General features: G+C 46.4%; 56 protein-coding genes, 1 tRNA gene and 1 other RNA gene (2 of these 58 only partly in view). 22 read left to right on the top strand and 36 right to left on the bottom strand.

Features of this window, described 5'->3' with window-relative positions; genetic code table 11:
• Positions 1-211, top strand: the final stretch of a protein-coding gene (locus tag BMW65_RS12335; RefSeq protein ID WP_090605782.1) for a RagB/SusD family nutrient uptake outer membrane protein. Its footprint begins 1,175 nt before the window's first position; only the last 211 of its 1,386 coding nucleotides appear in the window; its start codon lies off the left edge, out of view; its stop codon occupies positions 209-211.
• A gap of 163 nt (positions 212-374) precedes the next feature.
• On the opposite strand, the gene BMW65_RS12340 is transcribed toward BMW65_RS12335, so the two are convergent.
• The 3 genes from BMW65_RS12340 to BMW65_RS12350 all read right to left on the bottom strand — a co-directional run bounded on the left by BMW65_RS12340 (position 375) and on the right by BMW65_RS12350 (position 2,493).
• Positions 375-671, bottom strand: coding sequence for a hypothetical protein (locus BMW65_RS12340; protein WP_090605784.1), 297 nt, complete (start codon positions 669-671; stop codon positions 375-377).
• Between the two features lie 54 nt (positions 672-725).
• The gene (locus BMW65_RS12345; RefSeq protein WP_090605786.1) at positions 726-1,229 is read right to left on the bottom strand and encodes a MauE/DoxX family redox-associated membrane protein; all 504 of its coding nucleotides are present in this window, start codon (positions 1,227-1,229) and stop codon (positions 726-728) included.
• 151 nt (positions 1,230-1,380) lie between these two features.
• Complete coding sequence (locus BMW65_RS12350) at positions 1,381-2,493, bottom strand: helix-turn-helix transcriptional regulator (RefSeq protein ID WP_090605787.1); 1,113 nt, start codon at positions 2,491-2,493, stop codon at positions 1,381-1,383.
• 305 nt (positions 2,494-2,798) lie between these two features.
• Between BMW65_RS12350 and BMW65_RS12355 the strand changes: the two genes are divergently transcribed.
• Positions 2,799-3,998, top strand: coding sequence for a hypothetical protein (locus BMW65_RS12355; protein ID WP_090605789.1), 1,200 nt, complete (start codon positions 2,799-2,801; stop codon positions 3,996-3,998).
• A gap of 556 nt (positions 3,999-4,554) precedes the next feature.
• Here BMW65_RS12355 and BMW65_RS12360 read toward each other — a convergent pair.
• The 5 genes from BMW65_RS12360 to BMW65_RS12380 form a co-directional block, all read right to left on the bottom strand.
• Positions 4,555-5,421, bottom strand: coding sequence for a hypothetical protein (locus BMW65_RS12360; RefSeq protein WP_090605791.1), 867 nt, complete (start codon positions 5,419-5,421; stop codon positions 4,555-4,557).
• Positions 5,422-5,493: 72 nt separating this feature from the next.
• The gene (locus BMW65_RS12365; RefSeq protein WP_143053875.1) at positions 5,494-6,147 is read right to left on the bottom strand and encodes a hypothetical protein; all 654 of its coding nucleotides are present in this window, start codon (positions 6,145-6,147) and stop codon (positions 5,494-5,496) included.
• Between the two features lie 58 nt (positions 6,148-6,205).
• Complete coding sequence (locus BMW65_RS12370) at positions 6,206-7,225, bottom strand: helix-turn-helix domain-containing protein (RefSeq protein WP_177181107.1); 1,020 nt, start codon at positions 7,223-7,225, stop codon at positions 6,206-6,208.
• Between the two features lie 147 nt (positions 7,226-7,372).
• Complete coding sequence (locus tag BMW65_RS12375; protein ID WP_090605795.1) at positions 7,373-9,265, bottom strand: serine hydrolase domain-containing protein; 1,893 nt, start codon at positions 9,263-9,265, stop codon at positions 7,373-7,375.
• A 111-nt stretch (positions 9,266-9,376) separates the two neighbouring features.
• Positions 9,377-10,231 carry an NYN domain-containing protein gene (locus BMW65_RS12380; RefSeq protein WP_090605797.1) on the bottom strand — a complete coding sequence of 285 codons (855 nt, stop codon included), beginning with the start codon at positions 10,229-10,231 and terminating at the stop codon, positions 9,377-9,379.
• 382 nt (positions 10,232-10,613) lie between these two features.
• Here BMW65_RS12380 and BMW65_RS23905 point away from each other — a divergent pair, with 382 nt between their 5' ends.
• Both BMW65_RS23905 and BMW65_RS12385 read left to right on the top strand, forming a co-directional pair.
• Positions 10,614-10,754 (top strand): hypothetical protein, encoded by a 141-nt coding sequence (locus BMW65_RS23905; RefSeq protein ID WP_177181108.1) that lies wholly within the window; start codon positions 10,614-10,616, stop codon positions 10,752-10,754.
• A gap of 137 nt (positions 10,755-10,891) precedes the next feature.
• Entirely contained in the window at positions 10,892-11,473 is a 582-nt protein-coding gene (locus BMW65_RS12385) for a fatty acid desaturase family protein (protein ID WP_245747627.1), read from the top strand.
• Between the two features lie 260 nt (positions 11,474-11,733).
• Here BMW65_RS12385 and BMW65_RS12390 read toward each other — a convergent pair whose 3' ends face one another.
• The 3 genes from BMW65_RS12390 to BMW65_RS12400 form a co-directional block, all read right to left on the bottom strand.
• On the bottom strand, positions 11,734-12,789 hold the full coding sequence (locus BMW65_RS12390; protein WP_090605798.1) for an NAD(P)-dependent alcohol dehydrogenase: 1,056 nt from the start codon (positions 12,787-12,789) through the stop codon (positions 11,734-11,736).
• A gap of 93 nt (positions 12,790-12,882) precedes the next feature.
• A complete protein-coding gene (locus BMW65_RS12395; RefSeq protein ID WP_090605800.1) occupies positions 12,883-13,983 on the bottom strand; it encodes an NADH:flavin oxidoreductase in 1,101 nt (366 codons plus the stop codon).
• 24 nt (positions 13,984-14,007) lie between these two features.
• On the bottom strand, positions 14,008-14,307 hold the full coding sequence (locus tag BMW65_RS12400; RefSeq protein ID WP_090605801.1) for an ArsR/SmtB family transcription factor: 300 nt from the start codon (positions 14,305-14,307) through the stop codon (positions 14,008-14,010).
• A gap of 130 nt (positions 14,308-14,437) precedes the next feature.
• On the opposite strand from BMW65_RS12400, the gene BMW65_RS12405 reads away from it, so the two are divergent.
• Positions 14,438-15,097: an NAD-dependent epimerase/dehydratase family protein gene (locus BMW65_RS12405; RefSeq protein ID WP_090605803.1), complete on the top strand. Its 660-nt coding sequence runs from the start codon at positions 14,438-14,440 to the stop codon at positions 15,095-15,097.
• A gap of 116 nt (positions 15,098-15,213) precedes the next feature.
• On the top strand, positions 15,214-15,438 hold the full coding sequence (locus tag BMW65_RS12410) for a helix-turn-helix domain-containing protein (RefSeq protein WP_262497324.1): 225 nt from the start codon (positions 15,214-15,216) through the stop codon (positions 15,436-15,438).
• Between the two features lie 10 nt (positions 15,439-15,448).
• On the opposite strand, the gene BMW65_RS12415 is transcribed toward BMW65_RS12410, so the two are convergent.
• Together BMW65_RS12415 and BMW65_RS12420 are read right to left on the bottom strand one after the other, a co-directional pair.
• Complete coding sequence (locus tag BMW65_RS12415) at positions 15,449-16,072, bottom strand: DUF2652 domain-containing protein (RefSeq protein ID WP_090605804.1); 624 nt, start codon at positions 16,070-16,072, stop codon at positions 15,449-15,451.
• A gap of 98 nt (positions 16,073-16,170) precedes the next feature.
• Positions 16,171-17,028 carry a pirin family protein gene (locus BMW65_RS12420; RefSeq protein ID WP_090605806.1) on the bottom strand — a complete coding sequence of 286 codons (858 nt, stop codon included), beginning with the start codon at positions 17,026-17,028 and terminating at the stop codon, positions 16,171-16,173.
• A gap of 133 nt (positions 17,029-17,161) precedes the next feature.
• Here BMW65_RS12420 and BMW65_RS12425 point away from each other — a divergent pair, with 133 nt between their 5' ends.
• Positions 17,162-17,506: a winged helix-turn-helix transcriptional regulator gene (locus BMW65_RS12425; RefSeq protein ID WP_090606019.1), complete on the top strand. Its 345-nt coding sequence runs from the start codon at positions 17,162-17,164 to the stop codon at positions 17,504-17,506.
• Here BMW65_RS12425 and BMW65_RS24180 read toward each other — a convergent pair whose 3' ends face one another.
• Positions 17,507-17,728, bottom strand: a complete 222-nt coding sequence (locus BMW65_RS24180; protein ID WP_177181093.1) for an MDR/zinc-dependent alcohol dehydrogenase-like family protein — start codon at positions 17,726-17,728, stop codon at positions 17,507-17,509.
• A 101-nt stretch (positions 17,729-17,829) separates the two neighbouring features.
• Here BMW65_RS24180 and BMW65_RS24445 point away from each other — a divergent pair, with 101 nt between their 5' ends.
• On the top strand, positions 17,830-18,021 hold the full coding sequence (locus BMW65_RS24445) for a helix-turn-helix domain-containing protein (RefSeq protein WP_218145398.1): 192 nt from the start codon (positions 17,830-17,832) through the stop codon (positions 18,019-18,021).
• On the opposite strand, the gene BMW65_RS12435 is transcribed toward BMW65_RS24445, so the two are convergent.
• Positions 17,990-18,355 (bottom strand): winged helix-turn-helix transcriptional regulator, encoded by a 366-nt coding sequence (locus BMW65_RS12435; protein ID WP_090605808.1) that lies wholly within the window; start codon positions 18,353-18,355, stop codon positions 17,990-17,992. The genes BMW65_RS24445 and BMW65_RS12435 overlap by 32 nt on opposite strands.
• Before the next feature lie 126 nt (positions 18,356-18,481).
• Here BMW65_RS12435 and BMW65_RS12440 point away from each other — a divergent pair, with 126 nt between their 5' ends.
• The 4 genes from BMW65_RS12440 (at position 18,482) to BMW65_RS12455 (ending at position 22,381) form a co-directional block, all read left to right on the top strand.
• Positions 18,482-19,276, top strand: coding sequence for an SDR family oxidoreductase (locus BMW65_RS12440; protein WP_090605809.1), 795 nt, complete (start codon positions 18,482-18,484; stop codon positions 19,274-19,276).
• Positions 19,277-19,306: 30 nt separating this feature from the next.
• Entirely contained in the window at positions 19,307-19,630 is a 324-nt protein-coding gene (locus BMW65_RS12445; protein ID WP_090605811.1) for a nuclear transport factor 2 family protein, read from the top strand.
• A gap of 77 nt (positions 19,631-19,707) precedes the next feature.
• A complete protein-coding gene (locus tag BMW65_RS12450; protein ID WP_218145399.1) occupies positions 19,708-20,859 on the top strand; it encodes an aldose epimerase family protein in 1,152 nt (383 codons plus the stop codon).
• 166 nt (positions 20,860-21,025) lie between these two features.
• Positions 21,026-22,381: a M23 family metallopeptidase gene (locus tag BMW65_RS12455; protein WP_090605814.1), complete on the top strand. Its 1,356-nt coding sequence runs from the start codon at positions 21,026-21,028 to the stop codon at positions 22,379-22,381.
• A 234-nt stretch (positions 22,382-22,615) separates the two neighbouring features.
• On the opposite strand, the gene BMW65_RS24865 is transcribed toward BMW65_RS12455, so the two are convergent.
• The 8 genes from BMW65_RS24865 to BMW65_RS12495 all read right to left on the bottom strand — a co-directional run bounded on the left by BMW65_RS24865 (position 22,616) and on the right by BMW65_RS12495 (position 31,211).
• Complete coding sequence (locus BMW65_RS24865) at positions 22,616-22,786, bottom strand: glyoxalase superfamily protein (protein WP_394332219.1); 171 nt, start codon at positions 22,784-22,786, stop codon at positions 22,616-22,618.
• Between the two features lie 69 nt (positions 22,787-22,855).
• Positions 22,856-23,881, bottom strand: coding sequence for a hemin-degrading factor (locus BMW65_RS12465; RefSeq protein ID WP_090605815.1), 1,026 nt, complete (start codon positions 23,879-23,881; stop codon positions 22,856-22,858).
• Positions 23,882-23,893: 12 nt separating this feature from the next.
• Positions 23,894-24,685, bottom strand: a complete 792-nt coding sequence (locus BMW65_RS12470) for a heme ABC transporter ATP-binding protein (protein WP_090605817.1) — start codon at positions 24,683-24,685, stop codon at positions 23,894-23,896.
• Positions 24,686-24,818: 133 nt separating this feature from the next.
• A complete protein-coding gene (locus BMW65_RS12475; RefSeq protein WP_245747629.1) occupies positions 24,819-25,886 on the bottom strand; it encodes a FecCD family ABC transporter permease in 1,068 nt (355 codons plus the stop codon).
• Complete coding sequence (locus tag BMW65_RS12480; RefSeq protein WP_090605821.1) at positions 25,883-26,749, bottom strand: heme/hemin ABC transporter substrate-binding protein; 867 nt, start codon at positions 26,747-26,749, stop codon at positions 25,883-25,885. The genes BMW65_RS12475 and BMW65_RS12480 overlap by 4 nt, the downstream gene beginning before the upstream one ends.
• A 147-nt stretch (positions 26,750-26,896) precedes the next feature.
• Positions 26,897-28,516 carry a hypothetical protein gene (locus BMW65_RS12485; protein WP_090605823.1) on the bottom strand — a complete coding sequence of 540 codons (1,620 nt, stop codon included), beginning with the start codon at positions 28,514-28,516 and terminating at the stop codon, positions 26,897-26,899.
• A 35-nt stretch (positions 28,517-28,551) separates the two neighbouring features.
• The gene (locus BMW65_RS12490) at positions 28,552-29,139 is read right to left on the bottom strand and encodes an HmuY family protein (protein WP_090605825.1); all 588 of its coding nucleotides are present in this window, start codon (positions 29,137-29,139) and stop codon (positions 28,552-28,554) included.
• A gap of 35 nt (positions 29,140-29,174) precedes the next feature.
• Positions 29,175-31,211, bottom strand: a complete 2,037-nt coding sequence (locus tag BMW65_RS12495; RefSeq protein ID WP_177181109.1) for a TonB-dependent receptor plug domain-containing protein — start codon at positions 31,209-31,211, stop codon at positions 29,175-29,177.
• 229 nt (positions 31,212-31,440) lie between these two features.
• On the opposite strand from BMW65_RS12495, the gene BMW65_RS12500 reads away from it, so the two are divergent.
• Positions 31,441-32,175, top strand: coding sequence for a copper homeostasis protein CutC (locus BMW65_RS12500; protein ID WP_090605828.1), 735 nt, complete (start codon positions 31,441-31,443; stop codon positions 32,173-32,175).
• A gap of 10 nt (positions 32,176-32,185) precedes the next feature.
• On the opposite strand, the gene BMW65_RS12505 is transcribed toward BMW65_RS12500, so the two are convergent.
• Positions 32,186-32,368, bottom strand: a complete 183-nt coding sequence (locus BMW65_RS12505) for a spore protein (protein WP_090605829.1) — start codon at positions 32,366-32,368, stop codon at positions 32,186-32,188.
• Positions 32,369-32,398: 30 nt separating this feature from the next.
• Positions 32,399-32,469: transfer RNA gene (locus BMW65_RS12510), tRNA-Cys, on the bottom strand.
• Positions 32,470-32,729: 260 nt separating this feature from the next.
• On the opposite strand from BMW65_RS12510, the gene BMW65_RS12515 reads away from it, so the two are divergent.
• Complete coding sequence (locus BMW65_RS12515) at positions 32,730-33,368, top strand: porin family protein (protein WP_090605831.1); 639 nt, start codon at positions 32,730-32,732, stop codon at positions 33,366-33,368.
• 82 nt (positions 33,369-33,450) lie between these two features.
• Here BMW65_RS12515 and rpsJ read toward each other — a convergent pair whose 3' ends face one another.
• The 5 genes from rpsJ to BMW65_RS12540 form a co-directional block, all read right to left on the bottom strand.
• Positions 33,451-33,756, bottom strand: coding sequence for a 30S ribosomal protein S10 (gene rpsJ / locus BMW65_RS12520; RefSeq protein ID WP_079717713.1), 306 nt, complete (start codon positions 33,754-33,756; stop codon positions 33,451-33,453).
• 64 nt (positions 33,757-33,820) lie between these two features.
• Entirely contained in the window at positions 33,821-35,935 is a 2,115-nt protein-coding gene (fusA, locus tag BMW65_RS12525; protein WP_090605833.1) for an elongation factor G, read from the bottom strand.
• A gap of 106 nt (positions 35,936-36,041) precedes the next feature.
• Entirely contained in the window at positions 36,042-36,509 is a 468-nt protein-coding gene (gene rpsG / locus BMW65_RS12530) for a 30S ribosomal protein S7 (RefSeq protein ID WP_090605835.1), read from the bottom strand.
• A gap of 19 nt (positions 36,510-36,528) precedes the next feature.
• Positions 36,529-36,942: a 30S ribosomal protein S12 gene (gene rpsL, locus BMW65_RS12535; protein WP_090605836.1), complete on the bottom strand. Its 414-nt coding sequence runs from the start codon at positions 36,940-36,942 to the stop codon at positions 36,529-36,531.
• Between the two features lie 124 nt (positions 36,943-37,066).
• Entirely contained in the window at positions 37,067-37,765 is a 699-nt protein-coding gene (locus BMW65_RS12540; RefSeq protein ID WP_090605837.1) for a hypothetical protein, read from the bottom strand.
• Between the two features lie 247 nt (positions 37,766-38,012).
• On the opposite strand from BMW65_RS12540, the gene BMW65_RS12545 reads away from it, so the two are divergent.
• From BMW65_RS12545 to BMW65_RS12555, 3 genes are all read left to right on the top strand, one after another.
• Positions 38,013-38,573: a Crp/Fnr family transcriptional regulator gene (locus BMW65_RS12545; RefSeq protein WP_090605839.1), complete on the top strand. Its 561-nt coding sequence runs from the start codon at positions 38,013-38,015 to the stop codon at positions 38,571-38,573.
• A 77-nt stretch (positions 38,574-38,650) separates the two neighbouring features.
• Positions 38,651-39,310: a hypothetical protein gene (locus BMW65_RS12550; protein WP_090605841.1), complete on the top strand. Its 660-nt coding sequence runs from the start codon at positions 38,651-38,653 to the stop codon at positions 39,308-39,310.
• A gap of 106 nt (positions 39,311-39,416) precedes the next feature.
• Positions 39,417-39,779: a VOC family protein gene (locus BMW65_RS12555; RefSeq protein WP_090605842.1), complete on the top strand. Its 363-nt coding sequence runs from the start codon at positions 39,417-39,419 to the stop codon at positions 39,777-39,779.
• Positions 39,780-40,110: 331 nt separating this feature from the next.
• Here the strand turns inward: BMW65_RS12555 and ssrA are convergent.
• From ssrA to hisG, 3 genes are all read right to left on the bottom strand, one after another.
• Positions 40,111-40,478: a transfer-messenger RNA gene (gene ssrA, locus BMW65_RS12560) on the bottom strand.
• An 87-nt stretch (positions 40,479-40,565) separates the two neighbouring features.
• Positions 40,566-41,858: a histidinol dehydrogenase gene (hisD, locus tag BMW65_RS12565; protein WP_177181110.1), complete on the bottom strand. Its 1,293-nt coding sequence runs from the start codon at positions 41,856-41,858 to the stop codon at positions 40,566-40,568.
• Position 41,859: 1 nt separating this feature from the next.
• Complete coding sequence (gene hisG / locus BMW65_RS12570) at positions 41,860-42,711, bottom strand: ATP phosphoribosyltransferase (protein ID WP_090605844.1); 852 nt, start codon at positions 42,709-42,711, stop codon at positions 41,860-41,862.
• A 475-nt stretch (positions 42,712-43,186) separates the two neighbouring features.
• Between hisG and BMW65_RS12575 the strand changes: the two genes are divergently transcribed.
• The 5 genes from BMW65_RS12575 to mnmE are packed head-to-tail and all read left to right on the top strand — an operon-like array spanning position 43,187 to position 51,834.
• A complete protein-coding gene (locus BMW65_RS12575) occupies positions 43,187-45,643 on the top strand; it encodes a glycoside hydrolase family 31 protein (protein ID WP_090605846.1) in 2,457 nt (818 codons plus the stop codon).
• A 48-nt stretch (positions 45,644-45,691) separates the two neighbouring features.
• Positions 45,692-47,722, top strand: coding sequence for a 1,4-alpha-glucan branching protein GlgB (glgB, locus tag BMW65_RS12580; protein WP_090605848.1), 2,031 nt, complete (start codon positions 45,692-45,694; stop codon positions 47,720-47,722).
• A gap of 4 nt (positions 47,723-47,726) precedes the next feature.
• Entirely contained in the window at positions 47,727-49,175 is a 1,449-nt protein-coding gene (locus tag BMW65_RS12585) for a glycogen synthase (RefSeq protein WP_090605849.1), read from the top strand.
• Between the two features lie 6 nt (positions 49,176-49,181).
• Entirely contained in the window at positions 49,182-50,450 is a 1,269-nt protein-coding gene (locus BMW65_RS12590) for a glucose-1-phosphate adenylyltransferase (RefSeq protein WP_090606022.1), read from the top strand.
• A gap of 22 nt (positions 50,451-50,472) precedes the next feature.
• The gene (gene mnmE / locus BMW65_RS12595) at positions 50,473-51,834 is read left to right on the top strand and encodes a tRNA uridine-5-carboxymethylaminomethyl(34) synthesis GTPase MnmE (RefSeq protein WP_090605851.1); all 1,362 of its coding nucleotides are present in this window, start codon (positions 50,473-50,475) and stop codon (positions 51,832-51,834) included.
• A 2-nt stretch (positions 51,835-51,836) separates the two neighbouring features.
• Here mnmE and BMW65_RS12600 read toward each other — a convergent pair whose 3' ends face one another.
• From BMW65_RS12600 to BMW65_RS12610, 3 genes are all read right to left on the bottom strand, one after another.
• Complete coding sequence (locus BMW65_RS12600; RefSeq protein WP_090605852.1) at positions 51,837-52,706, bottom strand: hypothetical protein; 870 nt, start codon at positions 52,704-52,706, stop codon at positions 51,837-51,839.
• Between the two features lie 480 nt (positions 52,707-53,186).
• Positions 53,187-53,918 carry a transglutaminase-like domain-containing protein gene (locus BMW65_RS12605; protein ID WP_218145400.1) on the bottom strand — a complete coding sequence of 244 codons (732 nt, stop codon included), beginning with the start codon at positions 53,916-53,918 and terminating at the stop codon, positions 53,187-53,189.
• Positions 53,919-54,043: 125 nt separating this feature from the next.
• A protein-coding gene (locus tag BMW65_RS12610; RefSeq protein ID WP_177181111.1) for a translocation/assembly module TamB domain-containing protein crosses the window boundary here: on the bottom strand, positions 54,044-57,671 show its 3' portion. It continues 734 nt past the right edge of the window; the window shows 3,628 of its 4,362 coding nt (coding positions 735-4,362); its start codon lies off the right edge, out of view; it ends in the stop codon at positions 54,044-54,046.

A 57,671-nucleotide genomic window follows, 5' to 3' on the forward strand; every position in this document is an offset into this window, starting at 1 on the left:
TGTATTGTCGGAAAGGCGCAAGGAATTGGTTTACCGTGGGCGGCGTTGGCACGATTTGAAGCGCTTTGGTCAAAACCCAAACCTTGCAAAACCATTGATGCGGAATTTGGATGGAACGGAGTACAATTTACCTATCGGTAGTCAGAAATGGGTATTGCCCATCCCGCCTGATGTAGTAAGGTTGGGCGGTCTCGTGCAGAACGAAAGGTAAGGCAAAAAAGGATAGCAAAACAATGACGGATTAGTAGATGCCGGGGTTTGGGAAAACCACGGAGAGAGCAGTCGCGATTGTTTTGCTATCCTTTACTTTGAGAAGTCTTGGAAAACAGTTGCATTAAGTTAGCAAAATTCACTTAAATTAACTATTTAACCATTCAATCACTCGTACGCCAAGCATTAGCGTCAATGCTTGCCGGGGGGATTTCACTCAAGAAATCATAAACATCCCCATCCTCATGCTGAACAGCGCAGCGTACGGGTTGTGGCGTTGTCAAGCATCCCCCCTCACTTGGTGCTCCTATCTGGCCAGCGATAGCTTGGTCGCCGTTGGATAACACTGGCCCTAAGAGATACCATTGCGGTTGCTGCAAGGCTACGACTTGGAACGACATGGCCACCAACGCGAATAACATCGCCGCGAAGGGAACCACTTTCTTTTGTTTGGTAGTCATAATTTTGTGTTTTTAATGTGTACCAATTTTTTATATTTGTTATAGCACTATCGGTCATTTGGCCGACCCGCCCTTGATGGCATGACCCTTGGTCTTACCACCTCGATTTTTTTCTTTCTCTATAAGTATTATACCCACTATGCTGATGGTGAGCAATGTCAGGTTGAACCAAAAGTGCCCCCACCACGACATTGCAGTAATAAGTTTTGAGCAATAGCAGTTAAAGGTCACCAAATCGGTCATCACACCAAGCGCCACATAAACCGTATAACCTAACAGGAGCATCGCCGATAGCCACAACCCAAAGCGGTGTGTTTTCGGCACCACCAGCAGGATGATTGCCGCCAGTTCCAATGCTGGCAGCGACCAAGCAAGGATATGGCCAATCCAGTCGGGAAATGAGTGCTGTAGCATCCCATTCCTGAACGCCTCAAAGAAAAACCCCTTATAGGCCACTACAGGTATCCATAATGCAAGAAGGGCAAGGGTGACAACCATCAATATGGTGTCCTGCTTAATGCCAGCCCTGCCCTTGTGATATGTGATTGCCGCTTTCATGTTCTTTCCAGTAATTCGGTCGTGTAAAATTACGTCCCGAAAGCAGCAAAAAATTGTTCAAAACCGAGGTCGTCAGGGAAATTTGAAAATTTCACCTTTGTTTTGAACAACTTTTCAGGGAAATATGCCTGATTTGTACCGTTCGCAGGCTTTACGCCAAGCCCTTTGGCGGGGTGCCGTGGTATTTCCTGAATGCGTGTATGAAGCTGGACGCATCCGAATAGCCAACTTCAAGGGCGACTTCATATACTTTATTTCCAGTGTTTTTCAGCAGGTGTTTTGCGCGTTGCATACGGATTTTCAGCAGGTATCCGTATGGCTTCGTGCCAAAGTGTTCCTTTATCAGTTCATGCACACGCCAAACGGGTAACCCCGTACCTGCGGCAATCATGGATGCCGTGCATTTCTCCCTATCCCGGTGGTGTCGGTAGACATACCTCCGTATGGCCCATACCTGCCCGGTTTTCTCCCTTCGGGTTGCCCGCCGTTTGGCCGCGAGCATGGAATGGTATGTCATGATACACGCTTTAAGGTGTATGAGTACACGGATACCGTCGTCCAGCGAATCCACAATTTCATTACGGACCTGCAAGAGAAGACTTTTTACCTGATGGACGAGGGGTAGGTGGGGCAGCACGATTTCCTCTTTTTTTTCCTTTTGCCAGCTATCCAGCATCCCATGTAATTCGGGGAGCTGGCTGCGGCTCCGCAGTATCCAGTCCCCGTCAATGGCCACCACCATGATGGCATGCTTGCCCTTGGCCACCGTAAAAGTGAACGAGAGGGGGTAATTATAGGTCATGTAAAATGTGCGGGCCTTTGCACGGGACACGATGCGCCCGTACCTGTTGCGGAACGTGAGGGAGCCGTCAAGTATAAAGACCATAAAAAGCGCAGGCCGCAGCACCGTGAATTTGAGTGCTACCGTCTTGGTGGCCCATAATTCCCCAAGCTGTATGTGTGCACCCACATTGCCGATTTGCTGCCTCGTGATTTCGCAATCGGGATACGGTATGATATGCCAGGGCAGGCCCACCACCGGATACTTGCAGCGCGGCGGCCGTACCCATACTTCCGTAATGGCATCCTTTACGCTTTTTTCCATTTCCAACCTAAGCGGTGGCTCCATATCTTCCCCCTTTCCAATTTGGAAATAACAAAATAGTAGGCGCGGCTTGCTGCCGAAACAGTCCAGTGGTGAAAAGTCAGAAATAGGAATGGGCGCATCACCCAACGGAATGTGTGCCCGATTGTCTGTCATCATAATGGTTTTTCACCGCGGTAGCCATTCCCAACGTACAAATATAATACGGCAACCGGGTTAAATCCGTTACAATCCTTATGTAAAAATCTTGTTTTTGTTACCGATTTGCCCATATCGGTGGGTTATTTATCACGGGAAAGCGGGCGCATACCATTCTTTTCATGCAGTAAATGCGTAAATTTGCTTTTACGAACATGCAGACGCACGCGGGACAGGAAAGCACGCACCCCACGTTTTGATTCATGCCGATACACTACCCGCCTGTCCCAAGCAGCCCATCCGTATTCAGAAACGTTCACCGGGCCATGAAAAGGAAAGCGAGGAAAAAGCCGGACACAAAGGCGATGCAGCGCAAAGCGTTCTACGCACGCATCCGCACCATCTGCGCGAAGATGGTGGGCGGGGGTTACTTTGAACTGTTCCCCGAAAGCAGCCTGCGGCTTATGTTCGCCAACCGATACCCGCCCATCAAAGTGGTATTGGACGGCAAGCGGGTGATGACGGACGGGGAAGCAGTGAAATACAGGCGGTCGCTGGTGGAACTGTTTTCCAACAGGTACGTGGAAACATTGACGGGCGAGCGTATCAGCTATACCCGTTTCCTCACCGATGCACTTGTACTCATCCACCACATCCAGTACGGCATAGCCGACAGGTTCAGGGGGTCATCCCCACTGATGCGGGCCTTCGCCCCTTATTTCACGGACGGCGGTTGGTACGGACGGTGGAAAGACGAGGCATTGCGGCTGATGGGCGTTGCAGACATACAGCTATATGACTTTTACCGTGGCACTGTCAGGAGCCGCGCCGATGGAATGGCCATCGTCAACCCCGGAGGACGGAACGTGATAAGGGTGTACCGGGTGGGCCACCAAACCATGTTACAGGACATAGACGGCAAGAAACGGGTAATAGCCAAACTTGGCGTACCGAGCCAAAAAGAAATAAAGGTGTTCGACTGGCCGTTGCTCCGGCCGAGCGAATTGGGTTTTGAAGATATGGACGACAGCGTGGCAATGCCGCTCTATGCGCAGCAGCATGCGCTCAACCGATTCGAGGAACGCACCTCTTTCCCATCGGGATACGTACAGGCGTTCCTAACCAATCTATTTGCGCACGGTACGCCGCGCTTCCAGTTCTTCGGGGGCCGTTCCCTGCTGGAATGTTACATCGGCAAACACAAGGTGGGCTATTTCGTCATCACGCCCCATGACGGAAAGTGGATTGTACGTACGTTCCTTTTCCTCACCAATGACGGCACACCGGAGGGCCGTAGGCTTGCGGAACTCACCGACTGGCAGCGCATGGACAGGAAGCACCTGATGGTGGACAGGATGGACGCATTTCTTGCTTACGACATTTCGGGTGATGCGGGGTTGCGCAAGCTGTTCGTCAAGGCGGGCTGCGGCTCCCTGCTCCGCTTTGCGGACGAGGTTGGCCCGATTGCCGGAATAACGCCCGAAAGTGCGGATTACATCTATAAGTATCTTGCCAAGGTAAGATGACTTCCCCGTGTGGCGGTTTATCGGAAGTTTTGCGGTCAACCGTGGGACTGTTCCGTTGTCCGGGGTTGCAAATACATCTCGCTGCCGCCCCACGGCGGCCAATCGTCTGCTTCGGTATGGTGCATGGGGATACTGCCGGAAATCGGCCCCCGCACATTTGCGGCCTGCCTCGCTCCGCGCAGGCTCTTGCCCTATCGGGCGCTGCTTTTACGGTGAATTTTGGCGTGTCAATTAGGCGTTTTTTTCTTTCGACAGCCAATAAAATTTGTGGGCAATTGTTTCCTTTTATTGGTTTAAATGCTTATCTTTATACTATCACCGAGCAAACTATATGTGAGCAAAAAGGTGAGCGGTTCTTCAAAAGGATTTTCAATTATTTGATTGATAGCTATTTGCGGAGTTGTGGAATCGTCCTGCCACCCCGACCAACAAAAGAAGCCCTCTCGCCTTAGGCGAGGGGGCGTTTTTATTTAGACACGAAGTGCCGGCTTCTTCGGTTGAGCCCCCTCCATGGATGGCTGCGGCTATCGAGTGCGGGGCAAGCTACAAGTTGGATTTATAATTTCCTGTCCAACCAGTGTATAATATTGAACAGAAATTGGGCATTCTGTGTCGCTCCGGGATGATTCATACCCCTTTTCTCACTTTTGACACCTTGAAGCTGTGCTGAAAAAGGTGCCCCATCTCCAAATAGGACAATTCGGCCCTTACCAAATTCTAAATATGCGCCATTCACTAATCCGCTTCCGGAAATATAGGGAATCGTATCTGACAACCTTTTTTTTATTTGGGAAACATGGCTGGGCAGGTAGATCCGGTAGTCGTCGCCCAGTACGGAAATAACATGGGCATGGGGCGGAACGATAAATCCCGTTCCGCCCCAACACATGATGCTATCGATCGCTTTGCCGGGAAGGCTGGTAATCTCATTTGACATAAGTGTCTTTTTTTCTTTTGAGAATACCTCTGGTCGGCCATCCTTCCGAATAGCAAAGCCATTCATTACGTTGATTCCAAATCTTCCTGCCAGTTCATTGACAGCAGCACCGCAGGGCATATGATCCGTTACAAGAAATAAACTCCCTCCATCGGCCACCCAATTGGAGAGGTCATTTATTTCGCCTTGGGAAAAGGCCGATCGCGCTGGCAAATCCCAGTCTTCCATATCATACATCGCATTCACGGTTACGTAGATACTGACCTTTTGTAAAAGCTCATAATTTACTTTTTCTTTGCTGCTTACTACATTATAGCCGTCGCTTGCGAGCAGTTTACCAAAAGCAGCATAGGCTCCCCTCAATGTCGACGCATTATTATGCGCTTCATCAAATACGATTAGGGGACCGCTTCCTACCTTGTACATGGGGGCTGAAACCGGATAGGTAAAGTTTTCGTCTGCCACTTGCTGTGCCCTCCCGTCCATTGCCCAAAAGACTAGCGTACACCAAATGAAAAAATATCGGTTAGCGAACTTTTGCATGCTCCTCATCACCATCTAGTTTGCTTTGTGCCATACATCATCCTCAAAACAGGTGACCTGCACGGCTTCTCCTTCGCTCAATAAAAATGTCAGCGGGAACGTACCGTCATCATTTAGAAAAAAAGTTTCCGATCGGGGCGTAAAGGCAATCTCTTTATTGTCCCATAGCTGTTTTAGTGTCAATCCGTTTGCTGAAGATCGGATATCGATCTGGAGGCTATTGTCATCCGTTAAGCTATAAGTTCCTTCGAGCTTTTTAAGCTGTGCTGCCGATAACTGTTTGGTTACTTTAGGGTTAAATGCAACTTTTGTCGTCATGATTCTTCCCAACAGTTTAGCATGGGTAAACTGACCGGAATTGTCTTTTAGGAATTCGATTTTGTGACCTTCCTCTTTTGATTCGAAGTTTGTTTCATTGATTTGGATGAGCTGATATTCTTTGTTATCCCATAATTGTTTGGCAAGAAGTGCATTGTCTTTCGGTTCAAACTGAATAAAACCTGCTTTACTGGGAAACTGGTAATATCCAGCGAACTTTTCCAGCGGTACCGTTTTAGATTGTCGGCTATCTCCTTGTGCAAAACAGTTCGTTGCAAGAAATGCGCTTACCAATAAAATTGCCGACTTGAATGAGTTCATTGTTTTCATAATTATTTTTTTTTGATGCAATGATAACCCATTAGCGATTGGAAGAAGTTCGGATGGATGCAAATGAACAGCATTGCGGTCATGTAGCCGCTGAATTTGCTTTAATATATTCTTTGGGAGTGAGATTAGTTGCTTTTTTAAAGGTGGTATAAAAGGTAGTTTTGGAGTTGAAGCCAGCTCTGATAGCAACACCGAACATATCTAAATGCTTGGTGTCCTCCGATAATAGCAGTGATTTTGCTTCCTCGGTCCGCAACTCGTTGATAAACTGATAAAAGTTCTTACCCAGTCCATTATTAAGGACGTAGGATAGTTCATGTGTGCTGATGCCTATTTTATCTGAAAGTACCGAAAGTGTCAGGCTTGGGTCGAGATATAGTTTTTCGCCAGCTGTTTTTCGCATGACTATATCGTTTAGTGCTTCAACTTGTTCAAGGGTAAGCCGTTCATTCAGTACCTTTTTGGGTGCTATTCCGTCTTTTTCCGCTGGGTGATAGGTTTCGGTGGCATAAATCGATTTTTGAGTTAGTGTTGAATAGGCCAAAAGGATTATCCCCAAAAAATAGAGGATAGGGGAATAATAAGTTACGTGAATGTTGGATATACTCAGTATACGGATAAGCATCAAGAATAATACGGAAATCAATAGATATTTTAGCCATTCCAGGTCGATTTTTTCAGTAAACGAAGCCACCATTTTTAAGTTTTTTTGATGACGACGGAGCAGCGAAAAACAAACGATCCAATAATAAACCGTCTGACCAAAGAAAAAATACCGGACGATAAATCCTATCCAGGGAGGTAATATCGGTAGATAATTTTGCTCATTAAAGAGATTTGGCATTAAGTAGACCAGCGAAAACAGCAGGAAAAGCAGGAAAGGCACGAAATGGAGAAGCCAATCCTTTTTGGGTAAAGAAGGCGATGCGTAATGGTTTACCGCCATATAAAGGCAAGGGAGCATAGCCCATCTTGGCAGCTCAAGTAGATGGATAAGGAAACTCCCACCAATTCCAAATCCTTCCAGGAAAAGCTGGGTAAAAGCGCATGCAAGGATAAAATAGAATGCCCCAAGCCATCGGTTGGCTTGGGTATTCACGTTATCGAACCCAATAAAAAGCAGGGATCCTAATAGCCATAATGCTCCACCTGAAAAGGCATAGAAAGCAGCTAAGGTATTTATTTCTGACATCAGATACTTCGGACTATTTCCGTAAATTTAGGATATTTGCGTGAAAGTTATCAATTACATGTCCCAGATAGGGATCCCGATCCAGCCGTGTATTGAAAATAACACCACCAAATAAAACAAGAACAGGATATTGAAAGCCAAGAAAAACTTTATCCATTTTTTACGTATTTGCGGCCAGCGTTTGTACAATAAATAGGCGCCGATCACAACACTCATCCCGAAAAAAAGCATACCTGCAAAAATGGAAAAACTTGTTGTATTCAGCGTAGTGAACAGTTCTTTATTCGCCGCATCAGTCAGCCCCATTTTGCGATAGGCTAGCGAGAAACATATCGTTCCGATGGCTGGCAAGCCTATGATGCTGAGGTCTATTGCTTTTATTTTTCTGAACAGGACTAACGGAATCCCTACGATGGTGCAGATAATCGACAGCAGAGCGGCGAGCAGACCAAGATAAATAAGAATCTTTTGGAACAAGATCGGTCCATACGACGTTTTACTATAAAAACCATTTCCGTATCCTTGAAAGAAAGGACGTCCCTCGTTATCATTGCCAATAATAAGTGAGGGGATGATATTTCCTTTCAATCGAAAAATACCATTTCCTATATGTATTAAGGAGTCTCGCTGTCCGTTTCCCTTGTCAACGATCAGTTTGTCGCTGTCAATAGCCAAGAGGTTGATCCCGCCGAATATTCGCTTGAAAAATTCCCATTTTTCATTTTTGGGATTCATAAATTGGTAATACCCCAGCATGGGTACTATTTTTGACTGATCTATCAGTACACTATTCATTGTTGGAAAGTCGATATCCTTAGTTAAAAAATCTTCAATAAGCTGGGAGACAGGCCAAAGATTTGTGTTGCAATTGGCGGAAATCGTATATGCCAAGCCGGCTTGCCGGTTAAAAAATAGCCAGGAGACAAAACCTTCGCCCTTGCCATTGTGTCCCCTGAATGTTATTTTTTTATTGTTCGGAAATAAGTCGTTGCCCAACGCATATCCCGTCTGTAATCCATGCTGACCAGCTAATGTGCTATGGACTTTTTCCATCTCTGAAATATCATTTTCATTGAGTAAATCAACGCTGCTGTTTGTGCCAGCATTTAGGAGGTAATGCATGAATTTAGCCATATCTGTTGCATTCGACACCACCGATCCAGAAGCTCCGTTGCCACTTGGGCCATAAAGGGGAAGAAGTGTATAATTCCCGTCGCTAAAGTGATAACCTCTGGCATACGACGGAAGTTTTTCACCGTTTAGATCAAATCGTGTGTTATCCATCCCCAATGGTTTAAACAGTACTTGATTTATATAGCTATCCCAAGGGACGCCCGATACGTTCTCTATTACGTATCCTAAAACATTATATCCCGGATTTGAATAGGACATCATTTCGCCGGGCTTCCAGCGGGAATTAAGTGAGCTTTCCACCGCTTTTACTCCGTCTATCCCTTTTAGTGGTTTTCCTGTGGTATTTACCATCTTATTCAATTGAATATCCTCGAACCCGGCGGTGTGTTCTAATAAATGAACAAGCCTTACAGGGTGCATGGGCTCCCATTTGTTCGTAAAGGGGAGCTCGGGTGCGATTGCCTGCAAGCGGTCATTAAGGTTTAATTTACCCGCTGCTATCAATTTTTGGATACCCATTGCTACAAAGAATTTTGTAATGGATGCCAGGTGAAATTGTGTTGTGTGGTCGACTTTTATTTTTTGTTCTAAATCGGCATATCCCAATCCTCCCGAAAACAAGATGCTGTCCTGCTTTACGATAGAAATCATCAATCCGGGTATGTGTTCTTTCTGCAGAACTGCGTCGATTTTTTTGAGCAATTGGTCTATTTCTGGTGTCGGAGAATCGTCATGTTGCAGTTGAGCGTTTGTCCTATTGCATAATAATGCCGTGAAAAATAGGATTAAAAATGATCTTATATGCTTGTTCATTGCCGCTATTTTTTGTCAAAGTAAATACGTTCCGTTCTACTTTGGTTCGCTGTTATCCAACCGAACTAAAAAAATGCAATGGTTCAATGAAAAACTAGTAGTGAGATGTGGTTATATCGCACCATCAGGGTGCAATCTTTGTCTGGTGGGCTTTTTTCGCACTGCTTTCCGAGCTTCTCGGATCTTGATATAAACGTGCTTTATTTTTGTTTTCTCCGTGGATTTTTCCTCTACTTCGAAATATTTGTCCAACGATTTGAATAACGGTGTAAGTTTCGAGAATCCGTAGACGCGGGGGTCGAAATCGGGCTTCCGCTTGCCGATCAGTCCACCTATTGCAGAAAGTGGGGCCCACCCTCCCTCGTCGGCCACATCGTTAACCGTCGCTCTCAGCAGATCAACTGTTTCGCGGTCGATTGGATCGAACGTTTTCGCATCCCGGGCTGCCCGTTTGGGGAGCTTATCCGCTGTACCGACTATTTCAGGGGGTGTTTTTTCTTTGGGTTGCGACAAGGCAGCAGTTTCCTTGCTTAAAATCTCGATGTATATAAATTTGTCGCAGGCAGCAATAAATGGTTTGGGTGTCTTTTTTTCACCTACCCCGATTACCATTTTCCCGGACTCCCGGAGCCGTATTGCCAATCGTGTAAAGTCGCTGTCACTTGAAACAATGGTAAATCCATCTACCTGATGACCATGCAAGATATCCATGGCATCAATGATGAGTGCGGAGTCGGATGAATTCTTACCGCTTGTATAGCTATACTGCTGTATCGGTGTAATGGCGTGCGTAAGCAGCGGTTCTTTCCAGCCCGATACGTGCGATTTTGTCCAATCGGCATAGATGCGTTTGATCGAAGGGATGCCGTACCGTTTCACTTCATCCAGGATGCTCTCAATCGTGGAACTCGACACGTTATCAGCATCGATCAGTACAGCTATTTTTAAATCTCCCGATTGTGCCATACAATAGAATTAGTCTTTCCTGCTTTTCTCTGCCTGTTTTACCTTTTTGTCCGCCCGTTTTTCCTTGAGGGTCTTTACAGCGGCCTTTTTACCACTCTCCTTCTTTGCTCCTTTGTCTTTTGCCATGGTCCTAAATTTTAATTTTTGGTAAGTTAGGGTATTTAAAATGAAATACAACACATCTGGCGAAAAATGAGTACATTTAGAAACTTCTACACAATGTAACCACCATGAGCTACCCAAGGAGGGCGAGGATCCGCTCAAGTTTTTCCATTAATTAAAAAAACAGTCATGAAAATTGCATTTATAGGTGCCTATGCGCCACGTCAGTGCGGCATCGGGTCATTTATACAGCACCTCTTCGAATCCATCAAGGATTTGTATGGGCTCTGGTGTATCCCATAATTTTGTCGTAGCCATCAACGATCCCGAGTGTACCTATACATATTCTTCGGAAGTGAAGTTTATCATTGACCAAGAAGACCATAGCGCGTATCTGAAAGCAGCGGAGTTCATCAATTAATATGCAGCTAAGGACGTGGCGTTTGAAAGCTTGGAATTCCTGGAGTCACCTACCTATCCAAGGGACACCTCAGCCTGGTCGGTAACGATACATGGTATAGGCAAACCGGTGTTCGCTCCCGGTTTGACCAACAGTTGATGCCATGGCTATGGTCCTGTACGCTGGCCTATCTCATTTCGTACCTGGCGCTGCCCAATATTATGGCTATTTTACTTTTTTTCGTAGGGGTATGGTACCTCTCCTTATTTTCACAAACCTTTTTCCAGCATCGATATGCAGCGCACGGTTCATTTACGATAAGCCGGTTTTGGGAACGATTTTTCTTCCTGTTTTCATACATCACGCAGGGTTCTTCCTATATGAGTCCGCGGGCCTATGCGATCATGCATCGCATGCATCACGCATATACGGATACCGAGCAGGATCCCCACTCGCCTAATTTTTCATCGAATATCTTTGCTATGATGTGGCGCACCCGGATGATTTACTTGGGTATTGACAGAAAACGGGTTCCGGTGGAAAAGCGGTTTACGAAAAACCTGCCTAAGTGGGATCGGCTCGATCGCTGGGGTAATTCTCCGCTTTCGAGGGCATTGTGGGTAGTCGCCTATGTTACATTTTTTGGTGTTTGCTACCAGCTTTTGGTGGTTCCTGCTGCTTCCCATCGTCATTACCATGGGGGCCTTCCACGGGGCCGTGGTCAACTGGTTCGCACATAAATACGGTTACATCAATTTCAAACTCAAAAACACCTCACGCAACACCATAAACACCCTTCGTCTGTCAATTTCGGTAGGCGCGGCACGAGATTGACCCAGTATATCCCGTTGTCCTGTTATTGAAGTGGCTACGCATCATCAATTTTCCGAGGGCAAACAAGTTAGTGCCGGCGATTGGTGCGAACTAACAGTTGCCGTGTCAGGTGCTCAAGCAGGCTTGGAACGGAATGGCAGCAAATGACGGCTTGACCTTTTAGGGTTTAATTTTTCAGCGAAGCCATGTCAATTACAAAACGATAATGCACATCGCCTTTCAGCAGGCGTTCATAGGCATTATTGACCTCGTGAATATCGATGAGCTCAATATCGGCGGTAATGTCATGCTTGGCACAAAAATCCAGCATTTCCTGCGTTTCATTGATGCTGCCGATGGTAGATCCCGCAAAATTCTTCCTAAAGGGAATGAGACTGAATGCAGCCACTGGAAGTGGGTGTTCGGGTGCGCCCACAAGCGCAAGCGTGCCGTCGCGCTTGAGCAAGCTAAGGTAAGCATTGATATCGTGGCTGGCGGATACGCAATCCAGGATGAAATGCAAACTACTGGCATGCTGACTCATTTGCTCCGCATCGCTGGATAGGATTACCTCATGTGCCCCCAGCCGTTTGGCGTCTTCCGTTTTGGACGCCGATGTGGTGATGACCACCACGTGGGCTCCCATCGCTTTTGCAAGTTTTACACCCATATGGCCCAAGCCGCCGATACCCACGATGCCCACCTTTTTACCAGGGCCTACATTCCAATGCCGCAAGGGAGAATACGTGGTAATACCAGCACAAAGCAACGGTGCTGTAGCAGCCAAATCAAGGTTTTCGGGTACGCGTAGTACGAAATGCTCGTCTACCACGATACTTTCCGAATAACCCCCATAAGTTTGGGTGTTCAGGTGTTTGTCGGGGGAGTTGTAGGTCTGGATATTTCCTTCCTCACAGTATTGCTCCAAGCCTTCTTTACAGGATTCGCACTCCCTGCAGGAATCGACCATGCAGCCCACTGCGGCAAGGTCACCTACCTTGAACTTGGAAACATGGTCGCCCACACGGGCGATTCTGCCCACGATTTCATGACCGGGAACCACAGGGTAGACACTGCCGTGCCATTCATTCCGTGCGGTGTGCAGGTCGGAATGGCAGATGCCACAGAAGAGGATTTCGATTTCAACATCATGTGGCGTTACGTTTCTACGTTGGATATGCAATGGTTTTAATGGCGCTTCGGCAGTTTCCGTGCCGAATGCTTTTATTTCCTTTGTAGTCATAGCTGAATAATTTTAACAAATGTAGTGGTATATTGTATGTAAATCCAACTGGGGCCGACTTATAATTTTGTGAGTTTTGAAACCATAGACCTGTCACACCAATTCTGCAAGCGCTTCTTTGGCGAAGCCTACCAACTCTTCCGTGCGATTCAATTTTATTTTGAGCACCCAGTTTGGGTCGGCCAGTATAGCCCTGCCGACGCCAACCAAGTCAAAATCTCCCCTGTCCAAGCGGCGCAGCAACTCATCCAGTGAGCTGGGTACCGAGCTTTCGCCACGAAAAGCAGCAAGGAATTCTCCCGAGAGGCCGATAGATCCTACGGTGATGGTTGCTTTTCCGGTCAGCTTTTTTGCCCATCCAGCAAAGTTGAGGTCTGCACCTTCAAATTCGGGTTCCCAGAAACGGCGTTGCGAACAATGGAAAATGTCTACCCCGGCATCGGCCAGTGGTTGTAACCAAGCTTCCATCTCTTGCGGTGTTTTTGCCAGTTTTCCGGTGTAATCGGCAGGTTTCCATTGTGATAGTCGCAAGATGATGGTAAAATCATCCCCGACCTGTCTACGCACCTCTTTTATTACCTCAATGGCAAATCGGCTTCTTTCGGCCAGCGTTTTCCCGCCATAACCGTCTGTCCGGTTATTGGTGCCTTCCCAGAAAAACTGATCGATCAAATAGCCATGGGCACCATGGAGTTCGACACAGTCGAAGCCCAGGCGCTTAGCGTCTGCCGCTGCACGACCGAAGGCACGGATGGTGTCATGGATGTCAGCTTCCGTCATGGCTCGTCCATTGGCGAAGCCCGGCCTGTTCAATTCCGATGGTCCTTCAAACGGTGTAGCGGGCAACCAGCCTGAGTGGTGGTTTTCTATGATGCCTTGGTGCCAGATTTGTGGCCCCATACTGCCACCGGCAGCATGTACCTGATCGATTACCCGTTGCCAGCCAGCCAGTGACTGTTCGCCGTAAAAATGCGGGATATTGGGATCGGCCGATGATGAGGGACGGTCAATAACGGTGCCTTCGGACAAAATCAATCCGACTTCCCCCGCGGCCCGCTTGGCATAGTACCGCGCAACATCCGGTGTCGGTACCCCATTTGGTGAAAACGAGCGGGTCATTGGCGCCATGACAATTCGGTTTTTGAGATTCAGCGATTTCAATTGAAAGGGCTTAAAAAGTGTTGTAGTGTCCATCTGATAATTTTTTGCTTTCAATAATTAAAGTGTTGATTGAACGAAATGGCCCAAGGCTTCGAAAGCCTCCTCATTGCGCTTGTAATAGGTCCACTGACCCATCCGCGTCGCTTGTAACAATCCCGCCCTCAACAGCAAGGCCAGGTATTCCGACACGGTAGATTGTGTCAGTCCGCACTTCTGTTGGATTTGGCCTACACAAATGCCAACTTCCGTAAAGGAATGTTCCTGCGGCGGGAAATGCTTGTCCGGCTCTTTGAGCCAGTATAAGATTTGCAGGCGCGTCTGATTGGAGAGGGCCTTGAATATTTCCAATTCACTCATACAGCAAATATATATCGGTTTTTCCCGATATACCAATTAATAACGCAAGTATGACACCAAACTGATAAATGGATGCCTTTATTAATTCAACAATTCGTTGTAACTTGCGTTTTTCGTTAGTAGACAACCCATGAAAATTATTCTTACAGGAACGACGGGAATGGTAGGTGAAGGCGTGCTCTTGGAATGCCTTGCTAATCCGCTGGTGACCGATGTGCTAAGCGTTAGCCGTAGACCATGTGGCAGGACGCATGCCAAATTGAAAGAGTTCATCGTGTCCGATTTTCTGAAGTTAAAGCCCGATGATGCGCATTTCAAGGGTTATGATGCCTGTTTCTTCTGCGCGGGTATCAGCAGTGTCGGGCTCAAAGAAGCGGATTATACCCGCATTACATTCGATACGACCGTCCATTTTGCAAACGTTGTATTGGCTCAAAGTCCCGCTGCCGTATTCACATATGTCAGCGGCGCGGGGACAGACAGTACCGAAAAGGGAAGAAGCATGTGGGCACGGGTAAAGGGAAAAACAGAAAATACGCTGGCATCCATGCCATTCAGAAGGGTATACAATTTCCGGCCGGCGTTTATGAAAGCAACCGAAGGACAGGTACATCTCTTGCCGCTGTATAAATACATCAGTTGGATGTATCCCTTGCTGAAAGCCATCATTCCCAGTGGCGTGAGCACGTTGCAAGAAGTGGCGTTGGCGATGATTCAGCTGGTGGACAGGGATTTCCCGAAAACAATTATTACCGTTAAAGACATCAAGGAACTGGCAAAATCTGCATAATCCTACAGGAGGATGAATACCATCAGTACTTCACTGCTGAGCGGTTGAACAAACCACTTTGAGCGTTCAAGCAGCCCGATCGTGATAGGGGAGTTTTCGAAACGATTTCGATTTATCTGGACCAAGCTACACCGAGGACCCTCAGCACGGAATATGGCGATAAAATGGAACCTCACAGGTGGCTGCAGCACAGGCGATTGCAGGAAGCACACTACCTGATTAAAGAGATGGGCCGTGCACCATCCGATGTCTACCTCGAAATAGGGTTTGAAGATCTTTCTCATTTCTCATTTGCATTCAAAAAGCAATATGGCGTGTCTCCATCTAAGCTGGCGGATTAAAAAAGCGCGGCTATGTTTCCGCGAGAGCGAACTCATCGGCACTGGCATAATTGGAATCGGAAGCAAATGGGAAAAAACTATAGCATATTTTGCCAATATCATTGAATAGCTCACAGATCTTGCCATTTTGACCCAAGTCATTGATATAACTGTCCGTATTTCCACTCAACTTTTCGTTGTCGAGATAAGTGTCCGTAATCAAGGCATAGGTGTCCATGCCCAGGTTGTTTTTCAACAGACGGTGGGCTTCCATCACCGTATTTCCATACAATTTATAAAATCCCTTCAGTGAAAATGCTTCGATAGCACCGTAGTGTACGACTACTTTCAAGGAAAGTTTTCGTACCAGCGGATAATGTATTGCTAACCGGTTAACTTCGGTCTTGAAAGCATTCAGCATGGCTTCATACTGCTTTAATATTGTTTTTATGGGGAATGTACTGCCGTAACGGTAAAATAAAATGGCATCCCCTTCTATTTCGGATATCTTGAAAGACAAGTAATTCGACTGGATAACGGCATCCAGCAGATGGGCAATAATTTCGGCACCGGCCTGGTTATCGGTCTGTTTGACAAACAGGGAGTAACCACTGATATCCGGTATGAAGACAATTCCCTTTTTGTTTTCTTCCATAGTTGTAATTTTTTAGAACGTAGCAAAATTCCAATTTTATCGGCTGAGCAATATATCCCAAATGCGGATTTTTGTATCCAAATCAGCGGTGCAACCCCTTAGGTGTGCCTTAATACCTGAGTCGCGGGTAAGTCCTTCACATGCCCAATTCTGCCGCGATTGTACTCGTGGTACAGCCGGACAATATCCTCCTTAGTATCGCCAATGAAAGGCCCGTGGCTCACAATAGGCGCATGTTGAGGTTCGCCTGCATAAAGTACAAAGCGGGCACCTTGTTCTCCCGCATTAAAGGCTATTTCGCTATTTCCTTTTTGATCAGTTTTGCCAAACCAGGCTACCTGATCTTTTTCGACCTTCTCGGCACCTATCCATACCGTACCTTCGATGATATAGATAAATCCGTTGTAGGAAGCGGGAAGCTGCTGGGAAACCCCGAAGTTTTTCCCTAATGTGAAATCGACAATGGTCACCGGCGTCTGGTTCTTGATGGGTGAAGAGAGCCCATTGCTGTTCCCGCTGTAAACTCTTATCTCACTGTTTTCTGTTTTTTGAGTGGGCACCTGCTCAAGCTTGATGTCTTGGAAGAATGGTTCTGCCCATCGCTTTTCAGGAGGCAAGATTAACCAAAGTTGCAATATTCGCATTTTTGTTTCGGTGGTAATTTCTTCCGTATGGATGATTCCTTTGCCAGCCGTCATTAACTCAAAAGTTCCCGTTTGCCAGCCAGTTTCCGAACCTTCCAATACCAAGGTCACCGTTTCGAATCCGGCATGCGGATGAGGGCCACCAACCGGGGGACCACCAGGCAAATCCAACCGATCGTCCATCAGCAGTACGAATGGATCGGTTTGCGCAAAGTCATTGCCATCAATCACCGCCGCGGCAAGGTGTCCGGGACCTAAGAATCCCTGCCTTAAATGACGGGTTTCTATTTTTGATATTTTCCGTTGTATCATATCCGATTTTGTTTTTAATTATTGATACAAATTTAGGTATATTTGCTATCTGTTTTATAGTACTATACTTTTATAAAGTACTATGCTTTTGTAAAGTGGTTTATAAATGGCAAATTTCATAGAAAAAACAAAGATGGATAAACTAGAGCATAGTGAGTGTGCGTCGGCGATTCTTCCGGTCAAGGACGCGTTGGAGGTGCTGGGTGGAAAATGGAAATTGCAGGTGATCATTGCATTATCGTTTGGGGCCAAACGATTCAGGGAGATTTCACGGGAAGTAGGGGGGATAACCGATAAGATGCTCTCTAAGGAGTTGAAAGATTTAGAATGCAATCAACTGGTAAAACGAACCGTGCACGATGCCTTTCCGCCCATTGTCGAATATGATCTTACGGCACATGGTCAATCGCTTCATAAACTGATAGGCGAACTCAAAGCATGGGGGGATCTGCACCGGAAAGTCGTACTCGGCAAGTAGTTAGTCAAGTGTTACCACAATTTTGCCTACAGTACGCCCGGTTTCCTGTTGAAGGTGGGCTGCCTTCATTTCATTGAATCCATATAGTTGAGAAATGGGGTTTGATGGCACCTTGCTCCAAGAGCCTCGCAAGGACTTCCATGTCTGATGGCTTTTACCGAAAAAATCGATGACAGCTCTGAAGAGAAAATTGTGGAAATCCTGCATTATATCCAACATCATATTTATGAGCCAGAGAAAATACGGGCGGAAGCTATCAGTAAGCATTTCGGCATCTCAGGACATTACCTGGGCGGTATTTCAAGAAACATTGTGGCGAGACGATGCAATCTTACATCATCAATTACCGGTTGAGCTTAGTAGAGCATTGTCTCAAATATAGCGACAAACGGGTCAATGAAATCGTAGCAGAACTGGGCTTTACGGATGAAAGCCATCTCAATAAGTTTTTCAAACAGCAGAAGGGCATCAGCCCCAAGGCCTTCAGGAAGTCATTGCTGACTGTTTCAGAATAACGGAACGCAGGTATTCTTCATGGTCATCGCCCCATTGCCCTAGGGCGGAAATGACGGGAATAAGGGTTTCCCCGAATTCGGTAAGGCGATATTCCACTTTTGGCGGAACCACGGGATAGATTTTTTTTGAGATCAACCCGTGTCCTTCCAATTCCTTTAGCTGCACATTCAATACCCGCCGGGATGCATCGGGTATTTTGCGCTGCAATTCGCTCGGGCGTAGATGCCCTTGGTTAATAAACCATAACAACCGGATTTTCCACTTACCATATAGGACTTCCCCAATCAAGTCAAGCCCGCAATTCAAATTCAATGGTATCTTCCGTTCATACATTAGTACAAATATAACCCATTGCCCCGATCTGGGCAATAGGAGAAAAAGTTATCCCTATTCGATTCGGTTTTCCGTACTTGTGTATACTGCCCATACAACCGATTTTTGTACAAAAAGAAATGGAAAATGGAACAGGAATTTATGTTCAATAACGAATTGTCGGGAAAAGTCGCACTGGTAACGGGTGGCACGAAAGGAACGGGACAAGCCATTGCAAAGCGACTCTTGCAGGCGGGTGCAACCGTCATCATTACAGCAAGGAACAAACCTGAAGAATCGAATCCCGGTTTACACTTCGTCGCAGCCGATCTGAGCAGGGCAGAAGGCACCCAACGTGTGGTGGAAACAGTGTTGGCCGATTATAGCAGGCTTGATATTTTGGTAAACAACCTGGGTAGCTCTGAAACGCCGGGCGGTGGTTTTGCTGTATTGACCGACGAAGACTGGGTCTCCACCATACAGGCAAACCTGTTGGCGCCTGTCCGTTTGGATAGGGGTTTTTTGCCTCAAATGATCGAACGAGGCAGCGGCGTGATCATCCACATTGCCTCCATCCAAGGTAAATTACCTTTGTATGATTCCACGCTACCTTATGCTGCTGCCAAAGCAGGATTGATCAATTATAGCAAAAGTTTGTCCAATGAGGTCTCGCCCAAAGGCGTCCGCGTGTTGACCGTTTCGCCTGGATGGATTTTTACAACGTCCGCAAAACGGATGGCACAGCGGATCGCTGAAAGTGCCAGCATGACCGTGGAGCAAGCTACCCAAAGTATCATGGATGCCTTGGGTGGCATACCTTATGGCAGGCCTGCCAAACCCGAGGAAGTCGCCGAATTGGTGGGTTTCTTGGTTTCTCCACGAGCAGGTTACCTCACCGGAACCGAATACATAATAGATGGAGGGACAGTTCCGACAATTTAAATTTGATCGCTAATCTTAAATAAGAAAATAATGAATTTACCAAAAGCAATAGCCGATTTAGTAAAAGCGCAGGACAACTTTGACAGTGTTGCCTATGCGAATTGTTTCACAGAAGATGCCGTGGTACATGATGAAGGCCATAGCTATACAGGAAAATCCGAAATCCAGCAGTGGATTGAAAAAGCGAACGAAAAATACAACACGGTCATGCAACCTATCGACCTTGAAGAAACAGGGGCAATCCGTATACTCACCGCCCGTGTTTCAGGGACATTCGACGGAAGTCCTGCTGTGTTGCGTTATCACGTTGAATTAAAAGACGGACTAATCCAATCTTTGAAGATAACGGGTTGATATGTTGTAAACCTTCGTTATATGGAACATATTTGTAATTTTACAAGTCATTGTAAATCTTAAACGACGTGTGCAATATGTCCATTAGAAATATACTACCCCTTTTATTCGTGGGAATGCTGGCGGCTTGTAACGGGCCTCAACCCGGGTCTCAAATAACTAAGTCCGGACTGGATAGACGAAACTTTCAGACAATCGTTGATGGCGATTCGACTGACTTGTTTACCCTGGGCAATTCAAGGGGCATGGAGGTCTGCATCACGAATTACGGTGGGCGCATTGTGTCTTTGATGGTACCTGATACAGCTGGCGAATTTCGCGATGTGGTATTGGGCTTTGATCACATCGATGAATACACGGCCCAGCCATCATCTTTTGGTGCAACGGTGGGACGCTATGCCAACCGTATTGATAAAGGACGTTTTTTGTTTGATGGGGATACGATTCAGTTGGCGGCCAATAGTGGAGTACATACCATTCATGGGGGATACGAAGGATGGCAATACAAAGTCTTTGATGCCCAGCAGCCGAACGATAGCACGCTGGTGCTTTCCTACGTGTCACCCGATGGAGAAGGAGGATTTCCCGGTGAAGTGCGTGTAGACGTGTCGTACGCTATTAATCCGTCAAATGAACTGGTTATCAGTTATGAAGTGCAGACAACGGAAAAGACCGTCATCAATGTCACCAACCATAGTTTTTTTAACCTTTCCGGTGATCCCGGCAATAACATACTGGACGATGTGCTTTATGTAAATGCAAGCCAATACACGCCGCTTGACACGACATTGATCACCACCGGAGAGGTGTTGCCCGTGACCGGTACACCTTTTGACTTTACCAAAGCCATCCCTATCGGTGATGGCATGGCCCGCGATAGCACGCATGCTCAATTGCAGATCGCTAAAGGCATAGACCATAATTTTGTATTGAACAGCGGAGGGAATATCAACGAACTGGCCGCCCGTCTTTATTCACCCCGGAGTGGTATCACGCTGGAGGTATATACCAATGAACCCGGGATCCAAGTGTATACAGGCAATATGCTGGATGGTTCTCGGGTAGGAAAAAGCCGGATACCATACCATAAGCAAGCCGCAGTTTGCCTTGAAACGCAGCATTTTCCTGACTCACCAAATAAACCCGAATGGCCTTCCACGGTGCTGGAACCAGGAGCAACCTATAAAAGCATATGCACCTACCGATTTCTTGCAGAAAATGGAAATTGAACGGCTTCAAATGTAAAAAAATGTTAAAAAATGGGTGGTTATTCAATAAAATCGTTTTATTTGCGTTTAATGTGTGTAATGGAGCGCTGGTGACGTTGTTTTAGTCGCCATAAACTTAAATAAACACTGAATCAACTTTGGAGATTCTAACTACCTGTACTAAAAAATGATTTTAAAAAAGAATGTGCTTGCACTTGTTGTGCTTGTTGTGGTTGCATTGGGTGCCAGTTTCATTTTCCTTTCTTCTTTTGAGGCTACGCCTGCACATGTATCATCAACCGTTGAGACCGAAGCTGACGCTGTTCCCGAACTTCTTTATGGATTGGCAGTCGATGGGTATGCCATCGAGACAAAGCCTGTAGGCCGTAACGAGTTCCTTTCTGATATTCTCCAACGCTATCAAATTGACTTGCCAAGCATTTCAATCCTTGCCGATAAGTCAAAATCGATATTCGATGTAAGGAAGATTGCGGTGGGGCATGACTATACGGTATTCAAGGATACAGCGGGTAGAGCCGCTTACTTTATTTACCAACCCAATGCAATCGATTATGTCGTCTATGACTTGCGGGATAGCATTGCTGTGTATAAAGAACAAAAGGCCGTAGACACCAAGATTGAATCGGTGGCTGGCGTTATCGAAAGCTCATTGTACCAAACGCTGGAAGCAAATGGGGCCAGTCCTGATTTAGCGATCCAACTTGCTGAAATATACGGATGGGCGGTTAATTTTTATCGCATTAATAAAGGAGACTGGTTTAAGCTGATATACGAACGCAACTATATCGATGGAGTTCCAATCGGCCCAGGTAGAATACAATCCGCTATATTCGGCCACAATGGAAAAGAATACCAAGCTTATTATTTTGAGGCAAATGACGGTAAACCGGGCGCTTACTATGATGAAAATGGGAAAAGCCTTCGCAGGACATTCCTCAAGGCACCACTGAAATATAGCCGCATATCTTCCCGTTTTACTATGCGTAGGTTCCATCCTGTGCAACGCCGATGGAAAGCCCATTTGGGAACTGACTTTGCCGCACCGCATGGCACCCCCATAGTAGCCACGGCTGCCGGCGTGGTTACAGAGTCAGCATTCAATGGGGGCAATGGCAACTATGTCAAAATCCAGCATGATAATGTTTACACCACTCAATACTTGCACATGAGCAAACGAGCAGTAAGAAGGGGGCAACGGGTTGCGCAGGGAGAGGTGATCGGTTATGTAGGAAGTACAGGCCTTGCAACCGGACCGCATGTATGTTACCGGTTTTGGAAAAATGGTAAGCAGGTGGACGCCCTTGCGCAGGTGTTTCCTCCATCTGAACCCATCAATGAAAACTATCGTGTAGCATTCGATAGAATCCTCAACATGCAACAACAGACCTTAGCCTCGGTAGGGTTTGAAAAACAAAGCAGCCTGCAAGTTTATAGCGCACTTGCTTTTACAATGGAACGTCTATTTGAGACCACTGAAAATAGTGATCGCATCTTAACGGGCTTTTCGGCCCAGATGCTTTAATAGAAATAAAGAAACCTGCTTTTCTTATAAAAATAAAACCCCGGTGATTCACATCAGCGGGGTTTCTACTAACTAAACTAAACAACTATATAAAACAAACCATATATAGACCTTGGTTAACGTTCGTCCTATGCCTCAAAGATATAAATTATTTAGAAAGATTATAAATAAAATCCATAACAATGTTTAAGTTGTTGATTTTTAGGATTATATTTTAAAAAAAAGAAGAGGAAATTATTTTTTCTGGCTGAATAGCAACCTGTTTCCGAACGGATCTCTGACAGTCATGGTAAGGGAAATTATCCCCAAAACGGTACCCCAGTTAACTTGGAACCCGAGCCAATCAATATAAAACTCAACGGCTTTGTCGTGGTCGAAAATCCGGAGGATGGGAATAGCTTTCATTGAAGTATCAAGATAGCACTACGAAGCTGGAAGGATGCGGGAGCATCACTTCCAGCTTGTCGTTTTGTGTTATTGGATGACAGCGTAGTCAGCAATGACCTGCCGCCAATCTTCGCGTTCAGGGATACGAGGTTTGCGTTTGCCAAAAAATTGAACGATGACGTTGCCATCCATATCAAATGCCTCAAGGCTGGTGACAATGCCATCTTCCGTCGGCTTTCTGACAAGCCATACACTTTCAATACCGTCCTCACGCAGGTGCATATTGAACGCTGGATCCAACACATTAAACCATGGGCCGGTTTGCAGCAATTTTTTCACCTTTCCGGTATGGATTTGGATACAGCCACGACTGCCAATAAACACCATGATTTCCAAGTCACGTTCGGACACACCTTCCAAGATGCGCTTTAGGGAAGGTATGGTGATTTGTATTGCATGCCCTTCAGGCGCTAAACGCATCGCTTGGCGGCGCGCCACGCCGAAATCACGCAACAGTCCAAAGAAATTGTGGGTGTCTTTAAGGTCGAGCCAGGCTTGGCGGAATCCAGCCGCCTCGACATCATTGTCAGGACTTTCCACTATCGATTTATCAATAGGGGTAGTTTGTAGTGTCCCGTTTTGAATAGGAGCTCTATATTTTTCAATCAATACTTCATAAGCCTGCATGTCACTTTGCTCAGTGAGGTAGATTTTATGCACTGCCTCGCCATCCTTATCAAAGAACTGGAGACTTTGTCGGTCACCTTCTTGTACGGCAAAACCAAAATGCCAGGCATTCATGAACAATCGGAGGTCGATATCGGGATTGACTACAAGACCGATATGTCCGTTGAACGTTGCCTTGGTGTAGACACCCTTGCGCTCATGTACAGCATGGTCATTACGTGTAAGCGCCATCACGTGGCCCAACGAACTGATTTCTTTGAGGATATCCTCAAACTCGGGTTTAAGCGAGATATTGTGGTCACCCGTAGCGACTAAATCGGCTTCAGAGACACCCAGTTGCCTTGCCGCATCGCGGATGCGTACTTTGGGATTTTCTGTTTTGAACGATTGATATTGTTCCTTAAGTGAAACGGTTGTATTTTCCATGTTATTTTGTATTTATACTTGTTCTGATACCATCATAGCGGGGATAACCAAAGGGCAATTGAACGCGTCGTCGTTGAGTAGCCGCACCTGGATATTGAATGCTTGATAGATGTTTTCCTGGGTAATTACTTCTCGCGGACGGCCGAATGCGATTCGTTTCCCCTTTTTTAGTATTAATATGTTGTCTGCATACCGTGATGCAAAATTAATGTCATGCAAGATGCTTACCACGCAGTATCCGCGGTTGGCCAAGCTTCGCGCCAACACTAAGATTTGTTGCTGATAAAGCAAATCCAACCCATTCGTGGGCTCATCGAGAAAGAGCAAGCCCTGGGGTTGATCATAGATTTGTGCGATTACACGGGCCAATTGCACCCGCTGCTGTTCACCGCCGGAAAGTGTATTATAGTCGCGGTTGGCAAATTCGCTGATACCGGTTTCATCCATAACGGCCTTGACGATCCGGATATCGTTGTCCTTCGGCTGATTATCAAAATGGGGGTACCTGCCCATCATGACCAGCTCATGTACTTTAAAAGATATGGACAGCGTGTTACTTTGCGCCAAAACCGAACGGAATTTTGCCAAATTTTCCAATTTGTAGGCTCCGATTGGCTGGTCACGGATGGAAATGCTGCCTGTTGAAGCTTGTATCTCCCTGCATAGAAGTTTGAGTAATGTACTCTTACCTGCACCGTTTGCGCCGATAATGGCCAATAATTCGCCAGGCTGCACATTAAAGCTGATGCCGTCAATCAATTTTGCCGAACCCGCTGAATAATGAATATTGTTGACTTCAATCATTGTTTGGGACGTTGGTCTTTTTAGACGATGCTAAACACTTTGCTCAGACCGTGCTTCAATCTTACTAAAATCAAGTTAAAATTAATAATTTCAATGACATATCGATAATTGTGCATTGAAAATCTGCAATTTGTTACCTGCCGATGCCCCGCCTTCGCCGCTCTGCCAAGATGATGTAAATAAATACCGGTGAGCCGATAATGGCTGTAAGTATGCCGATAGGCAATTCGGCCGGTGCGAAAATCGTACGTGCAATGACATCCGCTAATACCAGTACCGTGGCACCCAGTAAAGCAGCACCCGGCACGACCAAACGATGGTCTGCCGAAAAAGCCATCCGCAAGATGTGCGGAATGACCAGCCCCACAAATCCAATCATACCCGATACGGCCACCGAAGCGCCCACGCCCAGTGTGGCCATGACGATGGCTAGTTTTTTGAGCAAGCCCACGTTGATGCCCATGTGCCCAGCCTGGGATTCACCCAGGGCCAATGCATTCAGCGATTTACTGAAAAACGGCAAGGTCACGAGCGATATCAATACGAAGGGCAGGATGCCGGTGACTGTCTTCCAACTGGCGCCACCCAAACTGCCCAGTGTCCAGAAAGTGATGTTGCGCAATTGCTCATCCGTGGACATGTAGGTGAGCAACCCGGTGAATGAACCAGCCAATGCGTTGATGGCGATGCCTGCGAGAAGGAGCGTGGTGATATCGGCTTTTCCATTGCCAACCGCCAAACGGTATACGAAAAATGTGGTGGTACAAGCACCAATGAACGCTGCGATGGCCAACGCATGGTAGCCGAACGCCGAGGTCATGAAGCTGAAAAAACGGTGCTCCAGCACAATCATCATCACCGCAAAGAGCGATGCACCTGAGGAAATGCCGATAAGCCCCGGCTCTGCCAAAGGGTTGCGGAAAAGCCCCTGCAAGGAAGCCCCGGCAATGGCCAGCGTACTTCCGACCAACACCCCCAAAAGGACACGTGGCAGACGGATATTGAGCAATACGGCTTCTTGTTGCGGAGTAAAACCACTATGGCTGCTCACACCAATCCGATTGGTGATGATAGACCATAGTTCCGAAGCGCTTATTTTTACCGCGCCTACACATACAGACAATACACAGGCTGCTATCAACACCACAAAAAGCAAAGTGAGAAGGAGGCTATAACTTTTCACGGCTCCCGACTTGTTCAATGTATCTTCTCGGCTAATTCTACAATGGCCTTTCCCAAGCGCGGGCCAAAACCCGTGAGGAATTGGCCATCCATTTCGACTACTTTACGGTTTTTGCCTGCATTGGTCTGGCTAATGCCCTGCACCTGTAGCAATCCATCGATGCCTCCGAGACTAGAAAGCCCGCTGTCAAACAAGAGGATGACGTCAGGATTGGCAGCCACCAGGGCCTCTGCCGTCAATGGCTTGAAGTCCGTAAATCCCTGAATGGCATTTTCGCCACCGGCAAGTTTAATCATTTCATCCAATTGCGTACCCTGGCCGGATACCATCATGGTTCCCGTTCCCCGGGCGTAAATAAACAATACTTTAGGTTTGCTGGACGATTGGGTTGTAATGGAGTCGGCTGTAGCCAAATCCATATCCAACGCTGCGAGGAGCGAATCGCCTTTGGTGGTCTGTCCAAGACTATCAGCCACAGATCGGATGAGTTGCTTAGCGCCGTCCACCGAATATTCATGGTCAAAAAGTTGCAGGGTGGTGCCTGTGGCACGGATTTGCTCTGCCACTTCCGGCTTCACCATGTCGGTGACGCCCACCACCAGGTCGGCACCCAAGGCAAGCACACCTTCTGCGGAGATATCACGGTTGTGCCCGATTTTTGGTTTTTGCTGTAGGCTGGCAGGATAAGTACTGGCCACGTCCACGCCCACAATGTTGCCTTCAAAGCCGAGAGCCACCAGGATTTCCGATAAGGTACCGTTGGTGGATACGATTTTCGTCGAGTCGGATACGCCGTCCTGTTGCGTGGTGGATACATTGCAGGAGCTGAAAGCAACCACCAACACAACGGAAAGACTTGTAAAAAGGATGTTCTTATTCATATTGTAAATATACGGATTGTATTGAACTACTCGTTTTTAAGTACTAAATGCAGCCCGATTAGAGCTGCATTTAATTAGCTTTAATTTTGCGAAATTGCTAATAAATAGAAGTGTCAATAACAATATTTCGATAAAAAACAGACGCACTTAGTAACTATTAATAATATTCCATCCTTGTGCTGGATCAGTGACAGAATATCCTCCCCGTTTGATTGGAGTTACTAATAATGATATCATTCCAGTATTTGACCCTCTTAATTGGTAATACGGAGGGTCCCAAACCCAATCCGCCCAAGGATTAGATGTAATAAATGCTCTGCCACCAACAACAATAGGATCATAAAAAGATAATAGGGCCTCTCCTAATGGCGCTGAATTAATGGTTGTCGTTAATTCTATGACGGTATGTGATGTTGTATAGCCTCCGGATCCATAGCCAGCAGTTATTTTCAATCCGTCTATTTCAGGTATTCCAATATCTACTTTTACGTTATTAGAATAATGGGAAGTGATGTCTGTCGTAATTTTTTTTGTAGTACCTGGGTTATACTCTTCAATAGAAAATTTCCAAGTATCTCCATAATCTTGTAATCTCCATGGAGTAATCTCAATGGGTGGAATACGGTAAAACAAGGTGTGTTTTTGTCCATTCTTTATGAAAAATAAATCGGTTTTATTGCAAGTAAAACCTTGCCTTAATGTTGAGCCAACTCCATTCTTATTAATAAAGATGGTAGTTATAAAAATTTCAAGATTACCTTCAGTCCAATCGCTATTATGTTGAGCTAAATAGGTTTCTGTATTTGGATTATTAATGTAGAAACCACAAATCGCCTCGGAATAACTGTTGTTAAATTTGCCTGTATCCGTATCTTGTTTTATATCGTAATAAATGAAATCTCTTTCATAGGTGTTTTGATATCTTAAATAATGTGCCATTAATTTTAGGTTATACATACTTGGTGGCAAACCTGGGAATACTCCTGGATTTACCGTTGGTGAATTATTATTAGCAGACACATAAATTGCCGATTGCAAGTCTAAATTTGAGTTGGCACTATATTCCTCCCTAGGTTCCTCATCGTTATTAATAAATCCTTTTGAAAGAAAAGACAATTTACCATCAGATATTTGAAGCATTAGACTCTCGTTTTCTAAATCACTTCGCTCTTCGACTATTTGCTTATTGTCATTCAATTGAATTCTTTCGTTGTTTTTTATGACAATAACTGGAATATCGGGCTCTTTTGTATAAGAAAGAAGAATCTCTTTGTCAGTTTGATTAAAAGCTAACAGGGGAGCGTTTTTAAGAATATCTGATTCCACTCTTATGCTTACAATAGGTGTTTGTGTGTCTGTATCCCAATTTTCTGGACTAAATTTCGATAGAGTAGGGACAAATACAGTTAACAGAGGGGAATTATTTATTGCATCTATAAAATCTGTTTTAGACACCTCAGAATAATCAGCTATGGCATCTAGAAAAGCTTCGTTGGTTGACAATTTGTAATCTTTAATTTTCTGAACTAACACGTCGTGATCTTTGTCAAACTTTTTGAGAGACTCTTCCTTTATAATTTCTCTTATTTCCTTATTGTTCAGAGCTTTTGCTAATGCTTTTCCAAAAAGAGTATTAGCATAATAGTCAGAATTTAAATCCACATCTGTTTGGTTGTTGTTATCAATCCCAGATATATTTTCCTTTGAGCATGATGATGCAAACACATATAGTGTTATGGCAAAGAAAAAAAGCGTTAATTTGTTCATGTTTTAATAAGTTAAGCTGATAGAAAAATATACTACTATTTCAAATTCGTTGACCCATCTGGTTGTACAACATAGTTGAATGTATATACTCTACTTTGCGGCCGGGTTTCCAGATTGATAAATGCCTCTGAGTTGGTGTCTGGATTTCCCACATAATAACTAATCAATTCTATCTTTGCGTATTTATTGTCATGTGTCTTTACTACCAATATGCGGCCCGGAGTCGGTAAGACGGCATGTTGTGCTCCGCTTGCTGCTTGGCCTGTATAAGTATAAAGGCTTCCAATCCCCGCAAGGTCATCTGCAGAATAACCAGATGCAGGGGCTACAACATAGTTTTCAAATATACCTTCAATTACTTGTCCCTCAGCACCGTTTCCAAATGAAAAGTTGCTACTGTTAAACTTAATATCCCATGTAGTTGCAGATTCCTGTACTGCGGTTCCGGTTGACAAGCTGAAGAACACTGGGCCTTGGGATCCGTCTAAGTCTTCGACGGTTTTTACTTCCAGTTCCGGTACTACATTATTGTCTTCATCGTCATTACTGCATGATGATAACGTGATAGCTCCTGCAATAAAAACAATAGCTAAAAATTTTGATGTGTTAAATTTTGTTTTCATGGTTATTGATAATTTGAATTATAATGATAAAAGAACTATTTGTTAAAACTGTACGAAATTCCTCCATATAGCAGTCTGCCAGGTAAGTAGCTGATATACGCTTTATCGGTAAAATTGAGTATATTATCTGCCGTAAATTGTAAGCGGAGCTTGTTATTGAGCAGTGATTTAGACAACGAGCCATTGAATAGCGAGTATCCTTTTACATATTCATTTTCGAGGTTGACAATGCCGTTGCCATCTGTATCACGGATACCATATCTTCCTCTATAGTTCCATCGGAAAGATAAACGGATCCCCGTATACGTCTCATAGTAGGATACCCTTGCGTTGGCCATATACTTAGAGCGGTTAAGCAAGCCGCCGTATTCGCTTTTTTTTACGGCTATAGTCCGTCCTGTTTCGAGGTCGCGTGTATAAGCACGGCCTTCCTTGACCATATTCCATTCATCAACGTCTTTGGCTTCAAGGTATTGAAGCCCTCCACCAACTTCCAATGTGTTAGACAGCAGGTAGGTGAGGTCAGCTTCCGCTCCTTGAGTGAATACTTGGTTACGATTAAAATAGGAAAATACCGACTGACCATTGGCTTTTATAGCAATACTGGCCGTGGAGATAAGGTTATCCACGTCGTTACGGAATACATTGATGTTAGCGGTCATTTTGTCTATTGGCTGCATACGAATACCAATGTTGTATGCCCAAGAGCTTTCGGCATTAAGCTTGGATAAACTGGCCGGATCTATCAGTATTTCTCGGATTTGCCCTTCGTTTTGGAGGCGCTGAAGGTTTTCTTTAAGATCTTCATAACCAAATACGCTGTAACCCGCAACAGCATTGGTAAAGTTCAAATAGAGCTGCCTAAAATCAGGCGCTTTATATCCCCGGCTTACTGAAGCGAGGAAAGTGATATTGTTATTCAGTTTATAGCTTGCTGCCAATTTAGGACTGAATTGCGACTTGTAAACGTTGTGCATATCATAGCGGCCCCCTGCAATAATGTTGAAGCGCTCGAAAAATTTCCAATCGGCCTGGATGTAGCCATATCCTGAGTTAAAGCTTTTTTTTTCATCATACCGTGTGGCCTCCACAGTTTCATATTGGTAACCAACACCACCGGTGAAGACTAAATTTGGAAAAACTCGATAATCGTGTTGAAATTCGCCTCTGCTGAAGGCCTGGTCAAAATATGTCTCATCATATAACTCTTTGGTGTCTTCGTAGCTAATAGAAGATTCCGTATTGTAAGTGGCTCTGTAGAAACGTAACATGGAAGTATTAGCGTCTGAGAATCGATGTGTCACGCTGGGGAATATACTGAAATCGCGTTGAAGGCCCTTGCCTGATACAATCCGGTTTTCTATTCCATAACGATCATCCTGCGTGTTGTCGTAATAACGGAAGGAAACATTCAGATCGGTTTGATTGGAAATTTTGTACCCTGCCTTCGCGGTAGCGGTATAGGCAGCAAATGGAGCTACCGTTTGAAAGCCGGATTCAGGCACAAGACTATACCCTTCATTACTGAATCGGTTCAGAAAGCCCGAGAATGTAAATTTGTCTGCCCGATAGGCTCCATCAATACTAATGTCTGCGGACTGGTTTGTCCCATAGCGCGTAGCTACCCCCGCTGACACACCCGATGGTGGTGTTTTCGTGATGATATTAATCACGCCAGCCATAGCCTCACTGCCATACAAAGAAGAAGAAGGCCCTTTGACAATTTCGATGCGATCGATATTACCCATGGTGATACGGGAAAGCTCCAGTGTCCCCGAGGTACGCCCAATCACAGGCTCACCATCAATTAATATCATGGTATACTGTGCATCGAATCCCTGCATCTGTACACCCGTTCCATGATCTCCAACCAGTGCGAGGCCCGTTTGCTCAGCTAGGATTTCATTAAGCCTCACGATACCCCTATTTTGAATTTCGCGTGATGAAACCGTAGTGATAGGTATAGGAAGCTCTTCAATTTTTTTATCTGTACGAGTGGCGGTTACAACCACTTCCTCCAGCGGGTTTTGTTTAAGCGTATCCGTTGGAATATTAACAGTTTCTTGCGCCATCAAGGATGATGTTGATAATAGCAGTATGCAACAAATAAGGTTCAGTTCATTATTCATTATTTAGATCATTTTTAAATAACAAGGCAAACTTAGATGTTATTAAGACCAATTACAAATAATATTTTAATTAATCTTTGTATCTTTTTTATAGATGGGGCAGATAACCCAGTCAGTGTAAGAGAAAACGCTATTTTGTTTACCTTTGGCACCGGAAAAATGTTCAACAATCATGAATAAACCGTATCAACTGGAAATATGTGCGAATTCGGTGGCATCTGCCTTAGCGGCGCAGGAGGGGGGGGCAGATCGGGTAGAGTTTTGCCAAAACTTAGAAATGGGGGGAACTACCCCCTCGCTGGGTCAGATTTGGCTTACCCGGGCGGGATTGAAGATCGGGATGCATGTCCTCATTCGTCCGAGGGCGGGGGATTTCCTGTATTCCGATCTGGAGGTACAGGAAATGAAAGCGGATATTATGTTTTGTAAAGAAGCGAGGTGTGATGGGGTGGTGATTGGTTTGTTGGATGCTGATGGGCATGTGGATAAGGAGCGTACTTCAGAACTGGTCGCTTTGGCCAGGCCCATGCACGTGACGTTTCATCGTGCTTTTGACGTATGCCGTGATCCGTTTGAAGCCTTGGAAGTCATTATCGCCTGCGGTTGCGACCGGTTGCTTACCTCGGGAATGGAAAATACCGCCTTCGCGGGAGCAGATTTGATTAAAAAGCTTGTAGCACAGGCAGCAGGAAGAATAGAAATTATGCCCGGTTCGGGTATCAATGAAATGAATATTGCCCAGATTGTTGGATTGACGGATGCAACAGCGTTCCATTCTTCTGCAAAAATAATGCTGCCGAGCGGTATGCATTATACAAACGAAACGGTGGAAGGCATGGGGGGGGATACATGGATATCTTCAAAAGAAAAAATCCGCCAAATGGCGGATATATTGAAAAGCCTATAAAGACGGCTTATTATTTTTTCAGTTCGGCTTCCAGTTTTGCCAATACGTCGTTGTTCTTAACAATTTGGCTATTGGCAGGCATCTTTGAGCGGCTGCCCGTTTCCAAGTTGCGGCCAAGTTTCAAAAATTGCACTTCGTTTTTTGCCACCACTTTATTTTTCCTGTCTTTCCTTTTTAAGCGTGTAACTCCCATTTTCTTTATTTTTTTAACCGTTGTAAAACGAGGTCGGAAGCGGATTCGAACCGCTGTAAAAGGTTTTGCAGACCTCTGCCTAGCCACTCGGCCACCCGACCCTCTTTCTAAAGGACTGCAAAACTAAGATAAATTATTGACAATTGAAAGTGATGCAAGCAGATAAATAATCACAATTGCGCATTATCCAGTTTTCCGTTATAAGTGTATAATAATCCATACACTTCACACGCCGATACCAAGGGCTATTAATTTATTGATAATTAAGTATTTGATGAATTAGTTAACACAATGGCTCATATCTTGTACATTGTTCTATCGTTTAAACGCTATTAAATTGATTAAAAAGGAGAGTATAGACATGAAAAAGTTAGTATTAGCAATAGTAGCAGTAAGCATTTCGGCAGCGGCCTTTGCTCAGGGACAACCCTTGGGCTTTGGTATAAAAGCGGGGGTTAATTTCCCGAAATACAATTGGGCGGGCAATAGCAGCAGCTATGAAACTAAAGCATCGACCAATTTCCATGTGACAGCGTTTCTGGATGCGCCGATAGCAACCAACTGGTTTTATATTCAACCGGGCGTTTCCCTGCAAGGAAAGGGGGCAAAGTTTATCGATACAGACGACCTTGAGGCAACGCAAAACACCATGTGGATCGAAGTGCCGGTAAATTTCGTTGCGAAGTTTCCTGTGCAAACAGCTGGAAGCTTTTTCTTGGGTGCCGGTCCGTATGTAGCTTTTGGTATTTCGGGCAAGAATAAGTACGACTCGAATTGGGGTTCTACAGAGACCGACTTTGAGTTCGATAGGGATGGCACATTGAAGGGCACCGATTTTGGTCTTAACTTTATCGGTGGTTTCCAGTTTGCCAATGGTTTAATGATCCATGGCGGTTATGGCATGGGGCTCACGGATATCCGTGGATCTAACAATGAGTTTTTTCCCGACGAACGCTTGACCAACCGCGTATGGACGGTAGGTTTGGGATTTGCGTTATAGGGCCAATAAGGTATACTTCTACCGTAAAACAAAACGGCTCGCCATGCATGGCGAGCCGTTTTGTTTTTGAAACCTGAAACCATCACACTTTGATTTCCACTTCCACGCCGCTAGGCAGTTCGAGTTTCATCAGGGCGTCTACTGTTTTTGAATTGGAGCTATAAATATCCAATAACCTTTTGTAAGCACAGAGCTGGAATTGCTCACGCGCTTTTTTGTTCACGTGTGGCGAACGCAAAACGGTGTATACTTTCTTCTCGGTAGGCAAGGGGATAGGACCACTTACCACAGCGCCTGTAGGTTTTACAGTTCTAACGATTTTCTCGGCAGACTTGTCCACCAAGTTGTAATCGTATGATTTCAATTTGATTCTGATTCGTTGGCTCATGATATTTAGTTAAAGTTTGGGCCGCCTATTAGAGCTATTTACAACAGGCAAACCGGGATTTATATTAAACGTTTACTTTGCCCTTTGCTTTAGCAATGACTTCTTCCTGAATGTTCCTTGGCGCTTCCGCGTAATGATCAAATTCCATGGTGGAGGTAGCCCTTCCGGAGGTGATGGTACGCAATTGCGTCACATAGCCAAACATTTCGGACAACGGCACAAGTGCTTTAATGACTTGTGATCCTGCACGGGTATCCACGCCTTGCAGTTGGCCACGGCGGCGGTTCAAGTCGCCCATGACGTCACCCATGTTTTCTTCCGGTGTAAGCACTTCGATTTTCATGATGGGTTCCATTAATACGGGCCTACATTTTGGCAACGCCTCGCGGAATGCCGTACGGGCAGCGATTTCAAACGACAGCGAATCGGAGTCCACCGCGTGGAATGAACCGTCTATCAAACGTACTTTCATGCTTGACAACGGATAGCCTGCCAATACACCATTGACCATCGATGCTTCGAAACCTTTCTGTACCGACGGGATATATTCTTTCGGGATAGAACCACCCACAATCTCGTTCACCCACTGAAGCGGTGATTTGGTGAGGTCGTAATCGGCATCCACAGGGGAGATGACCACCTGGATGTCAGCAAATTTACCACGACCACCGGTCTGTTTCTTGTACACTTCACGGTGTTGTGTGGTGCCTGTGATAGATTCTTTATAAGCCACTTGCGGCGCGCCTTGGTTTACTTCCACCTTAAATTCGCGTCTCAGGCGGTCGATCAGGATATCCAAGTGAAGTTCGCCCATACCGGAGATAACAGTCTGGCCGGTTTCTTCATCCGTTTGTACACGGAATGTAGGATCTTCTTCAGCCAATTTACTCAACGCGATACCCAATTTGTCTACGTCCGCTTGTGTTTTCGGTTCGATGGCCAAGCCAATCACGGGTTCTGGGAATACCATGGATTCCAGCACAATAGGGTGCTTTTCATCACAGAGTGTATCCCCGGTTTTGATGTCCTTGAATCCTACTACAGCGCCGATATCGCCTGCACCGATATTTGGAATCGGGTTTTGCTTGTTGGCGTGCATTTGGAAGATACGCGAGATACGTTCTTTGTTGTCTGAACGAGCATTATACACGTATGAGCCAGCTTCTAAGTTGCCCGAATATACCCGGATGAAGCAAAGGCGGCCCACAAAGGGGTCTGTAGCAATTTTAAAGGCCAACGCAGCGAAAGGCTCTTTTACGTCGGGTTTGCGGATAATTTCTTGCTCCGTACGCGGGTCGGTTCCTTTGACGGCTTCCTGATCCAACGGAGAAGGCAATAATTCCATCACCAGATCCAGCATGGTCTGTACGCCCTTGTTTTTGAAGGAAGAACCGCATACCATCGGTACGATGGAATTGTCGAGTACAGCTTTGCGCAATGCGTCCAGTACTTCCCGTTCAGTGATCGTGTCCGGATCGTCGAAGAATTTCTCCATCAATGACTCGTCGTAGCTGGCTACCGATTCCAGTAATTTTTCGCGCCATTGGGCCACGTCGTCTACCATATCGTCAGGAATAGGCACTTCTGTGAAGGTCATTCCCTTGTCGTGTTCGTTCCATACGATGCCACGGTTGTTGATGAGATCCACCACACCTTTGAAATTGTCTTCAGCTCCGATAGGCAATTGCAAAGGCACAGCTTCAGCGCCAAGCATTTCTTTCACTTGCTTTACGACATTCAGGAAGTCAGCTCCCGAGCGATCCATCTTATTGACGAAACCGATACGCGAAACTTTGTAATTGTCGGCCAAGCGCCAGTTCGTTTCCGATTGCGGTTCTACACCGTCTACGGCTGAAAACAAAAACACCAACCCATCCAGCACCCGGAGTGAGCGGTTTACTTCCACGGTAAAGTCCACGTGGCCCGGGGTGTCGATGATATTTACCTGATACTTGTCGCCACGGTAGTTCCAGAATACGGTGGTAGCAGCGGAGGTGATGGTGATACCACGTTCGGCTTCTTGTACCATCCAGTCCATGGTCGAAGCCCCTTCGTGCACTTCGCCGATTTTGTGGTTTACACCAGCGTAGTAGAGGATACGTTCGGTGGTAGTGGTCTTACCGGCATCGATGTGTGCCGCAATACCAATATTTCTTGTGTATTTTAAGTCTCTTGCCATGTTGTTATCTATTGTTCACTTGTTCGCTAAAAAAATCACACCGATTTTACTGGATGTTGATGTTTCCTTCAAATCGGTGTAATTTCATAGGCTATTTTGCCAAAATTTAGAACCTGAAGTGTGAGAACGCCTTGTTCGCTTCTGCCATCCGGTGGGTGTCTTCTTTTTTCTTCACCGCTGCACCTTCACCTTTGGATGCCGAGATAATTTCAGCTGCCAATTTTTCGTACATGGTCTTTTCACCTCGTTTACGGGCAAAGCTGATCAGCCATTTCATACCCAAAGCAATCTTACGCTCCGGGCGTACCTCGGTAGGTACTTGGAAGTTGGCACCGCCCACGCGACGGGATTTAACCTCTACGGCAGGCATGACATTATTCAACGCTTTTTTCCAGGTGTCCAAGCCGTTTTCATTGGTTCGCTTTTCCACCAATTCCATTGATTTGTAGAATATGCTATAGGCAAGGGATTTCTTGCCGTCAATCATCATGTTATTGACAAAGCGGGTTACCTGAACTTCGTTAAACTTCGGATCAGGCAAAATGATTCTTTTCTTTGGTTTTGACTTTCTCATCTTATTGTCCTCCGTTTAATTACCTTTTCTTGCCTTTTGTGGGAGCTGCTGCAACCTGTCCGGGTTTAGGCCGCTTTGTGCCATATTTAGAACGGCGTTGGTTACGCCCTGCAACACCGGAAGTATCCAATGCACCACGGATGATGTGGTAACGTACACCCGGAAGGTCTTTTACCCGACCGCCACGGATCAATACGATGGAGTGTTCTTGCAGGTTGTGACCTTCACCGGGGATGTATGCGTTTACCTCTTTTCCGTTGGTAAGGCGTACACGGGCCACTTTACGCATTGCTGAGTTGGGTTTCTTAGGGGTAGTGGTATACACACGGGTGCATACGCCTCTTCGCTGTGGACAGCTGTCCAACGCTGGGGATTTACTCTTGTCCTCCAGAGCTACTCTACCTTTTCTAACTAATTGTTGAATAGTAGGCATTTACAGTTTTTTAATTTATGCTTTTATCCTAAACTTATTTTAAGGACGGCAAAGGTAGTGAGTTTATTTTTGATTATCAAGGGGTTTCAAAAAAATAATAATGCTCAGGATGAATTCCCGAAGCTTAAATTTCCTCAAGGACAACCTCAATGAGCGAATAATATAGTGTGGTCCGGCCTTCGAAGCCTGAATCCGTCCCTATGATGGCCCATAAGACACCTTGATGATCGGTCGTTGCCGTAAATTCCCCTGAGCGTTCAATCAAGGTATAGACATATTCCTCGGTGCCATTAGCAATGTCACCAATCACGACCATATCATTGCCATCTGTGCAACATTGTTGAATTTTATCGATGTTCATCCGATAAAAATTGTTTTCATCGGGAACAGATAGGGGTTCATCGATCGTAAGCCCAACACCAAGGCCGACTGATTCACCGGGGGCGCCGCCGGCACCTACTCCGCCACTCCGGGCGTCAGAAGCAAGTTGCAATGTAAACCGCCCACGATATGTCGTGTTCGGTCGGAAACCTTGCACACGTTTAGTGAGATACATAAAAAGGTCGTCGCTGCGATTGACTCCGGAAATGCGATAAGCAGACTTGCTTTCGTCCAAAGGTGGCGGCAGTGGTGTGATACCTTCTTCCAATTCATAAATATCCGAATTTTCGCCGCTGTATTCTGAAAATCCGGCCTGCCAACCATCTTTGCCATCTGAGAAGTCGGAATAAATCGTGATGGTTTGGTTTTGATCGTCGTCTTTTTCACAGGATGCCCCAAACAATAACAAAATGGCTGTCGCACTGAAAAGCAACCGTCGCATAATCGTCCTCCTCTTTATCAGTTAACAATCGCTATCTGTTAAGTAAACGGCTAGGATAGGGGATTGTTTGCGAAAGGTATAATTTTGGAGGGATTGGCTGCAGCGCATATGGCTGCTTCTTACTCGTTTTAAGGGCGAAGAACGCTTTGAGGTAGTTAAACTAATCATCACTTAACGGCGAAATCTGTTCGATATATTTAGATTCCAATAGCTATCTTTATGAGCAATTAAATCGATTAGGAGCAATATGGAAGCATATTCATACGTCAATAAATCATTGGAAGAAATAGGCAATTTTTCTACTTACGAGTTGGACTTAATCCACAAGCGTGCTACTTACCGGCGGATAAAAAGGAATGAGGTTTTGCTTACAGAGGGCCAAATTTGTCAATCAATTTACTTCTTAATAACTGGAGCGCTCTATCAATATAGGATGGATGACATCGACGAAAATATCATTGAGTTACATTCGGAAAATGAATGGTTTTTGAATAGTCCAAGTTTTATCTCACAGAAACCTTCCGTCGATACTATCAAAGCGTATGCCGACAGTGAAATCCTTGAACTGACGATTTATTCAATCCATCAATTAATCGGACTTTCGCCCGTATTTTTTCAGTTAGGAAAACTGTTACAACCGGCCAACCCGAGGTCTCAGTTTTTCGATAATATCATGACCCCAGCCGAAAAATACAAGCACATTATGGAGGAAAGACCACTGCTATTGCAAAAGTTCCCCTTGAAATACATTGCCTCCTACCTGAAAACAACCCCCGAAACATTAAGTCGAATAAGATCCCGACGGTAATTTTCATTTCTTGATTTCAATCAAGTCCGTTTAAGTGCCAAAAATGTGATTTTTGTTCGGACATCAATCATTAAACGATGGAATATGCATTCAGAAAAACTACAGGTATTAGTCTCGTCGTGGGTTCCCTGCTTATGGTACTGACCATGATACTGCACCCAAGCGGTGGTTCAATGGAATATATTTTAAAAATCAGGCCGATATTAATTACGTCACATTCCATAGCCATCTTGAGCCTTCCCTTTATCACGTTTGGCTTCTATGGATTATCAATCGCTTTACTGACCGAAGATAAAATCTCGATGCTTTCATTTATCATATCCTGTTTCGGCATAATTGCCGCCATGATAGCAGCCCTCATTAACGGATTAACCTTACCATTGTTCCTTTCCGGCATTTCAACAGATACGGTAGACCAAAAGGTGGTAAATACCGTACGCACTTATGGCAACTACATCAATATTCCGATGGGTTATATCCTTTTAGCAGCATTTACACTTGCTATCGGTATATGGTCAGGTTTGATAATCCGCAGCAGTGTATTTCCGAATTGGATTGGATACTTGGGGCTTGCCGTGGTATTTCCTTGTATATCCGGGCTGTTTTTCCCATATGATTTCTTAGGTTTGTTCGGATTTAGAATCGTTGTATTAGGAATCGTCACTTGGATTATAACGACCGACACGTTTATAATATTCACGGAAATAAAAACCTTCAGGTGGAAGCATAATGGCTAGGTCTCTGTTAAACTGTAAATTTTGAACATTTATCCGATAGTTAACCCATGAGATCTTCCGTATCCGAAGCAGGAAGCTGCCTTACTAATAAATAATTTTACAGCAAATGAATTTTGAAAAGTTAGTGCCAAATATTTTTTATGCTAACATTAATGAGGGACTAAAACTGTTTGTCGACTGTCTAGGTTTTCATATTGGACACGATGAATTGCAATCCAGGCAACCATTTTGTGTATTGGAAAGAGATGGGCTTAGGATAAATCTATTTGAAAATGCTGAACTTGCCAAAGAACACAATCCCGAATTTAGATTAGTGACTAAAGATATTGAAGAAGTTTATAGAAAAGTCTCAGAATCTCATCCTGAATTTCTACATCCAAATCTTAAAGAAATTACATTTCGTCCGTGGGGTGCAAAAGAGTTCGCATTGATGGATAAGCAGTTGGGAATCGTTATTCAACAATGGTAGAATAACGAGTACTTCCTGCACAAGTTTTCATTTGAAGCTGCCGGTTGTCTATGTTTACACTCCTGATCGCGGCCACCTCTTTTGTTGTTTCCCGTCTTTGCTGAAGCAGGGCTTCGCAAAGCCTGTAAAACAACAAAACCCGGCTGTTAGGGAGGGATTGGCTGCGTCTCACGACCCCGCACTCGTGGCCGCAGCCATCCCTTGGTGGGGGATTCAAACCAAAAGAAACTATTCGCTACGCTCATTTATTTTGTTGTTTCCCGTCTTTGCTGAAGCAGGGCTTCGCAAAGCCTGTAAAACAACAAAACCCGGCGAGAGCCGGGTTTCTTTTGAGTGGAGTCGGAGGGATTCGAACCCTCGTCCAGACATGGTACTGTATACGCTTTCTACATGCTTAGCTTCCGTTTCATTGTCGGGAAAGGGAAGGCCGGACGCTTGCCTATACCGTTTTCCTTAGTTGCTGTTTCTCGTCGGTTCGTCACAACGCCAAACCAACCAGTTCCGTGATTCGATGCCCCGGATGCTACGCTACGGAACCAAGCGTGAGCGGGACAAAAGCTAAACTAATTCTAAATTAGGCAGCTAAGGCGTAGTTATTTTCGCCATTTATAAGTCTGAAAGTTGAGATTAAAGCGCCATACTCCCAACGCGCTGCATGCTTACATAACCGTCTCCATCCTGTCAATTCCGGTCGACCCCGATTATGAAATAGCCTACAAAATTACGAAAAATTTTATCCATATCAAAATGTGGCGTTAAAACCACCGCTCATCTAAAACCACACGTTCATCGCAACCGCAATGAAACCGCATTTTTATGCGCCTGTAAACCTTCCAATTCAGCCAACACTTCCACTGTCGGGCCAATGTTTCGTAAGCCTTCGGCCGTGATATGCTGGAATGTGATTTTTTTGACAAATGCATCCACCGATACGCCGGAGTACGAGCGGGCATATCCGCTTGTGGGTAAGGTGTGGTTGGTGCCCGAGGCATAATCCCCGGCGCTCTCCGGAGTAAGGTGCCCCACAAAAACCGACCCGGCGTTGCTGATTTTCCGCAGTAGGGACTGCCACTCGTCCGTCTCGATGATGAGGTGCTCCGGTGCATATCGATTGCTGAATGTAATGGCCTCGTTGAGATTGTCACATAACACAGCATAGGAGTTGGCAAGGGCCTTTGCAGCGACTGCTGCACGAGGCAGCTGGGTCAATTGGTCTTCCAAAGCGGTCTGAACCCCGTCAATCAAGCGTTGGTCAGTACTCACCAATATCGCTTGGCTGTCGGCTCCATGCTCAGCCTGTGCCAGCAAATCGGCTGCAACGTATTCCGGATTGGCCGAGCCATCTGCAATGACGAGCACCTCGGAGGGGCCAGCAGGCATGTCGATACTGACACCAGCAAGGGCCTGCACCAAGCTCTTTGCCTTTGTGACGTATTGGTTGCCAGGGCCAAAAATTTTATCGACCCGGGGTACACTTGGGGTGCCATAAGCCATGGCCGCTACCGCTTGTGCGCCACCGACCAGGTACACCCTGTCGATTTTAAGCAATTGCAGGCAATAGGCGACATAGCCGTTGATCTTGCCATCTGCCTGTGGCGGTGAGCAAACGACGATTTCTTTGCAGCCTGCGATACGGGCAGGTACACCGAGCATCAATAGCGTACTCGGCAATACCGCTGAACCACCGGGAATGTACAGCCCCACTTTTTCGATTGGGCGAGGCTCACGCCAGCATTTTACGCCGGGCATGGTCTCGATGCTCCGTTCTTTGCGCAACTGCGTCTCGTGGAAGCGGTAGATATTAGCAAAGGCAATTTCCAACGCCCGCTGCTGCTCACGGCCGATAGACGACGCCAAGGCAGCGATTTCATCTGCCGTGAGAAACAGGCGTTCCAATTGGACGCGGTCCAATTTTTGGGCATAAGCCCTGAGTGCGGCATCTCCATCGGTCTTTACGTCATTGATGATTTCCATCACCACATGATGAACGGCTTGGGAAGGGTCCGCATTACGTGTGAGGAGCTGCTCGTATTCCCGTTCTTCGAGCAAATAATAGTCGTAAGTCTTTAATATCGACATATTACATGATGATTTTTTCAACGGGCATGACCACAATACCCTGGGCCCCCGCTGCCCTCAGCTTATTGATTTTGTCCCAGAAATCCTGCTCAGCAATGACCGTATGCACGGCCACCCAGTTTTCTTCGGCCAATGGTACAATGGTGGGACTTTTGACGCCCGGAAGCAGACTGATGATTTCGTCGAGGTTGTCACGTTCTACATTGAGGACTACGTATTTGGTTTCGGCAGCACGGAGCACAGATTGGATACGTTGCATAAGCTCGCGTACCACGGGATTGCTGTCAATACCGTTTTTGCTGATAAGGATAGCTTCGGAAGCCATCACATCAGCAAAAGGCTTCAGGCCGTTGCTCCGGAGCGTGCCACCGGTAGAGACAATATCAAAGATGGCATCGCTCAGTTCCAAAGCAGGGGAAATCTCCACCGAACCGGAGATGATGCGTATATCGGCTGATACACCGTTTTCATCAAGGAATTTCTTTAGGATGGTGGGATAGGAGGTGGCAATGGCCTTTCCATCTAAATCGGCCAACGTCCTCGCTTCACTCTGATTGGGTATGGCGATTTTGAGGGTACATTTACCAAATCCAAGCCGTTGGAGATACCGTACATCGGCTTCGGTTTCTGCGATTACATTTTCACCGACAATGCCCAGGTCGGCAATGCCATCCTGTACGTATTCTGGGATATCATCATCCCGCAAAAACAAGATTTCCAGCGGGAAATTGGAAACCGTCGTAATGAGCGAGCTTTTATAGTTTTCAAAGTTTAGTCCGCAGTTTTTCAACAACTGCACTGATTTTTCGTTGAGCCTGCCTGATTTCTGGATGGCTATTTTCAGATTCTTCATCCGTATAGTGATAAATTGCTTTAAGTGGCAATGAAGCTTGCTTGTGAGTAGCGTTCATGCAAGGTTCAATGGGTGTTAAAATTATTAATTATTAGAAAAAACATCGGGGTTACAAATTGCTTCACGTAGAAACATACAAATTATACATCGCCGCAAAGGCGATGATGGAAATGTACGCGATGAACAAAAGCAATCTGTATGTTTTCCATTAATAATCCACAAAGTTGGTCGGCAAATATATAAGGTAAATATGGTCTTTGCAAATTTTTATCCAAAACGTCCAACCTATTAATATGTAGCAACTCATTGATAATTAGTGTCTTTATTGTTTTTAGTTAATTTGTAATGAGATAAATTGTTTTAAATACTCAAAAAATGTACTTTGGCTAAAAAAAAGTGCACTTCTAAAGGTACCGCTTTGTGCAGCGCACGGACGGGTTTTTAGTGGTTATGCAAATAACAAGGCGATTACTTTATGGCGAAGGATTTGATTAAACAACAAGAAACAGACACGTTAAGCACGACCCAAGTATTAGACGATGGGATACACCATGTAAACAATCCGGTATTGGACTTGCCGGAGATTGTCAAAAATTACTTAGGGCCGGTTGCTGGATTCCACCAAGAAAACAATAACTATTATTTTACCGATGGGGGTGCAAGCGTCGAGATTAAAGTGGTGAGTGACGAAATCATCCGGGTCCGGTTGGCCCCCAAGAGCCAATTTTTGGAAGACTTTTCTTACGCCGTGCCACAGTCAGACCAGCATGTAGCGGTATATACTTTTGAGGAAGATCAGGAGGCCTATCGGGTAAAAACCAATACCGTGACGTGCGTTATCCGTAAAGCTGATTTTTTGATAGCTTTCGAAGATCGCGAGGGCAAGGAATACAACAAGGATTATTCGCCGATGCACTGGGAAGAAAATCCCGATTTCGGTGGCTATTATGTGTACTGCACCAAAGTAGCGCAAGCCAATGAGGCATTTTATGGTTTGGGAGACAAACCCACCCACCTGAATGTCCGTGGAAGACGGTTTGCCAATTGGAATTCGGATACGTATTCATTCCAGTTTAACCAGGATCCCTTATACAGGAGCATCCCTTTTTATATTGGGCTACACGAGGGTGATGCATATGGCATCTTTTTCGACAATACGTTCAAAACCTATTTTGACTTTGCTGCGGAGGCTTATGACCAAACGAGCTTTTGGTCCGAAGGCGGGGAACTTCAATATTATTACATCCATGGTCCGCATATGATGGATGTAGTGAAGCGTTATCACAGCATTACCGGTACCCATTATTTGCCTCCTTTGTGGGCATTGGGTTTCCATCAGTGCCGCTGGAGCTACTACCCCGAAAGCAAAGTGAGAGACCTCGCCCGGAATTTTCGCGAACGTCAGATTCCATGTGATGCCATTTACCTGGATATCGACTACATGGATGGCTACCGTTGCTTTACGTGGAACAAGCGCTATTTTCCGGATCCGAAGAAAATGATCAAGGAATTGGCGGATGATGGCTTCCATACCGTGGTCATCATCGATCCGGGCATCAAGGTAGACGAAAATTATTGGGTATTCAAGGAAGGCAAGAAAAACCGCTATTTCTGCCGTAGGGGCGACGACTATTTCATGGAAGGGTATGTATGGCCGGGTCGTTGCCAATTTCCGGATTTCACCAATCAGGAAGTTCGCGAGTGGTGGGGAGGATTGTTCAAAGGCCTGGTAGAAGCCGGGGTGGCTGGTGTGTGGAATGATATGAACGAGCCTGCGGTATTTGGTAGGGGTACTTTCCCCAATGACGTTCGCCATAATTTCGACGGTTATCGTGGATCGCACCGGAAAGCGCACAATGTATATGGTATGCAGATGGTGCGTGCTACCTATGAAGGCTTGAAGAACCTGTTCCAGAAAAAACGTCCATTTACCATTACACGTGCTGCGTATGCGGGTACGCAACGGTATGCTTCCGTTTGGACGGGTGACAATGTAGCCACATGGGATCACCTGCGCCTTGGCGCGCTGCAACTTCAACGGCTCTCGGTATCGGGCATGCCGTTCTGTGGCACGGATATCGGCGGGTTCAGTGGCGAGCCGGATGCCGAGCTGTTTACCCGCTGGATACAATTCGGGGTATTTTCTCCGTTTATGCGGGCGCACTCGGCTGGGGATACCGCAGAGCGCGAGCCCTGGAGCTTCGGGCCGGATTATGAGGCGCTTAACCGGAAATTTATCGAATTGCGGTACCAACTGCTTCCGTACATCTATTCGGTATTTTGGGAGCACACCAAGTACGGTTTTCCTATCTTGCGCCCCATCACCATGGTGGAACAGCGCTTGGATACCAACATCCCGCGCGAAGAAGAATTCTGCTTTGGCGACAAGCTATTGGTATCACCCGTCTTGTACCAAGGACAACAACGGAAAATGGTCTACCTGCCCGCAGGTGGGTGGTATTATTATTGGGATGATAGCTCATTTGAAGGGGGCAAAGAGCATGAAGTAAATACACCGATGGATGAGATGCCCCTTTTCGTCAGGGCAGGGACGGTGCTGCCCGAATACCCGGTAATGCAGCACGTCTATGAAAAGAAAATAGAGTCGCTCAAATTGTTGGTCTACTATACGGCGCAAGAAGCCAATTCGTATATGTACGAGGACCATGGCGATACGTTTGCGTATGAGCAACAGATTTACTTGGAGAAAAAATTCGTGGTAAAGGGAGCCGCGAAAAGCTTAAAAATCACGCAGTATATTGACGGCTTGTATTCCGAGCGATACGATACATATGATCTGCATTTGGTGGCGCTACCATTTAAGGTCAGTCGTGTAATGGTAGATGACAAGCCCGCTATAGCGACACAAGATAACCAAGGCCGGTATGTGGTAAAGGTACCGAAGGATTTCAAAAACATTATCGTTACCTGACGGTAGTTCATTTGGTATCACCACTGATAACTAACAATCCCATTCGCTATGCAGCACACGGTAGAAAACTATTCATTGTTCACTGATTTTGACGTTAGCCTCTTTCGGGCAGGCAAGCATTACAAACTTTATGAAAAGTTTGGTTCACATGCCCTATTCCACGAAGGGCGATCCGGTACTTACTTTGCCGTGTGGGCACCCAATGCCGAAGCTATTTCAGTAGTCGGCAATTTCAACGGATGGAATCCCTATTCGCATGCCTTGCATGTGCGGTGGGACGGCTCGGGCATCTGGGAAGGCTTCATCCCCAATATCGGTGTAGGTGAGCTATATAAATACCGTATCCGGTCGTACCAGGGGGAAACGTTGGAAAAAGGCGATCCCTTTGCACTCCAATGGGAGCAATCGCCGGGAACGGCGTCAGTGGTCTCCACGACATGGTATGAATGGAAAGATGAAGCATGGATGCGTGCAAGACACGAGCGTAATGGCCTCAACAAGCCTGTCTCCGTCTACGAGATGCACCTGGGTTCTTGGATACGTAGTCCCGACGATCCGGACAAGTTGCTGGACTATCGCGGTATCGCGGATAAGCTGGTACCCTATATCAAGGATGCTGGATTCACCCATGTGGAATTATTGCCCGTCATGGAGCATCCGTATTATCCATCCTGGGGTTACCAAATCACCGGTTATTTCGCCGCTTCTTCGCGTTATGGGTCGCCGCAGGACTTGATGTACCTTATTGAGCAATTGCACCTGAATGATATCGGCGTGTTATTGGATTGGGTGCCTTCCCATTTTCCGGGGGACGCGCATGGGCTGTACCGTTTTGATGGCACGCATCTATATGAGCATCAGGATCCCCGCCAAGGTTACCATCCCGATTGGAGTTCTTACATCTTCAATTATGGACGCAATGAGATACGTTCATTTCTCATCAGCAACGCCATCTTTTGGTTGGAAAGGTACCATGCGGATGGCCTGCGTGTAGACGCCGTAGCCTCGATGCTGTACCTCGATTATTCGCGCAAGGAGGGCGAATGGATACCCAATGAATACGGTGGCAGGGAAAACCTGCAAGCCATTGGTTTTCTTAAAGAATTGAATGAAGCAGTGTACCAGCATTTCCCGGATGTACAGACCATCGCCGAAGAGTCTACTTCGTGGCCGGGCGTGAGCCGCCCGGTTTACAGTGGCGGCTTGGGTTTTGGCATGAAATGGATGATGGGTTGGATGCACGATACATTGCAGTATTTCAGCCGCGATCCTTTGTTCCGGCAGCATCATTATGGGCAGCTCACCTTCAGCATGTTGTATGCTTTCCATGAAAATTTCATGCTACCACTTTCGCACGATGAAGTCGTACACGGCAAAGGATCCATGGTCTATAAAATGCCCGGTGATGAATGGCAGCGGTTTGCCAACCTGCGCGCACTATACCTATATATGTATACACATCCAGGCACCAAATTGTTATTTATGGGGTGCGAATTTGGGCAGACAGCCGAATGGAATTATAATCAGTCCCTGGATTGGCACTTAGTGCAATACGAACCACATCAAGGTGTTTTTGAGTTTATCAAATCACTGAATCGTCTATACCGCAACGAGCCGGCGCTTTATGAGCACAGCTTCAGTCCAACGGGTTTTGAGTGGGTAGAGGGCGGTGACGCGTACAACTCCGTATTGGCCTATGTAAGGAAGGGGATTAGGCGGGAAGACGATGTGTTGGTTGTTTTAAATTTAACACCGATTGTACGTTATTTTTACCGCTGTGGTTTACCTTCACATGGGGAATGGATAGTGTTGCTCAACTCGGATGATCGGGGTTATTACGGCAGCGGCATTGAACAGTCTGCGGTGCAAGCAGAGCCTATTCGCTGGATGAACCAAGATTGGTCAGCCCAGCTCACCTTGCCACCGTTGGGAGGCCTCGTGCTAAAGCGGAATCCTGAAAGGCAGGGGGGCAGCACGGAAGTTCAACAAGAAGTAGTAGCGCCGGTAAAGGCTATACAAGCGAGCAAACCCGCTAAAGCGCGACGCAAAGTAAAAAAAGATCCGGATAACGAAGCATGATGCTATGGACAATGAGATAATCAGCCACACTTCCAAACCTATCATCCATTTAAGTGCCGAATGCTATCCGGTGGCAAAGGTTGGCGGCCTTGGGGACGTGGTCGGCGCGTTGCCCAAATACCTGCAAGCAGCCGGGCTATACACTTGGGTGGTCATGCCCTGGTACAACAAGCCGTTCGTCCAGCAACATGACTTTGAAGTCGTGTACAGCGGCGCTTTTTATCAAGGATCAAGACCATTGACGATAACGGTGTATAAGGAGAAAGACAACGTATTGGGCTTTGGGCTATACCTGATTAAAATTCCGGGATTGTTGGATAGGGACGAACCCTATGGATATGCCGATGAAAGCGAACAGTTCATCGCTTTCCAGCATGGCTTCCTGCACTGGCTTACGGAGACCGGTATTATGCCTGATGTGGTGCACTGCCATGACCACCACACCGGGCTCATTCCATTTTTGATGTACTACGGCGAAAAATTTGCTTCCCTGCGGCATGTACCTACGGTAGCTACCGTGCATAATGGGCAGTACCAAGGGTGGATGAACTGGAACCAAGCGATTTTATTGCCTGCTTTTGACACGTGGAGATGGGGATTATTGGATTGGGATGGGATTATCAATCCGTTGGCGGCGTTGATAAAATGCTGCACCGTGTTTACCACCGTGTCAGAAGGATACCTTCAGGAATTGATGGAGCAAGCCAACGGGCTGGAACGCCTATTCGCGATGGAACGTGCCAAAAGCGTAGGTATCGTCAATGGCATCGATACCACGATATGGAACCCAGGGGAAGATACCATGCTGCATCGAAACTATCACATTACCGATGTGCAATCCGGCAAACGAGCCAATAAGGTGTTCCTGTGCGATGCATACGGATTGGATGCCGAAAAGCCGTTGCTGGCCTATATCGGTCGGTTTGCCGGTGAGAAAGGAGCTGATCTTTTGCCGGAAATCATTGAAAACATATTGGGCGATGAGCGTGTTGAACTAAATATTATGGTATTGGGATCGGGAGACCCACAGGTGCAGTCGGCCATGGCTGATTTAGCAGCGCAATATAAAGGGAGGCTGGGCGTATACATCGGTTATCAAGAAGATTTATCGCATCGCATCTATGCGGCCGCAGATTTCCTGATCATGCCTTCGCGGGTGGAGCCTTGCGGGCTGAACCAGCTTTATTCCATGCGATATGGCACCATTCCCATTGTGCGAAAGACGGGCGGCCTGCGGGATACCGTACCGGATATCGACGAGCCGGATGGATACGGCATCACGTTTATCAATGCCATTGCCGCTGACGCGGTAGCTGCCGTATACAGGGCTTTGGAATTATATAACGATAAAAGCAGGATGCATCAACTACAAGAACAAGTCATGCGGCTTGATTTCTCCTGGGACAAATCGGCAGCTAAGTATATGGAAATTTACCAAAATATAACCGCATAAATTATGATTAAGCACAATGTGATTTCTGTCGTATTGGGAGGGGGGAAGGGTACCCGTCTTTATCCACTGACGCACCAGCGTTCCAAGCCTGCTGTTCCCATAGCGGGCAAGTATCGGTTGGTGGATATTCCCATTTCTAATTGCCTCAATTCGGGCTATAACCGGATTTTTGTATTGACGCAATACAATTCGGCCTCATTGAATTCGCACATCAAAAACACTTACAATTTCAGCGTGTTCAGCAAAGGGTTTGTGGAGATTCTGGCTGCCGAGCAGACCAACGAAGGAGAAAGATGGTATCAAGGTACTGCCGATGCTGTACGGCATTTGCAGCGCTACCTGCAACACCATGATTATGAACACTTGCTCATCCTTTCAGGCGACCAGCTGTATCAAATCGATTTCCAGGAAATGATTGAGGCCCATATCGAAACCGGGGCGGAAATCTCGGTAGCGACCATTCCGGTCAACGCCAAAGACGCCACGTCTTTCGGCATCCTCAAATCCGATGAGGGAGGAAACATCACGTCATTTATCGAGAAACCGAATAGCTCGCTGCTGCCGCCATGGGAGTCTGAAGTAGACGAAGATATGAAAGCAATGGGCAGGGTGTACCTGGCATCGATGGGTATTTACGTATTCAACAAAAATATACTGAAACAAATTCTTGAGGAAAGCGAAGGCGTGGATTTCGGTAAGGAACTACTACCTGAAGCAATCGGGAACTACAAAATACATAGCTATCAATATCCAGGGTACTGGACAGATATCGGCAACATTGATTCTTTTTTCGAAGCCAATATTGGGCTTACGGATGATATCCCGCAATTCAACCTGTTTGATAGGAACACGATATTTTCCCGCGCCCGGATGCTGCCGCCGTCCAAAGTATCGGGCACTACCCTTGACAAAGTGGTCATAGCCGATGGTTGCATCGTGGCCGCGGAGCACGTCGAGCGCTCGGTGATTGGTATCCGATCGCGTATCGGCACAGGTTCTATCATCAAAACCACCTACATGATGGGGAGTGATTTTTACCAGACCCTGCATGAGATTGAAGACGCCCGGGCTAACGGTTTTCCACTTGTTGGTGTCGGCGAAAATTGCTACATCGAAAATGCAATATTGGATAAAAGCTGCTGCATCGGAGATAATGTGCGTATCACGGGGGGGACGCACCTTGCCGATGGCGATTTCGATACCCATGCTGTCAGGGATGGTATCGTAGTCGTAAAAAAGCGGGCCGTGTTACCTGCGGGTACGGTCATTGGGTAAAAGTATTCGTACCTTTGCCCTTATGGCAAACAACGATACCATAGTCGCCTTGGCTACGGCCACCGGCAACGGCGCAATCGCCGTGATCCGGCTGTCCGGCGCTGAGGCGATAACCATAGCCAATCAGGTTTTCAAAGGCAAAGATTTAACCAAGCAACCGTCCCATACTATCCATTTTGGTACCATCCGCGATGGGGACGATATATTGGATGAAGTCTTGGTATCTCTTTTTGTCGCGCCGCATTCCTATACGGGCGAACAGGTGGTAGAGATTTCAACCCACAATTCCCGGTATATTATCGAGCGGATTATCCAACTGCTGATCCGGCATGGTGCCCGTGCAGCCCAACCCGGCGAGTTTACCTTGCGGGCATTTCTTAACGGCCGGATGGATCTTTCACAAGCGGAAGCCGTGGCAGATCTCATCGCATCTACATCAGCGGCATCCCACCAAGTAGCGATGCAGCAGATGCGGGGTGGTTTTTCCAATATCCTGAAGCAACTACGTGAGCAGCTTATCCAGTTTGCTTCGTTGATAGAGCTCGAACTGGACTTTTCCGAAGAAGATGTGGAGTTCGCCAACCGTGGGCAACTTAGCGCACTCGTTGTCGAAATCAATAGCATCATCCAAAAGCTAATTGGCTCGTTTGAGCAGGGAAACGTGCTGAAAAATGGCGTGCCGGTGGTCATTGCGGGCAGACCCAACGTGGGCAAGTCTACATTGCTCAACACGCTGCTAAATGAGGAGCGGGCTATCGTTTCAGACATTGCAGGCACCACACGCGATACCATCGAAGATGAAATCAACATTGATGGCGTGATGTTCCGTTTTATCGATACTGCGGGTATCCGGGATACACGGGATGTCATCGAAGCAAAAGGCGTAGCGCGTACCCGGGAGAAAATGCGGCAAGCACGGCTCATCATCTACTTGGCCGATCCGCAACAAGACGATAGGGCGGAAATAGAAAGTCAGGTAGCTGAAGTCGCCCAGTTGAACGTGCCTTTTGTGGTCGTGGTCAATAAAGTGGATTTGCTCAAACAGGATCAGGTGGATACCCTCCTTGCCATCGAACCGTTGTTTATCTCTGCCAAAAACAAGGTAGGTGTGGAGGAGTTGAAGCACGAATTGTTACGCAAGGTAAACTTGCATAACCTCGATATGGACGATGTCTTGGTGACCAACATCCGCCATGTGGAGGCCTTGCGGAAAACGGAAGACGCGCTGCAACGCGTGCTGCAAGGTATTGATAACGCCGTGACATCCGATTTCCTGGCGATGGACATTAGGCAGGCACTGCACCACTTGGGTGAAATCACCGGACAAGTCAGCACAGATGATTTACTGGATAATATTTTCAGCAAGTTCTGCATCGGCAAATAGCGCTACCTTTTTGGCGCTTTTGTTTTTAAACGTAATACTCGATGTGAGATTCGTTCCCTGGTATCTCCAAAAGAAGAAAAATCATCAGCTGACGGTGGCTGGAGTAGATCGCGCGCTCCCGATGCCGCCATTTCAGGGGTTACATGGAAGGCGTCAAGGATGATGGAGGGGTAGAAGTCGTTGTTGGTAGTTTGGGTACGCTGCCCCAGCCAATTCAATGAGAAATAACGCAGGCATAGCACCACGAGTACAATATACCCTTCGGGCAACAGTTTGTTGCACTGCCAGTCGATTTCGGTAGGGGCATGGTCCGTTTCTGCAACGTCGAATCCCGCACAATCAACGATTTGCACGTTTCCTTTTCGGAAGTTGAATGCGACGACAAAGATACTGAAACTGCCGTTCGGCCGGAAGAAGTTCGGTGGATAGACGATGTTATCACCAGGGACGAAAGGCCCCAGTTGGAACCGGATGGAGCCGTTGGCCGCCACATCAAGCTTAGGCGACACCGCTACCAGTTTCTCGAATGGAGCCTTCTCATTAAACGAGAATCCCTTCAATTGTCCGAGGTCGGCATCATGAAGGTCGCGCTCGCCTATTTCATTTTCAGCGGTACGGATACAGGCGGCAACGGTTGCTGTGAACCGCCGTACCATGTTGCCATCACATTCCTCATATACATTATGAAAAACGTCGCGCATGAATTTGGCTTGCCTGGCAGCCAGCCCGAATTCGAGCGCACTCAGCTTTGAGGAAAGCGTCTGTTTTACCCGTTTGGGCGATATCTGCATAATTTGCTTGTCTTTGTAGCCCCGATAAACGATGTTGTCGATTTTCCCCCTTATTTTTCCATTTTTATCCCGTGATGCCATGGTAAATGATTTTGAAGTGGTTTAAATTATTGCTATCTTTGATATAGCTACCTACCGTTTGTCCCCTTTCTTATTTTTCTTCCTACCGTATCCAGACCCTCCTGGTATCCGATTCGCTATGTATTCGCCATGTCTCAATTTAGTATCATCAAATAGTCCATAATGACTCCATGAAAACTGCCGGATTAATGGACTCATTATGGACTGTTTATGGACTCATTATGGACTCATCCCGAAGAAAGTCCCGGAAAGTCTTAGAGCGGGTGTATCTATTGTAGCAAACAATCATCAGTACGTTCAGGAACATCGGTAGATGCTTACCCAAAAATAAACAATCGTTGCTGATTATCCTAATCTATTTCAAAAAGTGGTCAGTTTAATCTTACTCTAATTTTTAATCATTGATTCCGATACACTGCATTGCTCTCGAAATGGTTGACAGAACCATGAAAAAGAAACTATGTGACTATCTTTTAGCAATTATAACCAGGATGGCGAAGTTTCTTTCACATCAACGGTCATCCGGCTGAGTTCCGCGTTTCCAAAATGGGTGACAAATGCGACATCTGCGGCATCCCGCCCATATGCCATGGATATACGGTTGCCCTTCGGTTCGGCTTGCGTGGCATCAAAGCTATACCAACGTCCACCCACATAAGCTTCAAACCATGCGTGTAGATCCATTGGCTTTAACCCAAGCAGGTATCCGGTAACCATCCGGGCGGGAATATCCAATGCCCTGCACAAGGAAATGCCAACGTGTGTGAAATCCCTGCATACACCGGTTTTTGTGGCCATGACGTCCAAGGTAGAAGATCTACTATCCGTCACGCCATATTGGTATTGAAAATGGGTATAGATCCAACGCCGGATAGTTTCCACTTGTTCATATCCGTGGTTACAGCCTATGGTAATCGCTTTTGCCTCTTCGCTTAATTTATCGGATTCACAATACCGGCTCGGCAAAAGGAAGTGAAGTATGGGATCAGGCAAGTCTACGATAGGGGTCCATCCAGCGGTGAAATCCACATCAATGGTATCTGCGCAAGCTGCTACAATGCTGCTTTGCAGCTTGACTTTCCCAGCGGGCATTACCAGTCGTTGGCACAAGTTGCCATATGTGTCGGAAAATTCCGTCATGGCGAGGTAGGGAGTGATCTGGAAGTCTTCCCGTAATACGAACTGGCTAAGGCCACTTTTGGGACGCAACATGAATATACTGGGCGTTGGCAATTCACACGTGAACTCAAGAATGCAGGAGGCTTGTATGAACATGTGAGAAAAATACGAAAAATAACGGATAACACAGTTTAGGTAGGCTTATTTTTTTTGGTTTTTTAAAACATCTTATCCGGTGCATCGCTACGAGCTTCTCCTGTTTCCTCTTCTTCGTCCACCGTTTTCCGCCGTAGTGTAAACAATCTTCGAAAATACTCCTGAAACGTATAAAACTCCTGCCGGTATACCAGTCCGAGGGCGCTCACGTAGTTTTCATTCATCGTCAGCGGCAGAAAGTTACGACTATTCAGCCGGTTTGAACCGCGCAATACCAATCGCCCGTCTTTGCGGATTAGGTACAGCAATTCGGCATCTGTGACTACACGGTCACTGAATACATTGAGATCATTGAGGTTCCGCCTGTCGGTAACCCCGCCGGTAAAAACCAAGCGATCATTGAAAAACCTAAACGACGCGCTGGCATCGTTGAGCGAGCGGATATTCAGGTCTATGAAATTGAGGTTGAGTGATTGGGCAATGAGGTTGTTGAGCTGGTTAAAAGCCAATTCCGTGCCAGCACTCAACAAGGTATTATTCAGCTCCCTGCTGAAGTCTGTGGCCGCCCCGGGAGCAAAGCTACGGCGCACGATGAGGCTCAGTGCTTGCTGATTTATATTGTTGACGTCGCTGAGGTAGCTTTGGAGTTCGTCCTTTACGTAAGGGTCATTCGGAAAATGGAGTGCAAATGTAATATCGGGGCGCATCAGGTTGCCGTTGAGGTTCATGATAGCTTGGGCCAGTACACGCTGTTCCACAGTTTCCCTTCCGGCGGCGTTGTATAAAGGCGCAAGGCTCGTGCGTTGCCCATATACCGCCGTGAGGCCAATGGTGGCGTCAGTAGGCTGCCCTGTCCAACGGATCGTGCCCCCTTGGTTGATGTCAAATATTTTATTGATGAAGTCTTGTGCAATGAATGTAAATTTACCGGCATTGATTAGGTAATCACCGAACATTTCAAAATCACCAAGGCTGGAAATGCGTAATGATAATAGCCCCTCTCCCCGTCCAGATAGCTCACCCAAGTCGGTATATAGGCTGGCTTCTGCCTCGGGCGTGATTTGTAAATCCATGTTCATGCTTAATCCCTTCAATAAGCGCGATTGGGCATGCTGTGCATCCAATGTGTCGTGGCTTACAAACCGGATGAAATCGTTGTCGCTCACGGTGCCCACGGCATTGAGCGGTATGTGGAAGCTGGTGGATTCGTTGGTGCGTGCCTGGATGTCGATGGTTATCGCATTTGTTGGGCCACGAAAAGCAAATCTTCCTGTGCCGTACGCTGTACCATAGTACGATGAGTTGTCGCGGAATGTCGTATTGAGCAGAAGAAAATCGGTTGCATCAATGACCACATCGATATCAGGTACCAATAGGTTGCTCATGTCTACTTTTCCATTGGCAATAGCTTGATTGTTTTCTGGATCGTTGATTTTAAGATTGTTGAGAATGATGGTGCTGTTTTCAAGCGCCACCTCATCATTAATGCGGTAGGGTGTCTTCAGGTAATTTACCGTAAATCCGGCGTTGTGTAGAAAGCAAGTGCCGCTTACTTGGGGTGCCAGGACTGATCCAGTGATGCGGAGGTTGGCAGATACCGTTCCATTGATATCCGAGACGAGTTTGCCGAGGAACGGTTGGAAAACCAGCAATTCACTCTGGTTGAGTGTCGCTTTCACATTCAATTTGTCCGTTTCGGCGGCGGCATTATAGGTGCCCGTGGCTGTCAATGTGTTTACGTCACCATTTACCACTTCCAATCGTACGTTTACCAGTTCGCTGGTCTGGTCAAAGTCGGCTTGCAAACGCACGTTGCCGATTTGGGTATGGTTAAAGTGTACGCTGCTAGCTTCTATATCCGCCAAAGCATACGGGTTTTTTAAAATAGACGACACGTCCATTCGGCCATTCAATACCCCTGAAAGCTCGATGCCTGATGGCAGGGTAATGGAATTAAGGGTGTTGAGGTTGAAATTTTTGAAAGTCAAGGCGGCATTGTCGTCCGCGTCGGGTGAGATGTTGCCTTCCAACTGGACAACCTGATGGTTATTTGAAATTTCGAGGCCTTGTACGGTAAGCCTACCTTCGTTAAAATAAAGTCGGGCATTTTCGTCAAGTTGCCAGGATTCCTTGTTCAATATCAGCGAGGAGGGGAGCAACTGCATTTGCAGCAGTGCGTTCTTTTCAAAATTGACCAATCCGTTTAAGTCCAGTTGATTGTTGGCGGTCACATCAGCAAGCTTCAGGTTGAAATGGAGGCTATCGTTTAAGATGACATTCGATAGGTTAATGTTATTGACATATAAGCTGTCAGTCAGGCTCATCCGATCAGCGGTGACCGATAGCCGCAATGCGCCGTCCCGTGTAGATTCATCGACAATTAGCCGTTTCACCTTCACGTTGCCATAGGACAACTGCGGCACAAGGAGGTTGAAGTAACTCAGCGTGTCTGCCGTGGAAAAATGGGCGTTCATCGATACGTCTTCGGGCAGGGTAAGCCGTGGCATGAACAAAGCGGCAAGAGGCGCAAAGTTTTTCAGTGTCAAATCGAAATCAAATGCCTGTCGGCCCACCTTTCCCACATCCCACCCTAAAGAAGGGGCAAAACGCATGGCAACCGATTTGAAATAATTACCCAGCGTGGTCAGGTCTACCGTGCCGGCCAAGCTTGCATCCGCCAGGGTTGAACGTAGCCGGAGCGTGCGTTGCCCTTCATAGCCTGTAGCGGCAAGTATCAACGAATCTACGGTGTGTGTATCGGCCCCTACCTGGAAGCTGATGCCGCGAATGGCAATATTTCCCTGAAGGTCGTTCAGTGTTTTACCTCCGAAATCAGCAGCAACATCCGCCCCATTGATGATCACCCGTTCCTTTCCATAAAGTCGGATATTAGGCAGGTGAGCGTGTCTCACATTGGCATGAAACGCATATTGGGGCCATTCGGGGCTGAAGTCGATGCCGCCCTTAGCAGTTAACCGTAGGTTAGGATCGCGTATACCGATGTCGCCCATGACGCGCAGCTTGGCAAGCTCACTTTGCAGGTCAATGTTGGTATATCGGTATCCCCGAAAATCCAAATGGCCAATGCGACCTGCCACGTTGCTATGCATATCGCGGAAGGTAAAGCCTGTACCCGTCACGGTGAGGTCAAAGCTGGCCTGTCCAAGTTGCGTTTGCGGGAATAAGGGCTCCAAATTGAACGCATCAGCCGATAATCGCCCCGAATAGCGGCCGCCTTCGCGGATGTTGAGGTTCATGTCCACATTGGCCAATCCAAGGGCTGTTTCAAAAGTGCCGTTGGCCATGAAGTCGTAATAGAAGCCCTTGAGTGTGCCTTGGTACGTCACATTTTCCAAACGGTCGAATGAGGCTGGCAGATCCAATGCAGGCAAGTTGCCCAATTGCGGCACTAACGATTCAATTGCCTCACTGTTGGTGGTCAATCGCTGGATTTGCATGTCAAAAACGGTTTGGTTGATATCGGGCAATCCGGTAACGCTAAAATCGCCCTGTACGTGCGTGGCACTGCCCAGTTGCATGGCGACGCGCTTGGCCACGAAAGCAGCTATTGTGCCGCTGAATGTGCCGGATAAGACTGCATCAAAATGCGTAGCGGCTACTTTCGGTGCAAAAAACTCGACGTCGCGGGAATCGATCTGTGCGTGGTCCAGGTTTAATTCGATGGCAACG

This window comes from Parapedobacter koreensis (genome assembly GCF_900109365.1).
Lineage (GTDB): Bacteria > Bacteroidota > Bacteroidia > Sphingobacteriales > Sphingobacteriaceae > Parapedobacter > Parapedobacter koreensis.

What these genes read in the sequence shown, in the direction of transcription:
- BMW65_RS12340 (WP_090605784.1), bottom strand. Translation starts at nt 671, where the DNA reads ATGACTACCAAACAAAAGAAAGTGGTTCCCTTCGCGGCGATGTTATTC.
- BMW65_RS12405 (WP_090605803.1), top strand. Translation starts at nt 14,438, where the DNA reads ATGAAAATTATTCTTACAGGAACGACGGGAATGGTAGGTGAAGGCGTG.
- BMW65_RS12465 (WP_090605815.1), bottom strand. Translation starts at nt 23,881, where the DNA reads ATGGAAAATACAACCGTTTCACTTAAGGAACAATATCAATCGTTCAAA.
- BMW65_RS12500 (WP_090605828.1), top strand. Translation starts at nt 31,441, where the DNA reads ATGAATAAACCGTATCAACTGGAAATATGTGCGAATTCGGTGGCATCT.
- BMW65_RS12470 (WP_090605817.1), bottom strand. Translation starts at nt 24,685, where the DNA reads ATGATTGAAGTCAACAATATTCATTATTCAGCGGGTTCGGCAAAATTG.
- BMW65_RS12440 (WP_090605809.1), top strand. Translation starts at nt 18,482, where the DNA reads ATGGAACAGGAATTTATGTTCAATAACGAATTGTCGGGAAAAGTCGCA.
- BMW65_RS12605 (WP_218145400.1), bottom strand. Translation starts at nt 53,918, where the DNA reads ATGTTGCGTCCCAAAAGTGGCCTTAGCCAGTTCGTATTACGGGAAGAC.
- BMW65_RS12350 (WP_090605787.1), bottom strand. Translation starts at nt 2,493, where the DNA reads ATGATGACAGACAATCGGGCACACATTCCGTTGGGTGATGCGCCCATT.
- BMW65_RS12495 (WP_177181109.1), bottom strand. Translation starts at nt 31,211, where the DNA reads ATGGCGCAAGAAACTGTTAATATTCCAACGGATACGCTTAAACAAAAC.
- BMW65_RS12600 (WP_090605852.1), bottom strand. Translation starts at nt 52,706, where the DNA reads ATGGCATCACGGGATAAAAATGGAAAAATAAGGGGGAAAATCGACAAC.
- BMW65_RS12375 (WP_090605795.1), bottom strand. Translation starts at nt 9,265, where the DNA reads ATGAACAAGCATATAAGATCATTTTTAATCCTATTTTTCACGGCATTA.
- rpsL (WP_090605836.1), bottom strand. Translation starts at nt 36,942, where the DNA reads ATGCCTACTATTCAACAATTAGTTAGAAAAGGTAGAGTAGCTCTGGAG.
- BMW65_RS12450 (WP_218145399.1), top strand. Translation starts at nt 19,708, where the DNA reads ATGTCCATTAGAAATATACTACCCCTTTTATTCGTGGGAATGCTGGCG.
- BMW65_RS24865 (WP_394332219.1), bottom strand. Translation starts at nt 22,786, where the DNA reads ATGAAAGCTATTCCCATCCTCCGGATTTTCGACCACGACAAAGCCGTT.
- BMW65_RS12385 (WP_245747627.1), top strand. Translation starts at nt 10,892, where the DNA reads ATGCCATGGCTATGGTCCTGTACGCTGGCCTATCTCATTTCGTACCTG.
- BMW65_RS12420 (WP_090605806.1), bottom strand. Translation starts at nt 17,028, where the DNA reads ATGATACAACGGAAAATATCAAAAATAGAAACCCGTCATTTAAGGCAG.
- BMW65_RS12585 (WP_090605849.1), top strand. Translation starts at nt 47,727, where the DNA reads ATGGACAATGAGATAATCAGCCACACTTCCAAACCTATCATCCATTTA.
- BMW65_RS12415 (WP_090605804.1), bottom strand. Translation starts at nt 16,072, where the DNA reads ATGGAAGAAAACAAAAAGGGAATTGTCTTCATACCGGATATCAGTGGT.
- BMW65_RS12455 (WP_090605814.1), top strand. Translation starts at nt 21,026, where the DNA reads ATGATTTTAAAAAAGAATGTGCTTGCACTTGTTGTGCTTGTTGTGGTT.
- rpsJ (WP_079717713.1), bottom strand. Translation starts at nt 33,756, where the DNA reads ATGAGCCAACGAATCAGAATCAAATTGAAATCATACGATTACAACTTG.
- glgB (WP_090605848.1), top strand. Translation starts at nt 45,692, where the DNA reads ATGCAGCACACGGTAGAAAACTATTCATTGTTCACTGATTTTGACGTT.
- hisG (WP_090605844.1), bottom strand. Translation starts at nt 42,711, where the DNA reads ATGAAGAATCTGAAAATAGCCATCCAGAAATCAGGCAGGCTCAACGAA.
- BMW65_RS12480 (WP_090605821.1), bottom strand. Translation starts at nt 26,749, where the DNA reads ATGAATAAGAACATCCTTTTTACAAGTCTTTCCGTTGTGTTGGTGGTT.
- BMW65_RS12345 (WP_090605786.1), bottom strand. Translation starts at nt 1,229, where the DNA reads ATGAAAGCGGCAATCACATATCACAAGGGCAGGGCTGGCATTAAGCAG.
- rpsG (WP_090605835.1), bottom strand. Translation starts at nt 36,509, where the DNA reads ATGAGAAAGTCAAAACCAAAGAAAAGAATCATTTTGCCTGATCCGAAG.
- BMW65_RS12550 (WP_090605841.1), top strand. Translation starts at nt 38,651, where the DNA reads ATGGAATATGCATTCAGAAAAACTACAGGTATTAGTCTCGTCGTGGGT.
- BMW65_RS12425 (WP_090606019.1), top strand. Translation starts at nt 17,162, where the DNA reads ATGGATAAACTAGAGCATAGTGAGTGTGCGTCGGCGATTCTTCCGGTC.
- hisD (WP_177181110.1), bottom strand. Translation starts at nt 41,858, where the DNA reads ATGTCGATATTAAAGACTTACGACTATTATTTGCTCGAAGAACGGGAA.
- BMW65_RS12575 (WP_090605846.1), top strand. Translation starts at nt 43,187, where the DNA reads ATGGCGAAGGATTTGATTAAACAACAAGAAACAGACACGTTAAGCACG.
- BMW65_RS12360 (WP_090605791.1), bottom strand. Translation starts at nt 5,421, where the DNA reads ATGGACGGGAGGGCACAGCAAGTGGCAGACGAAAACTTTACCTATCCG.
- BMW65_RS24445 (WP_218145398.1), top strand. Translation starts at nt 17,830, where the DNA reads ATGCAATCTTACATCATCAATTACCGGTTGAGCTTAGTAGAGCATTGT.
- BMW65_RS12555 (WP_090605842.1), top strand. Translation starts at nt 39,417, where the DNA reads ATGAATTTTGAAAAGTTAGTGCCAAATATTTTTTATGCTAACATTAAT.
- mnmE (WP_090605851.1), top strand. Translation starts at nt 50,473, where the DNA reads ATGGCAAACAACGATACCATAGTCGCCTTGGCTACGGCCACCGGCAAC.
- BMW65_RS12435 (WP_090605808.1), bottom strand. Translation starts at nt 18,355, where the DNA reads ATGTATGAACGGAAGATACCATTGAATTTGAATTGCGGGCTTGACTTG.
- BMW65_RS12395 (WP_090605800.1), bottom strand. Translation starts at nt 13,983, where the DNA reads ATGGACACTACAACACTTTTTAAGCCCTTTCAATTGAAATCGCTGAAT.
- BMW65_RS12545 (WP_090605839.1), top strand. Translation starts at nt 38,013, where the DNA reads ATGGAAGCATATTCATACGTCAATAAATCATTGGAAGAAATAGGCAAT.
- BMW65_RS12515 (WP_090605831.1), top strand. Translation starts at nt 32,730, where the DNA reads ATGAAAAAGTTAGTATTAGCAATAGTAGCAGTAAGCATTTCGGCAGCG.
- BMW65_RS12540 (WP_090605837.1), bottom strand. Translation starts at nt 37,765, where the DNA reads ATGCGACGGTTGCTTTTCAGTGCGACAGCCATTTTGTTATTGTTTGGG.
- BMW65_RS12355 (WP_090605789.1), top strand. Translation starts at nt 2,799, where the DNA reads ATGAAAAGGAAAGCGAGGAAAAAGCCGGACACAAAGGCGATGCAGCGC.
- BMW65_RS12490 (WP_090605825.1), bottom strand. Translation starts at nt 29,139, where the DNA reads ATGAAAACAAAATTTAACACATCAAAATTTTTAGCTATTGTTTTTATT.
- BMW65_RS12380 (WP_090605797.1), bottom strand. Translation starts at nt 10,231, where the DNA reads ATGGCACAATCGGGAGATTTAAAAATAGCTGTACTGATCGATGCTGAT.
- BMW65_RS24180 (WP_177181093.1), bottom strand. Translation starts at nt 17,728, where the DNA reads ATGATGTTGGATATAATGCAGGATTTCCACAATTTTCTCTTCAGAGCT.
- BMW65_RS23905 (WP_177181108.1), top strand. Translation starts at nt 10,614, where the DNA reads ATGGGCTCTGGTGTATCCCATAATTTTGTCGTAGCCATCAACGATCCC.
- BMW65_RS12400 (WP_090605801.1), bottom strand. Translation starts at nt 14,307, where the DNA reads ATGAGTGAATTGGAAATATTCAAGGCCCTCTCCAATCAGACGCGCCTG.
- fusA (WP_090605833.1), bottom strand. Translation starts at nt 35,935, where the DNA reads ATGGCAAGAGACTTAAAATACACAAGAAATATTGGTATTGCGGCACAC.
- BMW65_RS12445 (WP_090605811.1), top strand. Translation starts at nt 19,307, where the DNA reads ATGAATTTACCAAAAGCAATAGCCGATTTAGTAAAAGCGCAGGACAAC.
- BMW65_RS12485 (WP_090605823.1), bottom strand. Translation starts at nt 28,516, where the DNA reads ATGAACAAATTAACGCTTTTTTTCTTTGCCATAACACTATATGTGTTT.
- BMW65_RS12505 (WP_090605829.1), bottom strand. Translation starts at nt 32,368, where the DNA reads ATGGGAGTTACACGCTTAAAAAGGAAAGACAGGAAAAATAAAGTGGTG.
- BMW65_RS12390 (WP_090605798.1), bottom strand. Translation starts at nt 12,789, where the DNA reads ATGACTACAAAGGAAATAAAAGCATTCGGCACGGAAACTGCCGAAGCG.